The organism is Vibrio sp. Vb2880, from assembly GCF_033337975.1.
Classification (GTDB): Bacteria; Pseudomonadota; Gammaproteobacteria; order Enterobacterales; family Vibrionaceae; genus Vibrio; species Vibrio alginolyticus.
In genome coordinates this window covers 1-48,896 of sequence record NZ_JAWORT010000029.1, presented here as the reverse complement: position 1 = coordinate 48,896, position 48,896 = coordinate 1, and the positions used below count along the sequence as shown (strand labels likewise).

Here is a 48,896-nt window from a genome sequence, read left to right as displayed (position 1 = left end):
TGTTTTACCGTGGTCAACGTGGCCGATAGTACCAACGTTAACGTGCGGTTTCGTACGTTCAAATTTTTCTTTAGACACGATCGTGTTCCTTCCTAGTTATGATTCGTCGTGATCATTATTGATCGACGACGCGCCAGAAATTGTTATTTTATGCGCCAACGTCCGTTAGCGCAATATTTGGACGCCCTGATCTCGCAAAAAGTCGTAAACTTTTTGCAGTTCAATCGTCAATTAGTAACCACGCTCTGCAATAATTTTATCTGCGAAGTTTTTCGGCACTTCAGCGTACTCGTGAAACTCCATAGAGTAAGACGCACGGCCTTGAGTTGCAGAACGTAGATCAGTTGCGTAACCGAACATTTCGGATAGTGGTACTTGAGCACGGATGATCTTAAGACCAGCCACACCTTCGTCCATGCCTTCAATGATACCGCGACGACGGTTTAGGTCACCAACAACGTCACCCATCCAGTCTTCCGGAGTGGTTACTTCGACATTCATCATAGGTTCTAGAATCACAGGTTGTGCTTCTAGTGCACCTTTCTTGAATGCCATCGAGCCAGCGATCTTAAACGCCATCTCGCTTGAGTCTACATCGTGGTAAGAACCATCAAATAGTGTAGCTTTAATATCTAGTACAGGGTAACCCGCTAGAACACCACTATTCATTTGCTCTTCGATACCTTTCGATACCGAACTGATGTATTCCTTAGGAATCACACCGCCCACGATTTCGTCTACGAATACGAAACCTTCACCAGGCTCAGAAGGCTCAAGTTTGACCCAAACATGACCGTATTGACCACGACCACCTGATTGACGAACAAACTTACCTTCAACTTCCGCTTTACCACGAATGGTTTCACGGTAAGCAACCTGAGGTTTACCAACGTTACAATCAACGCTGAATTCACGCTTCATACGATCAACGATAATGTCTAGGTGAAGTTCACCCATACCTGAGATCAGAGTCTGACCTGATTCGTCGTCCGTTTCCACGCGGAATGATGGATCTTCCGCAGCTAGTTTACCTAGCGCGATAGCCATTTTCTCTTGGTCTGCCTTAGAACGAGGCTCTACAGCAATCTGAATAACTGGTTCAGGGAACTCCATGCGTTCTAGAATCACTTTGTGGTTCTGATCACACAGTGTGTCACCTGTTGTTACGTCTTTCAGACCGATAGCAGCTGCAATATCACCAGCGCGAACTTCTTTCACTTCTTCACGCTTATTCGCATGCATCTGAACGATACGACCGAAACGCTCTTTCTTCTCTTTTACTGAGTTGTAAACAGCGTCACCCGAGTTTACAACACCGGAGTAAACACGCATGAAAGTTAGCGTGCCCACGAATGGGTCAGTCGCAATCTTAAACGCTAGCGCTGAGAAAGGTTCGTTGTCGTCAGCATGACGCTCAACTTCATTTTCTCTTTCGTCGACACCTTTAATTGCAGGTACGTCAACAGGCGATGGCAAGAACTCAACTACTGCATCCAGTACCGCTTGAACACCTTTGTTCTTAAACGCACTACCACAAGTAGCCAGTACGATTTCGTTATTTAGTGTGCGAGTACGTAGAGCTTGTTTGAGCTCAGCTTCAGTCAATTCACCTTCTTCAAGGTACTTGTCCATCAGCTCTTCGCTAGCTTCAGCAGCGGATTCAACCATGTGGTTGCGCCACTCTTCAGCAAGTTCAATCATGTCAGCTGGGATGTCTTCGTAAGTAAACGAAGTGCCTTGATCGGCATCATTCCAGTTGATCATTTTCATCTTGATAAGGTCGATGACACCTCTGAACTCATCTTCCGCACCAACGTTCAGCTGGATTGGAACAGGAGTCGCACCAAGACGATTCTTAATTTGGTTCACAACGCGTAGGAAGTCTGCGCCCGCACGGTCCATCTTGTTTACAAATACCAAACGTGGAACGTGGTATTTGTCTGCTTGACGCCATACAGTTTCAGACTGAGGTTCAACACCAGATGAGCCACAGAACACAACCACAGCACCATCAAGTACACGAAGAGAACGCTCTACTTCGATAGTAAAGTCAACGTGTCCAGGGGTATCAATGATGTTTACGCGATGCTCAGGGAACTGTGCTTCCATACCACGCCAGAATGTAGTAGTCGCAGCGGATGTGATAGTGATACCACGCTCCTGCTCCTGCTCCATCCAGTCCATGGTTGCTGCACCATCGTGAACTTCGCCGATTTTGTGAGAAAGGCCAGTGTAGAACAGAATACGCTCAGTTGTGGTTGTTTTTCCTGCATCTACGTGAGCACAGATACCGATATTACGGTATAGCTCAATAGGAGTTTTACGAGCCACGATTGTATCCTCTTACTAAGGTGTACCTTAGAGTATAGAAAAGTGCTGCGAGAGAACCTCGCAGCACAGAAGGTATTACCAACGGTAATGAGCGAACGCTTTGTTTGCGTCTGCCATGCGGTGAACGTCTTCACGTTTCTTAACCGCAGTACCTTTGTTCTCAGACGCGTCTAGCATTTCAGCAGCTAGGCGTTGAGCCATAGATTTTTCACCACGCTTGCGCGCAGCTTCAACCAACCAACGCATAGCAAGTGCGTTACGGCGAACCGGACGTACTTCTACAGGTACTTGGTAAGTTGAACCACCAACACGGCGAGATTTAACCTCTACCGCTGGGCGAACGTTTTCAAGAGCTTCTTCAAAAATAGCTAAGTGGTCTTTACCAGACTTTTCAGCCATAGCATCTAGTGCAGTGTAAACGATTTTCTCTGCAGTAGATTTTTTACCGTCAACCATTAGGATGTTAACGAATTTTGCCAGCAATTCAGATTTGAATTTTGGATCTGGAAGGATCTTACGCTGACCAATGACGCGACGACGTGGCATGGATTTATCTCCGTTGTCTTCTTCAGGTTTTATCCAAAACTTTTCAGTTTTTTCAAAAAATTAAAAATAATTTAGTGTTTGGCCTTACTTAACGGAATCCATTAAGACTTAGGACGCTTCACACCGTACTTAGAACGACCTTGTTTACGGTCATTTACGCCAGCACAGTCTAGTGCGCCGCGAACAGTGTGGTAACGCACACCTGGAAGGTCTTTAACACGACCACCACGGATTAGAACAACTGAGTGCTCTTGAAGGTTGTGACCTTCACCGCCGATGTACGATGTAACTTCGAAGCCGTTTGTCAGACGAACACGACAAACTTTACGAAGTGCTGAGTTAGGTTTTTTAGGTGTAGTAGTGTAAACACGAGTACATACACCACGTTTTTGTGGGCACGCTTCTAGTGCAGGCACGTTGCTTTTAACAACTTGCTTTGCACGTGGCTTACGTACCAACTGGTTAATAGTTGCCATTAACTAGCTCCTGATTTACTTGAAAGTAAGCTTTGTGAAAAATCTATCCCCAACTGCCAATGCAGTTAGGGACGCAAAATTCTATGCAGCAGTGAGAGGTGTGTCAAGAAATATACGGATCTTTTTTGTTCAATTAGAACAATTCATCCGTAAAGCTTTGTCGACAGCAAATCTTGTTCAATCCCAAGTTAGGGATTTATCCTGTTTTGCTGTTAGTTCAACGAAGCCTGAATAATTCACAATCGTCAGCGATGGACTGATACGATTTGCAATACCGCGAGCTTGTGCATCGCTCTCTAACACAAATAGGCTGCGGTTTTTAAGATGGGAAAATGCTTTATGTTGCGAGTTAGCAGCGTACACTGCATCTTCTATAAGTAAGATGTCATCCTGTTCACTGCATAAAGGCATAGCGTCTTCTAGAGCAGAGACTGTTTTTATGATGTGTAACATAACTTCCTCAAAAAGACAGTAGCTTACCAGCGTGTTGTAACTTATCTTTGAGCTGCTCTGAGCTTAACGCTTGGGCTTCAATGACTAAATCCGCTTGCGCCAAACCTCGCTGGGTTAACGACTCTGAACACACAAAGACTTGTTCGATGTCGTATAAATCGAAAAGCTTTAACATCGGCGCGTAATCTTTACTCAAAATATTGTTGGGGTCTTGTCCGAGTAGAAGCTGGTATACCCCGTCACCCATGAAAATGACGCTGATATCTTCACAGTAAGCCGACGCGGCTAACAGTGCATCCACACCTTCACGACCAGCTGCACTGCCATGTGGCGCACTACGAAATAGATAAGTTAACTGACTCAAAACTGTACCACTCTGTCTTGGGTTAACATCGCTTCAGCTAGGCTACCTAAGCCTGCTTGTTCAAAACCATCGGCTAGATTGTTCTGAACCAAACCATGTTGATTCGCTTCTTCTTCACTTACAATCCCGCGACGCAAAGCGGCCGCGACACAAGTTTCTAGGCGAACACCATGCTCTTTAGCCAAAGACTGCCACGCCTTATTGAGATCAAATTCATCGTTAGCTGGCACACTCAAAGCAGTACCATTAGTCACACCATCTTGATAAAAGAAGACGCTCACTAGCTGATGGCCTTGCTCTATCAACGCTTTGGCGAACTGATAAGCACTGCGCGCTGACTGGCTGCCATAAACGGGACCATTCACCACTAACGTGTAAGTCAGTTTACTCACCTTTCATCATCCTCGGTTTTACGTTGACGAATGTACAAGTAAACGGTGTGTTTTGAAATATTAAGGCGATCCGCGACACGGTTGATGGCATCTTTAATATCGAAGATACCTTTGTCGTACAACTCCATCACGATCTGACGATTTTTGGTGTTGTTAGACACGGATTTATCCGCATTGATCTCTTCGATGGTGCGCTCAACAGTTTGGTCCACCAGCTCTTCTACGTCACTAGCAAAGTTGACCGAGGAAGCCGCTTCTTTCGCTTCTTGCGTTGGCATGAAAGACTGAAGAACTTGCGAGAAAGGCGCATCCAAGTTGACGTTGATACACAACAAACCAATCACGCGATTTTCGCCATTACGAATGGCGACAGTAATCGACTTCATCAACACGCCACCTTTTGCACGGGTAAAGTACGAACGTGAGAAGTTGCGCTCCGAGCCTTCGATGTCTTTTAGCATCTTAAGCGCTAAATCAGTGATTGGTGAGCCGACTTGGCGCCCCGTATTTTCACCGTTAGCGATTTTAATTGCAGAGGTATTTAAGTCTTCTAGAGAGTGAAGAACGATTTCACAAAATGGACCTATCAGGCTGGCGATACCATCCACGACCGCCTCATAAGATCTTAAAATGATTTTGTCGTGCTCGGTAAACGGCATCACGTTAACGGATTCCATTTCGAGCAACATCTCCGCGTTTATTGTTTCTGTAGTTGTCATAAGCCTTCGAGCGAAAAATCAACAAATTGGTGTAAGTTTATCAGAAAATTTGAAAAGCAACCTAGCAAACTCACCAACTAGTGACCTAGAACAAAAAAGGCCCGTTAAACGGACCTTTTTCAATAACTTATCGCAGCTTATTGTTATTGCTCTGCGTTATCGTTCTCAATTTTTAGCAGCTCAACTTCAAATACTAGCGTTGAGTTAGCAGGAATGCTTGGTGTGTCTTGGTCACCGTATGCTAGCTCTGGCGGGATAACGAATTTGAATTTAGAACCCACAGGCATTAGCTGAACACCCTCTGTCCAACCTGGGATTACACGGTTAAGTGGGAACGTTGCAGGCTCACCACGATCGTATGAGCTGTCAAACTGAGTACCGTCGATCAGAGTACCTTTGTAGTGTACTTGAACCGTATCAGTGTCTTTTGGCTTCTCACCTTCAGCTGGTGTCATTACTTGGTATAGAAGACCTGTATCTGTCTTCACTACGCCTTCTTGCTTCTCAAACTCAGCACGGAAATCATCGCCAGCTTTTTTCGCTTCAGCTGCTTTCTCAGCCGCTTGTGCTTGCATCTTTTCTGCAACACGCTTGTCTAGAGATTCTAGTGCTGCACGTGTTTCTTCTTCATTCAATTCAGCATTGCCTTTGAAGACGTCTTCGATACCTTTTAGTACCAAATCTTTGTTAAGATTAATGCCGATTTCGCTTGGCTTGTCGATGCTTGTGCTTAGGTAGTTAGCAAATGAAACACCGATTGCGTATGCCGCTTTGTCGTCGTCGGTTTTAAAGTGAACCGCTTTACCGGTTTCTGCTTGAACTTGTTCTGCTTGAGGTGCGGTTTCTGTTTTAGTTTCTTCTTTCTGACAACCTACCGCTAGCATAACTGTTGCAGCAAGTAGCGACACTTTCAAAACTGATTTCATTAAATTCTCCCAATAATGGCTCTGCCATTGGTTGTTGTGCACAAATCTTCTATGAGACTAGTGAAGACAATCGTTATACCAATATACTAGCTATATGTCTTAAGACACAAACCGGATTATTAGATGTGATGCAAAGAATTTTTCATTTATTCCTATATTTAATTGTCATCACCACGTTAAATGGTTGCTTTTTCGCCGAGCGTGAAGTGCAGCGTTGGCCGATAGAACCTCAAGGTGCGACGAGCTTCGCACTTAGCAGAGATGGACGGTTTGCTCTGCTCTATTCTCAACAACATCATTTGATGTTGTGGGACCTAGAGCAAAATGAACAACTAGCCAACCTGGGTGAACTCGATGCCGATGCCAATGTGGTTTCCCATATCCGCATATCTGACAATGGTCGCTACGCAATTACAGCAAGCCAAATGAACTTCGCAGTTTGGGACCTAGGCTGGACGCAATCCGAAGGCCTTTGGTCTATCTCTGATGCGCTCATTCGCGACGTTGATATCACCAGTAATGGTGAACAAGTTCTGCTTGGGTTATCCAACGGTAAAGCAATTTATGTCAACTTAGTCACCGGGCGTCGCATGGAGTTCCTTGCACATCGTGAAAAAGTCAATTCCGTGGCCATTTCTCCTAATGGGCGCTTCGCCCTAACCGGAGGTAATGACTATAAAGCGTATCTGTGGGACACCGAAACCGGACAAGTACTACGAACCTTCGAACATGAACAACGAATTGTTCGCGTGGCCCTGCAAAGAGATGGAAAATTAGCAATGACATCTGATGGCGGAAACCAAGCGATTGTTTGGGATTTAAAAACTGGACAAGAAGTCACACAGTTGAGCAGTTGGTCACGCCAATTAATTTTCTCTACCGCACGATTTTCTGACGACGGGACTCAACTAGTCACAGGAAGCCCTTCTGGCCGTGTGTCAATATGGGATACTCAAACCGGAAAACGAATGAGTGGATTTGAAGTGGAGCCCAAAAAAGACACTCGCCCTCCCCGTGCGGTCGTGTATGATGCAGCCTTTGATTCAAAACAACGCGTAATTACTGCTACTTCAGCAGGTATTGCCCAAGCTTGGCAGTTAGAGAACGGATCATGACAGAAAAAATCATTCAGCAATTGGAAGCACGCATTAATGACTTAGAATGTCAGCTTGCGTTCCAAGAACAGACTATTGAAGATCTGAACGGCGCTTTATCGCAGCAACAACTGCAAATTACCAAGATGCTCGATCAGATGAAATATGTGGTAGGTAAAGTAAAAAATATGGACTCGTCGAATTTAGCCGATCCGTCAGAAGAAACCCCACCACCGCATTATTAAAATGCAGGCTCAAATAGCATAAAGCCCAGAACATGTTCTGGGCTTTGTTGTATTAATTACTTAAGAAGGTACTCAAGAGGAAGCTATTCGTCGGCGTAGATTTTAACGCTCAGCTCGCCTTGCGTATTAATGCCTGCTCGGTACATGCCAGAACTGTTCATCGCAAAGTGCATCTCACCTTTAGCATCAATGGCAATCAAACCGCCCTCTCCGCCCATCTGTTTGAGATCACCTTGGATAATGTGTTCACAAGCCGTATGAATATCTTCTTGTAAGTAACGCATACGTGCTGCAACGTCTTCCGCAACACGTTTACGAATAAAGAACTCGCCGACACCCGTAGTGGAAACTGCCACGACGCCATTTTCGGCCACCGTACCACAACCAATAAGAGCCGAATCTCCGACTCGGTTGTATTTCTTATTCGTCACGCCACCCGTACTGGTGGCAGCGGCTAAGTTGCCTTGTTGATCTAACGCTACCGCACCAACCGTACCGTGCTTACGGTCATCTGGGTAACGAGATTCCGACAAAGCAAACAGTCCTTTCTCACGCATAGACAGCAACTGCTCATAACGGCGATCAGTAAAGAAGTAATCTTGCTCGGTATACTCATGGCCTTGCTCAAAAGCAAACTTCTCTGCGCCCTCACCCACCAACAGCACATGATTGCTGTTTCGCATCACGTCACGAGCGAGCTCAATTGGGTTTCTGATATGACGAACCCCAGCGACCGCGCCTGCTGCAAGGTTTCGCCCATCCATCACAGAAGCGTCCATTTCAACCATTTCGTTGTTGGTCAGCACTGAGCCTTTACCCGCATTAAAGTTAGGAGAGTCTTCCAATACTTTCACTGCCGCTACGACGGCATCTAAGGCTTCACCGCCCGTGTCTAGAATTTGATGTCCCGCTTTTACCGCAGCTTCTAAATCCGCCAAGATGGATTGTTGCAGCTCATCGCTCATCTGTTCACGCAAGATGGTGCCCGCACCACCATGAATGGCAATCGAGAAAGGTTTCGTCATCACTTTGTCCAACTGTTATTCCTTGTATGGTTGGCACTACACCTTAGATAAACAAAAAGCGCAAGTTGAAAACTCAACTTGCGCTTTTCAAAGCTTTGCTAGATAAGATTATCTAGTGAAGGAGCTTATGATTAGTGAGAACCACAGCTACCGCCGCCACAGCAGCCGCCTTCTTCTTCGTGATCGTGGTCATGATCGTGACCACCACAACAGCCACCACCTTGGTGGATGTGACCGTGTTCGATCTCTTCTGCTGTTGCTTCACGTGTAGACATAACTTCTACTTCGAAAGTTAGTGTTTGACCAGCTAACATATGGTTACCGTCAACAACCACTTCGTTGCCGTCAACTTCTGTTACTTCAACAGGGATTGGACCTTGGTCAGTGTCAGCTAGGAAGCGCATGCCAACTTCGATTTGCTCAACGCCTTGGAATACGTCCGCAGGAACGCGCTGTACTAGCGCATCGTTGTGCTCACCGTAAGCTTCTTCAGGAGCTACCGTTACTGAGAACTTGTCGCCAGCCACTTTACCTTCAAGTTCTTTTTCAAGACCTGTGATTAGGTTGTTGTGACCGTGAAGGTAATCTAGAGGTGCTTCCGCTGTTGATTGATCAACAACGACACCGTCTTCCATCATTACTTTGTATGCAAGGCTTGCAACAACGTTCTTTTCAATTTTCATACTAACTCCAGGGAGATTAATTGACTTAACCTGAATGGGGTTAAGTACTGAGATATCTGGGTGTATTATGGGGATCAATTATCGAAGTTCAATTACTCCGGCTTAAAAATTCCGATCATTTCCTGATCTGAGTGTTTATTTTTCTCTACAGATTGTGGTTTGCGCTGCTCTGTAAACTCACACTCGACACACTCAACTAACTCGATGTTATTTTCAATCCACCAGCGCAGGGTATCTTGCTGGCTGCAATTTGGGCAGCTAGCGCCGGCAATAAAACGTTTCTTGATTTTCACGCTATTTCCTTAGCTTGAGTCTTGGCTCAAGTACTACTTCCAATGATTAGGTGACTGATGGTCGCTCTCCATTTCACGACCAAATATTTCTTCTAGCTCTTTGCGTGCCTCTTTCGCCCTTTGAGCTAATTTCTTATCTTCATTGTGTTGAGGCAATAAGTCCTTAAGCATAGCATTATCCAACTTGCGAAAATGTGCTTCTGCCCGCTTTGCTTGATAAGGATGCATACCCAGTTCTACGAGCGCTTGGCGACCGAGATCTAGCGCCCCTAAAAATGTTTCACGAGAGTAATTCTCTACACCATGACTCATTAACTGGTAAGCCTCGACACGGCTTCTTGCTCGGGCTAACAACTTAAGTTTCGGGAAGTGCACGCGACAAATGTCCACGATGGCCATCACCTCATCAGGTGAATCAGTACAAATAATCAATGCTTCCGCTTTATCAGCGCCAGCAGCCCTCAATAGGTCAATTTGTGTAGCATCGCCATAAAACACTTTGTAACCATACTTACGTAATAGGTGGATTTGGCTGGCATCACTTTCTAATACTGTCACTTTGATTTTATTGGCATACATTAAACGTCCGACGATCTGGCCGAAACGTCCAAAGCCTGCAATGATAACGCGTGGTCGGCGATCCACGACTTTCGTGGTCATGCCCTCTTCTTCTTGATTCAGGGTATGAGCAAACCACTTCTTTTGTCCCATCAGCAAAAGAGGAGTCGTCACCATGGATAGACTGACCACCACCAACAGAAACGCCACTTGCTCTTTGGACAAAATGCCCTCTTGGCTCGCCGCGGTAAATATGACAAAGGCAAACTCACCGCCTTGGCTCAAAATTGCAGCCATACGGCTTCTCGCTTTGGCTCCGACACGGGCAGCTCTCGCCAATGCATACAAAACCAAACCCTTAACCACGACCAAAGCCACCACCGCACCGAGAATCTCTAAAGGGTGTAATGCCAATAACCCCAAGTTTACCGCCATGCCCACCGCAATAAAGAATAACCCCAACAACAGACCTTTAAATGGCTCGATAGCGATTTCCAGCTCATGGCGATACTCACTCTCTGCCAGCAAAACGCCTGCTAAAAAAGTCCCCAATGCCATCGAAAGGCCGAGCTTTTGCATCACGACCGAAATGCCAAGCACGACTAAAAGTGCAGCAACGGTAAAGAGCTCACGAACGCCGCTCATCACGACAAAACGAAATAGCGGACGTAGTAAAAAGTGACCTCCAATCAACAGTGCTACCACACTGCCTAAAATAGTGAAGACATCCAACCAACTTCCACCACTATGCCCGCCTGCTAGCAAGGGCAACATCGCCAGCATCGGGATCACTGCAATATCTTGAAAGAGCAGCACCGCAAAACCAGATTGCCCCGTTTCGGTACCATTAAGCCCTTGCTCTTCAATGACTTTAAGCGCAATCGCCGTCGAGGACAGCGCCAACCCCATCCCGATCACCAAACTCACTTGCATGCTTACGCCAAACATACTGACGACACTACCAATCACGGCGGTCGTGACCACAACCTGCGCACCGCCTAAACCTAAAATCGGCCCTCGCATCTGCCACAATTTTTTAGGGTTTAATTCCAGCCCTATCAAAAACAGTAACAACACAACCCCAAGCTCGGCAAAATGCAAAATGGCATCAACGTCGCTAATTAAGCCAAGCCCCCATGGGCCAATCAACACACCAGCGAGTAAATAACCTAAAACCGAGCCAAGCCCAAGGCGCTGAGCAATCGGCACCGCAATAACCGCAGCCGAAAGAAAGACCACACTGCTTTGAAGAAACTCACTGGTGATCGCCATACTGACCTCCTCGCTCTGCCGCTTGCCAGTTTTCAAGTGGGTTACTCAGCCATCCACGGTATAACTCGGCATGTTCGTAGCGTTCAATATCCGAAACATTTCTTGACCAATACAACACCAGAGGTTCAATCCAGTGCATTTGGCATAGGGCTGCCGTCAGTTCAAACGGTTGCAAGATTTGCTCAAGTGGGTATTTGTTGTACCCCTTCGCGCTGAAGGCTTCTTCTTTACCACCTGTTGTAATGACACTGCGCCAGTATTTTCCTTCTAGCGCCGCACCTCCGCCAAACGCAAAGCCTTTACCTAACACTCGGTCTAGCCACTCTTTTAATAGGGCTGGACATGAATACATATAAAGTGGGTGGTGAAATACAATCACATCGTGAGCGAGCAACAACTCATGTTCGTAATTCACATCAATAAAGAAATCGGGGTAAACACCGTAAAGATCGTGCACAGTGACGTGATCAAGCGACTGAGCTTTTTTTATCATCACTTGATTGGCAATCGAGTTATGTGGCTCTGGATGAGCATAAATGACCAGAACTTTTGGGAGAATAGACGGTGCAACAGCCAAATGGTCGTCCTTGTGGTTATTTTTATCCGTTATCAAATTGTTATACTTTTTTGTACAGCATAATGCAATTAAAGCGAATCAATCGACTTTTCCGGCCAATACCCCTACTATTCACCGCTAGATATATACCCAAGTGGCTTTAAAAACGATTGAAACCACTTCGCTATGTAACCAAGCAACGCGCACTGCGCAAAGTGAATGAAAACTTTATGATTACCTTCTCTGATATTCAGTTACTGCGTGGCGGTAAACCTCTTTTAGACCAAGCTTCTGCGACTATTCACCCTGGCGATAAAGTCGGTCTTGTGGGCAAAAACGGCTGCGGTAAATCAACGCTGTTTGCCCTACTGAAAGATGAACTGTCAATTGATGCTGGCTCATTTAGCCAACCTCAACACTGGGAGTTGGCCTGGGTCGCACAGGAAACGCCTGCGCTAGAGCGCACTGCACTGGAATACGTCATTGATGGTGATCGCGAGTACCGCGCTCTCGAAAAGCAGTTAGCTGAAGCAGAAACACAAGACAACGGAACCCTAGTTGCCGAGATACACGGTAAAATTGAAACCATTGGTGGTTACAGCATTCGCGCTCGCGCGGCAGAACTGCTCGATGGTTTAGGGTTCAGCCAAGAGCAAATGAGTTGGAGTTTGACCCAATTCTCGGGTGGTTGGCGTATGCGTCTTAACTTGGCTCAAGCGCTATTGTGTCGTTCTGATCTACTGCTACTCGACGAACCAACCAACCACTTGGATTTGGACGCGGTAATGTGGTTAGAGCGTTGGCTACAAAACTACCCTGGCACGCTGATTCTGATCTCGCACGACCGAGACTTCCTTGATCCAATTGTTGGTCGCATCATTCACATCGAGAATCAGCAGCTGAACGAATACACGGGTAACTACTCGTCATTCGAAAACCAACGCGCACAAAAGATGGTGTTGCAACAAGCGATGTTTGAAAAGCAACAGAAGCAGATGTCGCACATGCAAAGCTACATCGACCGCTTCCGTTACAAAGCATCAAAAGCACGCCAAGCCCAAAGCCGTATCAAAGCTTTGGAGCGCATGGAAAAAGTACTGCCAGCTCAATTCGATAACCCATTTAGCTTTCAATTCCGTGAGCCAGCTGCGCTGCCAAACCCAATCATGATGATGGATGAAGTATCTGCAGGTTACGGTGACAACCTCATCTTAGAGAAGATCCGCTTGAACTTGGTTCCTGGCAGTCGTATTGGTCTACTCGGCCGTAATGGTGCGGGTAAATCGACATTAATCAAGCTGCTCTCTGGTGAACTTAACGCGCAAGGTGGTGACCTAACTTACTCACAAGGCGTGAAAATTGGTTACTTCGCTCAGCACCAGTTAGAAACGCTTCACCCTGAAGAAACGCCGCTGCAACACATGATGCAAATCGCACCCGATCAAACCGAACAGCAGCTACGTGATTACCTAGGTAGCTTTGGCTTCCAAGGTGACAAAGCACTAGAAAAAGTTGCGCCGTTTTCTGGTGGCGAAAAAGCCCGTTTGGTATTGGCTTTAATTGTGTGGCAAAAGCCAAACCTGTTGCTACTTGATGAACCGACCAACCACTTAGACTTGGACATGCGCCAAGCACTTACGATGGCACTGCAAACATTCGAAGGTGCGATGGTGATTGTTTCGCACGACCGCTATTTACTGCGCGCTACGACCGATGACTTGTATTTAGTGCATGATCGACAAGTTGCTCCGTTCGACGGTGATTTAAATGACTATTATAAATGGTTAACCGAACAACAAAGAGCGGAACGCAAAGAAGCGCAGGCTGCGCAGCCAAGCAAAGATACGGCCAACAGCGCAGCTGCGAAGAAAGAGCAAAAACGTCGCGATGCAGAGTTTCGAAAACAGACAGCGCCAATTCGCAAAACGCTGACACAACTAGAAAATAAAATGGATAAGTTAGGTGCTGCACTGGCCGAAGCTGAAGAACAATTGGCGGACAACTCACTGTATGCGGCCGAAAATAAAGCTAAACTTAACCAAGTGCTGGCACTTCAAGCTTCCAGTAAAGCTGAGCTCGAAGAAATTGAAATGGAATGGATGTCTGCTCAAGAAACGTTGGAGCAGATGGAGCTAGAGTTTAATCAATGAGTAATCAACACGCTGAATACACACTCACCCTAGAACACCTTTGGCAGTTTAGTCTGCAATTTTATGGTGTGCGAGAAGTGAAAGAGGCGTGTTTATCATTACAGAACAACTACCACGGTAACGTGAACCTACTCCTGCTGCTCAGATGGCTCGATGAGCAGCAACTCATTTTTCAAGAAAAAGACTGGCCCTTGGTGCAAGACTGTCTAGGTAGGAGCGAAACTTTACTTCACTCCTTTCGCGACCTTCGTCGCCACCTTAAGTCTCAAGTCAATGACGCTTTGTATCGTGAGACCTTGCAGTTTGAGCTGCAACTAGAAAAGCAGCAACAAGCGGATTTGGTGGACTGCATTAACTCACTTGCACTACTCAAAAATGATGGTGACCCATTGACGTTGAGATACTGTCGTCAACTCGGTGGGGAGCATTTGCAGCAAGCCTTTGCTATGCCGGTGCCAAACATTCAACCACCAAAACGCCCATAAATCTGTAGAATACCTATAATCTTTATAAAGGATTATATTAATAAGTTCTTCAACGGACACCGAAGGACCGCATAAGAGCAGTTAGGTATGACACAATTTTTCGCAGCCGCCGGGATCAAAAACCCGCATCTCCAAACGCTTTTGCCGCGTTTTATTCGCAAAAAAGCGTTGTTTACGCCGATTTGGCAAACCCTCGATACATCCGATGGCGACTTTCTCGATCTCGCGTGGAGCGAGGACCCAACCCAAGAGCCTGCACAAAAAAAGCCGATTTTTGTTTTATTTCATGGGTTAGAGGGGTGCTTCTATAGCCCTTATGCCAATGGGTTAATGAATGCATTTGCTCAATCTGGATGGCTGTCGGTGATGATGCATTTTCGTGGCTGCAGCGGTAAACCAAACAAAAAAGCACGAGCTTACCACTCGGGTGAAGTGACGGATGCTCGTTACTTCCTAGAGCACCTTGAACAACGTTTTCCTGATAATCCCAAAGTTGCAGTTGGTATTTCTCTTGGCGGTAACATGTTGGCGAATTATTTAGCCCAATATAAAGACCACCCTATTTTGAATGCAGCGACTATTATCTCGGCGCCTTTAGACCTAGCTGCGTGTGCAAACCGTATTGAACAAGGCTTTTCGAAAGTGTATCGCCGTTACCTGCTTTCTTCACTGAAACGTAACGCGTTACAAAAGCATCATCTATTGCATGGCGAGCTCGCTTTGTCCTACAACTCAATAAAACGTGTCACACGATTGTATGAATTCGATGATTTGATCACCGCACCATTGCACGGCTTTAAAGACGCACAAGATTATTACGACCAATGCTCTGGCTTAAGTAAACTACAGCAAATCACGCTACCCACACTGATCATCCATGCCAAAGACGATCCGTTCATGACCGACGATGTGATCCCGAAATTTGTTCTGCCAGATAACATTGATTACCGTCTCTTTGAGCACGGTGGCCATGTTGGCTTCCTGACAGGAACGGCGTTAAAACCTAAGTTTTGGTTGGAGGAAGCTCTGCCCGCGTATTACGAAAGTATCGCCGCAGATTACCTTTCTGCTGTATCCAAGCAACGAACGCAGTAAACTAGCCGCTCATCATAAAAGTTAGAGGTATTTATGATCATTCCATGGCAAGACATTGCGCCGGAAACATTGGAAAACTTAATTCGTGAATTCGTCTTACGCGAAGGAACGGATTACGGAACCGTCGAGGTTTCTTTGCAAGACAAAATTGATCAAGTTAAAGCTCAATTAGAAAAAGGTGAAGCGGTTATCGTGTTCTCTGAGCTACACGAAACCGTCGATATTCAGCATAAAACAAAATTTTAGACCCTTCACATTTTACCGTATCCCACTCGATGACAAGGTATTGTTACGTGCTATAGTGGGATATCGACCGTGCAGTAGTAACTCTACTGCACATTACAGGTAAGTAATTTTCGACAAGGTTTGTCATGTCAGCTAAACACCCAATTATTGCGGTTACTGGTTCGTCCGGTGCCGGCACGACCACTACATCTGAAGCCTTCCGTAAAATGTTCAATATGATGAACGTTAAACCCGCATGGGTTGAAGGCGATAGCTTCCATCGCTTTACTCGCCCAGAAATGGACATCGAAATTCGCAAAGCCCGCGAGCAAGGTCGACACATTAGCTACTTTGGCCCACAAGCTAATGACTTCCCGGGATTAGAAGAGTTTTTCCGTAAGTTCGGGCATGACGGCACTGGCAGCGTGCGCCGTTATCTGCACACGTTTGACGAAGCGGTTCCCTACAATCAAATGCCAGGCACGTTTACACCGTGGCAAGACTTACCCGAAAACAGCGACGTTCTGTTTTATGAAGGGTTACATGGTGGCGTGGTCGATGGCGATGTTAATGTTGCTCAACATGTGGATTTCTTAATCGGCATGGTGCCGATTGTGAACTTAGAGTGGATACAAAAATTCGTACGTGACACTCGCGATCGCGGCCATTCGCGTGAAGCGGTAATGGACTCAATCGTGCGATCCATGGACGATTACCTCAACTATATCACTCCGCAGTTTTCTCGTACTCACATCAACTTCCAGCGTGTACCGACCGTTGATACTTCCAACCCACTTAATGCAAAAGGCATCCCTAGTTTGGATGAGAGTTTTGTGGTGATTCGCCTACGCGGTATCAAGAATGTCGACTTCCCATATCTGCTGGCCATGATTGATGGCTCATTCATGTCACGCCACAACACGATTGTCGTACCCGGCGGTAAGATGAGCTTTGCAATGGAGCTCATAGTTCGGCCTATCCTACAACAGCTCATCGAAACAGGGAAAATTGGCTAAAAACCTGCCTGCGAAGATGTTTACTTTTCATACCGTGATCATGTGCACAGTTTTGCTTACAAAATCTCAATCATGGCACGATTAAAATCAAGAAATCGTTTTCGAAAAAGGATACTATTTCTTACCGAAACACAAGAGAGCTTGCAGCATATAAAAAGTGCTCTTATTCTAGTAGGCCTAATTCAGGCTTAGCTAAAATATGGATAGCGCAAGCGTACCCTGCAGAGGAAGTGAGATATTATGGTTCTAGGTAAACCTCAAACCGACCCAACATTAGAGTGGTTTCTTTCACACTGTCATATTCATAAGTACCCTTCAAAGAGCACGCTAATTCACGCGGGCGAAAAGGCAGAAACTTTGTACTACATCGTTAAAGGTTCTGTTGCGGTTCTTATCAAAGACGAAGAAGGTAAGGAGATGATCCTTTCTTACCTAAACCAAGGAGACTTTATTGGTGAACTTGGTCTATTCGAGGAAGACCAAGAGCGCACAGCTTGGGTTCGTGCTAAATCTCCTTGTGAAGTTGCTGAAATTTCTTTCAAGAAGTTCCGTCAGCTTATCCAAGTAAACCCAGACATCCTAATGCGTCTTTCTGCGCAGATGGCTCGTCGTCTTCAAGTAACTAGCCAAAAAGTGGGTGACCTGGCGTTCCTAGACGTAACTGGTCGTATCGCTCAGACGCTTCTGAACCTTGCAAAACAACCAGACGCAATGACTCACCCAGACGGCATGCAAATCAAGATCACTCGTCAAGAAATCGGTCAAATTGTTGGCTGTTCTCGTGAGACAGTAGGTCGTATCTTGAAGATGCTAGAAGAGCAGAACCTAATCTCTGCTCACGGTAAAACCATCGTGGTTTACGGTACTCGTTAATCTCGAACTAGAGTGACACGAACAAAATTATAAAAGCCACCAATGGCAACATTGGTGGCTTTTTATTTGCTCATGACCAAATGAGATAGGGTGCAGCGAACACTAATGAGTAAGCTTAACAGGTTAACCCTAAAACTTAGCCATTCGTACTTTCAAAGATTTTGTCAGCTGAAGCGGCCACGAAACCTGGGTACAAATCACCATTTTCCATCGGATAGCGCTTAGCAAATTCATAAAACCCGCCAGGGATAATTTCAGTGCCTTCGCTAAAACGAACCGCTACTTTATCTGCCATGGTCGATGACTGCTCTAGCAACACCTCAGGAGTGCCCTTCACTTCACCACCATTTTCATTAATGGTAAACCCAGCGGTACGCAGATGATCGTTTACCTGCTTCACTTCTTCATATTCATTGAGCTGGTTAACGCTCACCGTGAAGTGGTTTGCTCCGTAACCATGCGCCGCAAGCCAAGATGCGTACTCACTTTCTTTAGCCAACGTTTGGTAATCAGCAAAGCTTAAATCCCACAAGCGTCCACCATGTAAGAATGCGCTATCGTTCAGCTTGTCAGCATCGACTTGTGCCACCAAATTTTTCACAATCTCTTGTAGCTCAGACGAGCACTCTTCAACTTTTAGCTCACTAATAAATACTTTAGGTTGCTTCGGATCTGGGTGCTCATAGTGCTTAGCAACCAGCTTTTTGCTTTCGAAAACGTAATCACCACACGCCTTGTAACCAATAGCTACAAATGGCTTAGCTAGAGTTTCAATACCAAGAGGCGCGATATTGAAGGTACGTAAAGCTATATGATCATTAATCAGAGGCTCATCTTCTTGAAGCAGCTGATGCACTTTAGCAGCCGAAGGGCAAAGACGTTGAATGTAATCTTGCCATAGCGATTCAAATAACACATCGGGCGTCATAACGACTCCTTGTTACGAGATGTAGAGTTTAAAGGTAAGCGGAAGTTGGCTGCTCGTTCACAACAAAAGTTGTCCAGAATAATGAACGAGCAACCATCAACCTGTGACGGTAAATGCCAGTCAGTCAACACGCTTTTCCGAGTCTTTGCTCACTTTTCGTGTTCTGCCAACGATCACTACAACCCATACCTAAATGATGCGCCGGCAAGGTGAGCCGCAATGCATAGTTGCGACTCTATTATTAAAACTTATAGCGCTACACCTGGACTCAATGTTGCAGGCAAGACAGTTTCTTGACCTTCCATTGATGCCATTGGGTACGCACAGTAATCTGCTGCGTAGTAAGCGCTTGGGCGCAAGTTACCCGACGCCCCCGGACCACCAAATGGCGCATCACCGCTTGCACCAGTAAGCTGGCGGTTACGGTTCACGATTCCTGCACGAATGTGGTCAACGAAGTATTCCCATTCTTGGTCGTCGGTTGAAACCAAACCAGCAGATAAGCCAAAGCGCGTATCGTTTGCTAGCGCCACGGCTTTGTCTAATCCTTCGTAGCGCACCACTTGCAGAAGTGGGCCGAAGTATTCTTCATCTGGTAACTCAGCAATGTTCGTTACATCAATGATGCCAGGAGAAACAAACGCCGCCTCTCCTGCTTTCGCTTCAATCAAGCTTTCACCGCCAAGAGACTGTAGATTAGCTTGTGCATCAAGAATAAACTTGGCTGCCGCGACCGAAATTTGCGGTCCCATAAATGGCGCAGGTTCTGCAAATGGTTGGTCTACGCGAATATTGCGTGTCGCTTCAACGAGCTTGGTGATAAGCGCATCGCCTTTTTCACCCAATGGCACATACAAACGACGAGCACACGTACAACGCTGCCCAGCACTGATAAACGCTGACTGGATGATGGTATAAACCGTGGCATCCAAATCACCATATTTATCAGAGATCACCATCGGGTTATTACCACCCATTTCTAGTGCGAGCATCTTGCCCGGTTGCCCCGCAAATTGACGGTGTAATACATGCCCCGTATTCGCGCTACCCGTAAACAGTACGCCATCAATGCCTTTTGCGTCAGCGAGGGCGATACCAGTTTCTTTCGCGCCTTGAACAAGGTTAATCACGCCTTTCGGCAGACCCGCTTCTTCCCATAGCTTCATTGCCAATTCACCCGTCCATGGCGTTTGCTCAGACGGTTTGAAGACTACCGTGTTACCAGCCAGTAGCGCAGGCACAATGTGACCATTTGGTAGGTGGCCTGGGAAGTTGTAAGGACCAAACACCGCCATCACGCCCAATGGGCGGTGGCGCAATACGATTTGGTTGCCTGCTGCTTCACGGCTCGCCTCACCAGTGCGGTCATGATAAGCGCGAATCGAAATGGCAATTTTACCTGCCATTGCCGCTGCTTCAGTGCGCGTTTCCCAAATTGGCTTACCGGTTTCTTTGGCAATGACTTCGGCGATTTTTTCGCTGTTCTCTTTTACTTTCTCCGCAAAAGCCAACACGATTGCCTCACGCTCTGAAAATGGGCGCTTTTTCCAGTAAATAAACGCTTCACGCGCTGCAGATACCGCTTGGTTCACCTGCTCTGCCGTTGCACCTTTGCCTTGCCAGATCACTTCTTGGTTGTACGGCGACAGAGACGTAAATGCTTCACCCTGACCTTGTACCCATTCACCTGCAATCCAATGTGTCATTGTTTCTATCCTTAAATTCTGTCGTCTGTTACTGCGGAAGAAGGCGAACGAAATCCCCTTCTTCAACCGAAAGTGCATCCGCAACGTCTGGTGCAATCATCACGCTTTGTGTTTCTGCGTCATACGCCGCTTTAGTGACTGTCGCACGGAAGTTCTCGAAAGATGAATTACACATCAAGAAGTCTTGTGTGCTGGAATGTCCAGAGATTTTGACTTGCGCGCGGAATGAATGACGTACCGACTCAATATTACGCAGATCACACTCAACCGTTGGGCCACCATCGAAGATGTCGACGTAGCCTCGGTTGGTAAAACCTTCACGCTCAAGCAGCTTCAGCGCTGGACGCGTGTTGTCATGTACTTGACCAATCACGGCTTGCGCTTCTGGGCTGAGCAGATTGATGTAAATAGGCAGTTTCGGCATCAAGTCGGCGATAAAGCCTTTCTTGCCGATACCTGTCAGGTAATCTGCAAGAGTGAAATCGATAGAGAAGAAATGCTCTTGAAGCCATTGCCAGAATGGTGAATTACCCTCGTCGTCTGAAACGCCACGCATCTCCGCAAAGATCGTTTCAGAGAAGCGCTCTGGGTGCTCTGCCATCATTAGGAAACGACACTTCGACATTAGACGACCATTCAGACCTTGGCGGAATTTCTCACGCAAGAACAAGGTACAAATTTCGCTGTTACCCGTGTAGTTATTACCAAACGTCAGCAGTTTAACGACGTTGTTAACGCCAAGCTTTGGCGACGAGTGCACAACTTTACTAATGTGATATGAGTAAAATGGGACATCCCAGCCGATAGATGCTTCGATTCCGGTGGTACCCGCAACCTCACCCGTTTCAGAGTCAAAGCCAACCATCAGGTAGCCTTCATCACCTGGTTCTGCCACATCTGGCTTACCAAAGCTGTACTCTGAATGTTTGATTCGATTGGTTAACAGTTCTTCGTTAACCGGTAGAGATGTAAATCCGTGACCAGACTCCACCGCACAAGTGTGCAGTGCGTCGTAATCCGACATCGCGATAGGGCGAACTACTAGCATCAATACTCCCTCCAGATGCAAGAAGATCCTAACTATATTGTAGGAACAATTCCCCCATCAGAGATCCTTGACGGGGGTGTCTGCGTTGACGTTTAAACTGATATCGCGCTTAAACTAAAGTCGCGATCGCTTTATCCAGTTTCGCCAAGCCTTCTTCAATTTCTTGTTGTGTGATAACGAGTGATGGTGTGAAACGTACGACATTGGCACCCGCAACCAATACCATGAGACCTTGTTTACCTGCAGCAACCAGCACGTCACGCGCACGGCCTTGCCATTCTTCATTTAGTGCAGCGCCAAGTAATAGGCCTTGACCGCGCACTTCTGAGAAGATGTTGTACTTCGCGTTGATCTTCTCTAGACCTTCACGGAACATTGCTTCGCGTTCTAGCACACCAGCCAACACCTCTGGCTTAGTAACTTCATTTACAACCGCTTCTGCAACCGCACACGCTAGTGGGTTACCGCCATATGTAGAACCGTGAGTGCCCACTTTCATGTGCTCTGCCAATTTTGCTGTCGTTAGCATTGCACCGATTGGGAAACCGCCACCAAGTGATTTCGCAGTACTTAGAATATCTGGCGTGATACCTAAACCTTGGTAAGCGTAGAAGTTACCTGTACGCCCATTACCAGTTTGCACTTCATCGAAGATCAGTAAGGCGTTGTGTTTGTCACACAGCTCGCGAACCGCTTGAGCGAACTCAGGCGTTGGTGGCACGATGCCGCCTTCACCTTGTAGTGGCTCCATCATGACCGCACAAGTACGATCAGACATGTGTGCTTGTAAAGCTTCGATATCGTTGTAAGGAAGGTGTGTCACGTCGCCTGGCTTAGGACCGAAGCCGTCAGAGTATGCCGCTTGGCCACCAACCGTTACGGTAAAGAATGTACGACCGTGGAAACCTTGTTTGAATGCAATGATTTCAGATTTCTCAGTGCCATGAACGTCTGCTGCATAACGACGTGCCAGCTTCAAAGCGGCTTCGTTTGCTTCTGCGCCAGAGTTAGCAAAGAACACACGCTCAGCAAAACTCACTTCTGTTAGCTTTTTCGCCAGACGAAGGGCTGGTTCGTTCGTCATAACGTTACTTAAGTGCCAAAGCTTGTTAGCTTGCTCTGTTAGTGCGTTTACCATTACTGGATGACAATGGCCAAGACAGCTCACTGCAATACCACCAGCAAAGTCGATGTATTCATTACCTTCCTGATCCCAAACACGTGAACCTTCACCTTTAACAGGGATCATTTCCATCGGGTTATAGCAAGGTACCATTACCTCATCGAATAAACCGCGCTCTACTTTAATTTCCGTTGTCATTGCACATTCCTTCTTGATACCGCATGCGTAGCAGATAAGCGAATTTAACCGGCTCTCTTTGCCAGCAAATAATGTTTTGCATTTAAGCTATTGCGGCATTGTATTTACATTTAATTAACCATTTCAATAGTGATTTATTCTTTTCGTTCTCGAAAGCAACTTCCATTAATCACTGCTTATGACTATTTATGCATCAAGAAAGTAAAATAGAGAAGTGATTTTTTATAAATGTTATGTAATACAGGGGATAGAAGGTTTAAAAAGACATGAATAGACAAAGAGACTCGAGAGAATCGCATAGTTTTGCAATCCGCTCACCTCAGCAAAAAGATGAATGATTTGTTAAGAAAAGTGATCGCGATCAGATCGCTTTGCGTGCTAAAAAGTTCGCAAGCAACTCGTGACCTTGCTCAGTTTTGATTGATTCTGGGTGGAACTGCACCGCATCAATTGGCAAGGCTTTATGTTGGTAACCCATTATTTCATCCATGCTTCCGTCCGGCAGTTCTGTCCATGCAGTCAGTTCAAACACGTCGGGTAAAGTACCGTTTTTCACCACAAGAGAGTGATAACGGGTTACCGTGAGTGGGTTATTCAGATTTTTAAACACACTACGACCGTTATGACGAATCGGTGAGGTCTTACCGTGCATCACTTGTCGTGCACGTACCACTTCACCCCCAAACACTTGCGCTATCGCTTGATGGCCAAGGCAAACACCCAATATTGGAAGCTTACCAGCGAAGTGTTCTATCGCTTTCAGTGAAATACCTGCTTCGTTCGGCGTACATGGCCCTGGCGAGATCACCAAATGAGTTGGGTTGAGCGCCTCAATGCCTTGGATATCGATTTCATCGTTACGCACCACCTTTACGTCTGCACCAAGCTCGCAGAAGTATTGGTAAAGGTTGTAGGTAAAAGAGTCGTAGTTATCGATGATCAACAACATAAAGGGTCGGTTGCTCCAATCCGTTTTGGCAATGCTTACGTAGTGAATCGCCACGTTCGTGACAATCAAGGGCGGTATTTTGCTATACCAAGCAAGAAAGGCAAGTTTTTGCTGAATAAAAAGGCCAGCATAGGCTGGCCTTTGGTCTTTACAGCTATTTAGGAAAGGTTTATCAGGAAATAAATTCGCTTAGCGGCGACGGCGGAATAAGCCGAGACCTAGCAGCGCAAATAGCGCGCCAAAACCAAACGAACCACCATCTGAATCCTTCGACCCTTCTGTTCCAGTTTCAGTTTGCGTCATTGAAACATCACGAACAGAGCTAAACTTCACGATATTACCTGTCGAGTCAGTCACTTTCTCTTCTAACTGATAATTACCTTGCTCTGGCGTTTGTTCAAACTCAATATTCACGCTACGCGCATCAATATCAGCTTGAACTAAGGTTTGGCTAGCCGAGTAAGCTTTCGTATCGCTGCTTGCCGCAGCCGCTTGTGTGGATGGCGTTAAGTTCACCGTAACAATATCACCTACAACCGCCGTTGGTGGTAAACGGACATCGACGGCTAAGTTGTCACCTGCTTTCGGTAAATCGATGTCATCATCTGGTAAATCAATCGCGATGATCACTGGATCGTGATCAGAGGCAGAGAACGCATCTTTGTACTTCGGCATATCACCAGTGTACTTGCTGCTGTATTCGAACAAGTTACTCTCTAGTGAGTTGATGTGCCAATCTTCAATTGCTACCACTTTTTGCGCTAGGCTACTGCTTGCCAATGCGTGGTCCAAATTACCCAGCTCGCCCGAATAGGTGTAAGAAAACGTATCAGTGCCGTGCAGCAACGTGTTTAAATTGTGCAGACCGTAACCTTTTTCAATTTTGGTCTTCTCTACTTGAAGTTCACCATCACCAATGGTTGTGTAAGCAGCAGTATAAATGTCACGGCCGTATTTCTCTTTCGAGTAATCAGTCAGTGTCAGAAGTGGGTCTTCCATGCCATAAGCATTGAGGTCGCCCATGAGCAATACATCGCCTTTCACCTCTTTCAACGCTTCACCCACTGCGTGCGCAGCAGAAACGCGGAAGTTGTTACAGTTGCCTTGCAGATCCGCTGGCTCAGAATCTTCTACACCGGCAATCCACTCTTCAATACACTCAGAGCCTTTCGACTTAAAGTGGTTTACGACAATAGACAAATCTTCACCCGTCTCTTTCACCGTAAAGGTCTGAAGTAGACTGTGGCGTTGGTACTTATCGTAAGCAGGGTTACTTTCTGTGCCCTCTTTACGAGTAATTGTGTTTTCTGCAATGTGCTGCTCTGGCGTGATGATCACTTTTGCAGCGTCTTTTGGCGTTACTGCGTTAGCACGATATAAAATCGCCACCATGATCGCATCACTGCCAAAGTATTCGTCTTGGTATTTGTCTTGCTCTTCGATTTCGACATACGTGTAATGATCTTCAGCGTCATCAATCTCAGCATTTAGGGCATCAACTAAGTTTTGGATAGCACTGCCATTACCAAAGCCGTTGTTTTCCACTTCCATCAAACCAATAACGTCTGCGTCCATCTTGTTCATCGCCGCAACGATTTTCGCTTGCTGGATCAGGAATTCGTCTAGATTAGTCGCACCGCGGTTTTGTCCGGTTGGGTTTTCATGACCACTGTCAGCCACGGAGTTGAAGTAGTTCAGTACGTTGAAGCTTGCAATACGCAAATCTGAGTCCGCAATCGCTGGGGCATCTTTACGAGCCACATCGAAGCCTTCACCTGAAGTCACAAAGTTGGTGTTATTGACTTCATTCGTCGCAATCAGGCGGTATTCGTTGTAGCTGTAAGCCACGACACCCTGTAGACCTTCTACTCGAGAACCAAGGCGAATGTGCTGCTCTGAAGAGCCATCTTGATCTGCATCTTTAGCAAAATCTGGGTAGTATGGGATTTGGCCGTTTGGTGCTTTGCCATCTGATTCTAGGTATACGCGGTTCGCTGCGTTGTCTTTTGCTAGCTCAACGGCTGCATCGCTCTCTGCCGCGTGTAATTGAGTCGGCTTTAACAATGGCGCTTCATGAGAGAGCATCATATTGTTACGACGTGAATCGTAGTCGTAAGAGAAGTTTCGAGTTACAAACAAGTCACTTGCCGAGGTCAACTCAACTTGCATGCCTTCATGACGCTCTAGCGCATCACGTAGTGTCTCACCTTCTTTGATAACAAGATCGGTAACTCGAGGGGTTTCAGAAGTGCCTGTTTTCACATAGCTGTTAGCATCAGAAGCAAGCTGAGTATTGCTGTAATACTCTTGAACTTTACCTTTCACACAAACAACGTCACCAGCTTTCAGCGCCGTGTCTGCCGCGTCAGTATGAATGAACAAGCCTTCTGAGGTCTTGTCGTTGTTGTCACTTTCTAGTGCTTGTAGGTAGAAACCTTTGGTTAAGCCTGTAGTAACAGCAGTCACGACACCCGTTACGAAATGATCTTCGTCAGTAATGTATGGGTAACCATCAATGAATGGAGACGTATCGCCTTCACCTTGAATATCTTGGATGGTAGTGAAGTTAGGTTGCTGACCGTCGACTTCACAAGCGAATGGTGCTGGTGGCTCAGTCGCATTTAGCTCACCAAGGCCGTCAATGTTGTCTTTCTCAAATGCCGTCCACTGAGATGCCTCATAAGTAGCAGAAGGGGTTAGTGCATCACTGTTACGAACTAATGTGGTGTCTTTACCAAAATCTACGTCACCCATCACACCGATGATGTCGTGCACTTCACCATCTTTAAGCAGTGCGATCGGGTCGTCACCGTTAAAGTTCGCAACGCTTTTATCTGTGATATCCGAGACAGCTTTGATGGTATCGCTCGCGTCACCATGCGCCAGTACATACACTTGGTTAGCTTGTAGCGTCACTTGGCTAAGGTCGAATGTGCTGCCCCAAGTACCACCACCGTTTGATGATTTCGCCAACTCGTAGCCAGTGAGTGTCACCGCAGTATCACCCGTATTAGCGATCTCTACCGCTTTATTATAAGCGCCGCCTTCTACGTATTGGGAAATAATAATCTCTGCGTTCGCGTTTGCACTAAGTGCACTGGCGATGGTTAATGCGAGTATTGAGGGTTTGATTAACGTGTCCATTGTCATACCTGATATTTATGTAAATGCAAACTTAGCTCTGGTTAGAGCCTGCCATTTGCGTCTACTATCAGGTTTATTTATGAAATAAATAAGAATGAGTAATTAAAGCCGTGAAATGAATCACATGTGAATATAAGAAAATATGCCAGAGCATCCCATTCAAACATTTTTTGTAATAAATACAGAGCGCTATTGATAAACAAGTCAGAATTTAGATTGATTACTCAGTTTACTTTTTCACTTCATGTTAAGGAGTAGAAAATACATCACTTGTTGAGTTGCTTATTAACCCAACCGTTCCGTTACAAATAAAAAATATAATTAGTCACTAATTTAGAATGCTTTAATTTTCACTTGCATCACTGTTCAATCCCAAGAATCTATTACTCGCTTCGTTCTCTCTTATACAGGCCCCTCATACTTCAAAGTTTTCATGATTTATTCAATAACTTTTCATTACTCACTAGCCAAAAACATACACAAAAGATATAACACCTGCGCGAGACAATAAGATCTCATTAGCTGTAAACCCAGGAACGACAAATGAAAAAAATTCAACGCAGTGTGCTAGCTCTCTCCCTACTTGGCTTGATAGCGGGGTGTCAGTTGACCGCCAGTGAGCCACTTCAACCTACGGCGAATCAAGACATCATCGAATCAGCCAAAAATGAACTGGATGGTATTGAAGAGCTAGAAGTCAGTGACGAGGGTGTTATTACCTTTACTCAGCGTCTAAGAACGCCAGGAACCTACTGGATTCCAGCGAGAATTAAAGAACTCAGCTACGATATATCATGCGTACAGCTTAGTTACTTCATTGATAGAGGCATGGTTGTGAAGTCTGCCTTTCTAGGGGCTCGAGGACGTGTTGAATATTACGACATGGAACGCTGTATGAAAGACACGCCATTTCAGTAATACAGGCATAAAAAAGCTCCACCAAAGTGGAGCTTTTTCGTATTCGTTCTTAGCGACTATGGGCGAGCTACAAAACCTACTGCTTCGTATGCTTTCTTAAGCGTTTCAGCCGCTCGTGCCGATGCTTTCTCTGCGCCTTGCTGCATTACCTCGTCCATGTAAGCACGATCAGCGCGAATACGGTGATATTCTGCTTGAATTGGCTCAAGCATTGCTACAACTGCCTCACCAACATCTTTCTTAAATGGGCCATACATTTCTACGCCTTGGTACTTCGCTTCAATCTCTTCAAAGCTCATGCCTGTCGCCGCGGAGTACAGACCCATTAGGTTAGCAATGCCCGCCTTGTTCTCGATATCATGACGGATACTTGGTGGCGTTTCGGTATCGGTTTGCGCTTTGTTGATCTTCTTAAGGATCGACTTAGGCTCTTCCAGCAGCGTGATAACGTTCTTACGGTTGTCATCAGATTTAGACATCTTCTTCGTTGCGTCTTGAAGGCTCATTACACGCGCATTTACTGTCGGAATGTAAGGCTCTGGAACTTGGAAGATTGGCTGCTCTGGCGAGTAAATATTGTTGAAACGCGTTGCGATATCGCGCGCTAATTCTAGATGTTGCTTCTGGTCACTGCCTACAGGTACTTGGTGTGCACCGTAAAGCAAAATGTCAGCCGCCATCAACACCGGGTAGTCAAATAGACCGACGTTTACGTCATTCGCGTAACGTGCCGATTTGTCTTTAAACTGAGTCATACGGCTCAGCTCACCCATTTGAGTGTAGCAGTTAAGAAGCCAACCTAATTGAGCATGCTCTGGTACATGTGACTGAACAAATAGCGTGCTCTTCTTCGGGTCAACACCAACTGCCAGACAAATTGCCAGTGCGTCTAGAGTTGCTTCATGCAGCGCTTTAGGGTCCTGACGAACCGTAATCGCGTGAAGGTCTACCACACAATATTGGCAATCATAATCGTCTTGCATCTGCTGCCATTGACGTAGAGCACCCAAGTAGTTACCGATACTTAGTTCACCTGAAGGTTGAACACCACTCAATACAATGGGTTTGCTCATTAGAATGATTCCTTTGACTTCTTAATCTAATTAAATGAAAAAAACCGTGCAGTAATAGGTGCACGGTTTACTCAGTGTACTCATTAACGAGTATTTTGGAAGCTCTTTTGTAGCCGTTATGCAGAAACCGCTACAACGTCCAATAATTCTGCCAAACTGTCAGCGACGAAATCTGGATTTGATGCTGAAATAGGTTCACCGTGGTTGTAACCATATGTCAGACCAAATGAGGCACAGCCTGCATTCTTTGCTGCGAGAATGTCGTTTTTCGAGTCGCCAACCATCAGCATTTCACTTGGTTGGATTTGGTGCTTTTCCATTAGCCAGTTCAATGCTACTGGGTTTGGTTTTTTCTCTGGGAATGCATCACCGCCAAGGACATCAACGAAGTATTTTGCGATGTCGTGCTTTTCCAAAACGTCAGGCACAAACTTTGAAGGTTTGTTAGTCACCAACGCCATAACAAAGCCCGCTTTGTGCAGCTCTGCTAGTGTCTCTTTTACCGTTGGGTATAGGTGACTGAGCTTGTGACCACTTTGCTCGTAGTAATCATCAAACAATACACGCGCTTTAGCACGAAGCTCTTCACTCAGCTCTGGGTTGATGGTCAGGCTTTGGCTTAATGAGCGACCAATAAGCACGTCTGCGCCGTTACCCACGTAATCACGAACTTGTTCTTCTGAAACCGATGGAAAGCCAAGCGCCTGTACTGCTTGGTCTGCCGCGACAGCTAGATCTGGCACGCTATCAAGCAAAGTACCATCTAGATCGAAGGCGATGAATTTAATGTCTTGTTGAGTCATAACTTCCCTGAGGATTTTTATTTATAAATCGGTGAAAACGACAAAGGATGGCACCCCATCCTTTGTTTTTATCATTATGTCTGATTCTACAGTAACTGTTTGTTTCGTCCTTACTTTGCAGCAATACGCTGACGAACTGCCTCAAACAAACAGATGCCGGATGCCACAGATACGTTCAAGCTTGAAACGCTACCAGCCATTGGGATCTTAATCAAATCGTCGCAGGTTTCACGAGTCAGACGACGCATACCGTCACCTTCTGCCCCCATTACGATAGCAAGGGGTCCAGTCAGTTTTGCTTGGTAGATGTCGTGCGTTGCTTCGCCCGCCGTACCAACAAACCAGATACCTTGCTCTTGCAGTGTACGCATAGTACGAGCCAAGTTAGTCACTCGGATCAATGGCACGACTTCAGCTGCACCACAAGCCACTTTGCTTACGGTTGCGTTCATCGGTGCAGAACGATCTTTCGGTACGATGATCGCCGCAGCACCTGCCGCATCTGCGTTACGTAAACACGCACCAAGATTGTGTGGATCGGTCACGCCGTCTAACACTAATAGCAGTGGTGATTCGTGCTGCGCCAGGATGTCATCTATATCGTTCTCATTCAGCTGCTTCGCTGGTTTCACACGAGCGATGATGCCTTGGTGATTTGCACCGCGCGCTTTGTCATCCAAGGTTTTACGTGTCATCTGCTGAATAGAAACACCACAAACCTGAAGATCATTTAGGATTGGCATTAGGCGATCATCTTGACGACCTTTTAAAACGTACGCCTCGATAAAACGCTCTGGTTCGCGCTCCAATACCGCCTTCACTGCGTGAATGCCGTAGATAAATTCGTTACTCATTGTTTAACCTGTTGTTCTGGTCGTATTGCCTGCGCCAACCGAGTTTGAACTAAGTTGGCGCTTCAACCTACTGCGCTTCTTTTTTAGTGCGCTTGGTTTTCTTCGGCTTACTGTGCGGCTTCTTTTTACGTGCTTTTTTCACTTTAGGCTTCTCGTTGCCTTCGGCGTCACCACGTTTTGGGCCATTACGCTTACTCGTTGCACCCGTTTCTTCTGGGCGTTTAGTTGGCTCTATCGCAGGAACTGCACGAGCCGCGCCACCTTCTTTCGATGAAGAGCGAGTCGCAGCGCGTTTTTTATCTTTCGCTTTGCGTTTTGCTTCCGCTGCGCGTTTCTTCGCAGTCTTACCTTCGCCGCGTAGCTTACGACTTGTTTCGACCAATTCAAAGTCAATTTGCTTATCATCGAGGTTAACAGCCAGTACTTTTACTTTTACTGCATCACCTAAGCGGTAGATGTTACCGAAACTTTCACCAATAAGTCGTTGACCAATCGGGTCAAATTGATAGTAGTCGTTCGCAAGGGTAGAAATATGTACCAAACCATCGATGTGCAAATCCGTTAAACGTACAAAGAAGCCAAAGCTAGTGACATTAGCAATAACACCGTCTAGTTCGTCACCGACGTGGTCTTGCATATATTCACACTTCAGCCAATCCGCAACATCACGTGTTGCATCATCAGCACGGCGCTCTGTCATCGAACATTGTTCGCCGTAAAAATCCATGTCGTCAAACGAGTAATGATAGCCACCTGTTGGTGTCCAGCGATCTTGATTACGACCTTCTTCTTTAGCAATCAGATACTTGATTGCACGGTGAAGTAACAAGTCAGGGTAACGACGAATTGGCGACGTAAAGTGCGCATAGCGTTTCAATGCCAACCCAAAGTGCCCCGCGTTATCTGCGTTGTATACCGCTTGCTTCATTGAGCGTAGCAGCATGGTCTGAATCAACTCTTGATCTTGACGCCCGGAGATTTGACGTGCGAGATCAGCATAGTCCGTTGGTGAAGGCTCTAAACCACCTTTTAGCTCAAGACCAAGTTCACTTAAGAAGTCACGGAAACCTTGCAGGCGTAATTCACCTGGAGATTCGTGGATACGATAAAGCGCGGGCTCTTTCGCTTTTTCTACCAGCGATGCCGAAGCAATGTTGGCTAAAATCATACATTCTTCGATGATCTTATGCGCGTCATTACGAATTACTGGCTCAATACTTTCGATTTTACGTTCCGCATTGAAAATAAATTTGGTTTCAACGGTTTCAAATTCGATTGCACCGCGTTGATCTCGTGCTTCTTTCAGCACTTTGTACATCTTGTGCAACTCTTCTAGATGAGAAACAAGCGGCTGGTAGCGCTCACGTAGTTCTTCATCCCCTTCTAGAATCGCGCTCACTTTGCTATATGTGAGACGAGCGTGCGAGTTCATCACCGCCTCGTAATGCTTGTAACCAGACAGCTTACCTGTATCGGAAATGGTCATTTCGCACACCATACACAAGCGATCTACTTGCGGGTTAAGCGAACATAGGCCGTTCGATAGTACTTCTGGCAACATCGGCACAACTTGCGACGGGAAATATACTGAGTTACCACGATTGATCGCTTCTTTGTCCAACGCAGAGTCAGGACGAACGTAGTAACTGACGTCAGCAATCGCTACCCATAAACGCCAACCACCTTCTTTGTTCTTTTCACAGTAAACGGCATCATCAAAGTCTCGTGCGTCTTCGCCGTCAATGGTCACTAGTGGCAAATCACGTAGATCCACACGACCAACTTTGGCTTCTTCTGGTACTTCTTCGCCCAAGTTTTCGATTTGTTTATCGACGGCTTCTGGCCACTCGTGAGGAATTTGGTGTGTACGAATCGCAATTTGTGTTTCCATACCTGGTGCCATATTTTCACCAAGGACTTCAACCACTTTACCCATCATGCCGCGTGAGCGTGAGCCACGATCAGTAATTTCAATTACGACTACGTTACCCATGCGTGCACCCGCTTTGTGCTCATTTGGGATCAGGATATCTTGGCTGATACGTGAGTCATCTGGGACAACATAGGAGTATCCATATTCAAGGAAGAAACGACCGACGATTTGATCATTGCGCTCCTCTAGCACACGCACCAAACGTCCTTCACGGCGGCCGCGCTTGCTGTTGTCTGTAGGTTGCACTAAAACAAAGTCACCGTGGATGATGTTCTTCATTTGATGGTGCGGTAACAGAATATCATCATCCTTGCCGACGCTGCCTTCTGGACGCACCCAACCGTGGCCATCACGATGACCAATCACGTAACCTTTCACCATTTCAAGTTTTTCAGGCAATGCGTAGCACTGACGGCGGGTAAACACCAGTTGACCATCTCGCTCCATCGCACGTAGCCGACGACGCAACCCTTCGTATTGCTCTTCGCCCTCAAGCTTTAGTGCCTCATACAAGTCGTTGCGATTCATTGGAACGCCCGCTTGCTCTAGAAACTCGATGATAAACTCTCGGCTTGGAATTGGATTTTCGTAATTTTTGGATTCACGATCTGCAAAAGGATCGTTTGGAATATTGTCTGACATAGGCACGCCTATCTAGCAAGGAAGGTATATGGCTAGTATATCTGAGTCTCTCGATAAGCTACAGAATTGCTTTGAAAAAAGAATGATCGAGATCGACTCTAGGCATGCAAATGAGTTAAGGACGAGCCAGCAAGATCAAAAGTTCAGAATTGTCACTGAGCAAGGATTCAATCGTGCAGTCATCCAACTCCGCCAGGAAGGCACTTTTTGCTTTCGCCAATTTATCTTTCAGGCGGCAAGCAGGGGTAATATGGCAAAAATCCACACCACAGTTGACTAAATCTAACGGCTCTAAATCGCGCACAACACCACCGACTGTGATTTCAGACGCTGGCTTCATCAGCCGGATACCACCGTTTTTTCCGCGCACGGTATGGACATAACCTAGTTGCCCTAAACGGTTGATAACTTTGACCATATGGTTACGTGACACACCAAATAAATCCGTCACTTCGGTAATGCTGGTTAACTCATCTTCCGGCAACGAAGCCAAGAAAATTAAGGTTCTCAACGCATAATCAGTGAAACTAGTTAACTGCATATTCTCTCCCAAAGTGCGACTCAATAACCCGCTGGTGATGCTAAAACCCCAAACTTGAGCTATCGATAAAAGTGTAAATCTTTTCTTGATCGAAAGATACATTTGAGATACAACTTTAAACATGCATTATAAATACAACTTAAAGTAGGAAGCCCTTATGCTCAGCAATCAAACTATCGAGATCGTCAAAGCGACCGCACCACTCATCGCCGAAACAGGACCAAAACTGACCGCGCACTTTTACGAGCGTATGTTTACTCATAACCCTGAGTTGAAAGATATTTTTAACATGAGTAACCAGCGTAACGGCGATCAGCGTGAAGCATTATTCAACGCTATCTGTGCCTATGCTGCCAATATTGAAAATCTGCCAGCTCTGCTTGGCGCAGTAGAGAAAATTGCGCATAAGCACACGAGCTTTTTGATCACAGAAGATCAGTACCAAATCGTTGGTAAGCATTTACTTGCGACAATCGATGAGCTTTTTAATCCAGGTCAAGAAGTGTTGGATGCTTGGGCTGAGGCTTACGGCGTACTTGCGAATGTATTTATTCAGCGCGAAGAACAAATTTACCAACAAAATGAAGCTTTGGAAGGCGGCTGGCGCGGTCTACGCGAATTTGAATTAGTCGATAAAAAGATTGAGAGCGAACACATTTGCAGCTTTGTGTTCAAGCCAACCGATGGCCAAAAAGTGGCGCCGTATAAACCGGGACAATACCTTGGCATCTACATCAACAGTGACCAGTTAGAAAACCAAGAAATTCGCCAATATAGCCTGTCTTCTGCGGTCCAAGAGAACACCTACCGTATCTCAGTAAAACGCGAAGAAGGCGGAAAAGTGTCGAACTACCTGCACGATAGCCTGAACATTGGCGAAAAAGTGCAGCTTGCGGCCCCTGCCGGTGATTTCTTTATGGATGCCGAACCACAAACACCCGTTGTTCTAATTTCTGCTGGTGTGGGACTTACTCCAACGCTGTCAATGCTAGAAAGTCTCTCAGCACATCAAGCACCTGTAACTTGGGTTCATGCAACCGAAAATGGCCAACAGCATGCTTTCAAGCAACACGTAAACCAACTCGTTGCAGAAAAAGAAAATATGAACGCGCTCGTTTGGTATAACCAACCAACGGCAGAAGACAAGCTAGGTGAAGACTTCCACTTCACGGGCTTTGTCAATCTGTATGAAATTGAAGCTGCATTAAAGCAAGATAACGTGCAGGTGTATTTCTGTGGTCCTGTAGGATTTATGCAGCACGTAGCGAAACAGCTATTAGAACTTGGCGTACTAGAAGAGCAATTCCATTACGAATGCTTCGGTCCACACAAAGTGGTTTAAGCGCTACCAACTATCGGGAAAACAACAAAGCCCACGTGACGTGGGCTTTGTTGTATGAAGTTGTTTGCAATATTGAAGCGTTACCAAAAGGTGTCTCGCCGTTTAGCTCGAGCAATAACGTTTTGTGGCATGCGCTGTTCAAGGCCATTTCTCAATACAGTTATGCGCTTATGCTGCCGCTTATCTGCTGTGACAGAGTTATATAACCAACGATACGCATCTTCGTAATCGAGTGGACTGCCATAATCACGTAAAAGCAACTCGGCCAGATGAATACGCGCGTTTAGGTTTCCCATTGACGCAGCTTCTCGCAAATATGGAATTGCACGTTCTTTATCTTGCTGTACTAAAGTGCCACGCGAATAGTATCGGCCAATCTGCTCTAGTGCAGCTGGTAACCCCTGATGCGCTGCATTTTCGATGTAGTAAAGACCCAATTCGACATCTTGATCGACACACACACCCCAAGCCAACATATCTCCGTACAGAAATTCATAAGCGGGTAAGTTAATTCGAGTCGCACGAGCTACGATATCCTCCACCAGCTGGCAGTTATCAGCGCGCACACGTTGTAAGTGCTTATTTTGCTCAATAAGCTTTATCAGCTCTGCTTCGGTATAGATCGGAACTGGTGCCCCCACATCAGTAACATTAGCTTTCACTGTGGTAGCAACCAAGGTCAACAACAGTGAAGCAGCCACTGTTCGTAACTTCATAAACGTACCCTTAAGGTATCTAAGAAACCAAAGATCGGTGAAGGATCTCCTCTGCTTGATAACCTTATCGGCAAAAAACAGCTAAGCTTTAGACAATTTTTGCCTCTGATTTAGGCTCAGCGGCAAAAGCTTGCCATATGAGAGTCACGCAGTTTTTGTTCAGATACAAAAAAGCCGACCAGAAGGTCGGCTTTTGCAATCTTTAACGGCTATCAATTAAGCTTCGAATGGGTGAACTTTGATGATAGTTTCGTTACGGTCAGGACCTGTAGAGATGATGTCTACTGGAACGCCAGTTAGCTCTTCAATACGCTTGATGTAGTTAAGAGCTGCTTGTGGTAGAGCATCTAGTGACTTAGCACCAAATGTGTTCTCAGACCAACCAGGCATTGTTTCGTAGATTGGCGTTGCTTTTTCGAATGCTTCAGCAGCCATCGGAGAAACTTCTAGCACAGAGCCATCTTCCATCTTGTAACCAGTACAGATTTTTAGCTCTTCTAGACCATCTAGTACGTCTAGTTTAGTTAGACAGAAACCAGATACAGAGTTGATTTGGATTGCACGACGCATAGCAACAGCATCGAACCAACCTGTACGACGTAGACGACCAGTTGTCGCACCGAACTCGTGGCCAACTTCACCTAAGTGCTTACCAATTGGATCTTGCTTATCTAAACCGTCGTATAGTTCAGTCGGGAATGGACCAGCACCAACGCGAGTACAGTACGCTTTTGCGATACCCAAGATGTAACCGATGTGACGAGGACCAAAACCAGAACCTGCAGCAACACCACCAGCAGTCGTGTTAGAAGACGTTACGTACGGGTAAGTACCGTGGTCGATATCAAGTAGTGTACCTTGTGCACCTTCGAACATGATCTTGTCGCCGCGCTTACGTGCTGCGTCTAGTTCGTCAGTTACGTCGATAACCATTGACGTTAGTAGTTCAGCGTAGCCTTTAGCTTGCTCAAGTACTTCTTCGTAGCTTACTGGCTCCGCTTTGTAGAAGTTAACTAGTTGGAAGTTATGGAACTCCATGACTTCTTTTAGCTTCTCTGCGAAAGTCGCCATATCGAATAGGTCGCCAACGCGTAGACCGCGACGAGCAACTTTATCTTCGTATGCTGGACCGATACCACGACCAGTAGTACCGATAGCTTTTTTACCGCGAGCGATTTCGCGAGCTTGGTCCATTGCAACGTGGTAAGGAAGAATTAGCGGACATGCTTCAGAAATGAAAAGACGCTCGCGTACTGGAATACCGCGCTCTTCAAGAGGCTTCATTTCTTTAAGTAGAGCTTCAGGTGATAGTACAACACCGTTACCGATAACACATTTTACGTTATCGCGAAGGATACCTGATGGAATTAAGTGAAGAACGGTTTTTTCACCGTCAATTACGAGAGTGTGACCTGCGTTGTGACCGCCTTGGTAGCGTACCACGTATTTTGCATCTTCAGTTAAAAGGTCTACGATTTTACCTTTACCTTCGTCACCCCATTGGGTGCCTAGAACGACTACGTTATTTCCCATCTTTCCAAGTCTGATTGCTAGTTAAAAATGGATTCTAGCACCGAATCACGCTTCTTGCAGTCATTTTTTGTTCACAGAGTTGCTACCAGAATGTCATCTTGCCGCTTTGTTCATTTTGAAATCAGCATATCACTGATAGTATTTAGCTTTCTCTATTCGACTGGAAAGCGCTATGTCTGAATCCATATGGTTGGCGATTGGGCTCGTCTTGATCGTGGAAGGCATTGGGCCACTGATTGCTCCTAACGGTTGGCGGAATATGGTGGCTCAATTAAGTGAACAACCCAACAATCAGCTACGACGCATCGGTGGCTGCCTAGTAGTTGCTGGAGCCGTAATCGCCATCATGATGAGCTAGCACTTAGCATCAGATACAAAAAAGGCTCCCTAAGGAGCCTTTTATTTCAATGAGACGCGGAGATTATTTCTCCATGCTGCCCTTCGACTGGTTCATGTATTGGAAGAACTCACTCTTCGGATCAAGCACCAGAATATCGCTCTTAGAGCTGAAGGACTTCTCATACGCACGTAGCGAGCGTAGGAAGCTAAAGAACTCCGGGTCTTTGTTGTACGCTTCGGCATAAATCTTCGCAGCTTCAGCATCCGCCTCACCTCGTGTCACACGCGCAGTTTTATCAGCTTCAGCTAGAATAGTTGCTACTTCTAGTTCTGCTTGAGCACGAATAACTTCCGCTTTTTCACGACCTTGAGAACGGTGCTTACGAGCAACGGACTCACGCTCCGCACGCATACGACGGTAGATAGACTCACTGATTTCATCAGGCAGGTTGATTTTCTTCATTCGGAAATCAACGACACGAACACCCAAGTCTTTCATTGCGCTTTCACGCGTGTCTTTCAATACTTCAGACATGATTAGGTCGCGTTCACCATCAATCTCAAGCGCCTCACGAGCCGCTTCAGTTGCGACAACATCGGCACTTGCGTCTTCTGGTAGCACATCATCGTTACGTGGACCAGATACGATCTGTTTGATTTCACGAGCACCGATTTCAGAACGAAGCACGTCCGTCACTTTACGCTCAAGTAGTGCCTCTGCCGTTAGCGAGTTACCACCGCCAGTCGCGAGGTAGTAGCGACCAAAATCTTCAATACGCCACTTCACGTAGGTATCAATGATAACGTCTTTTTTCTCAGACGTTACGAAACGGTCTGCACGGCCATCCATTGTTTGGATACGTGCATCAAGTTGTTTCACACGGTCAAACAAAGGCATCTTGAAATGCAGACCAGGCTCGTAAATTCGAGTGATGTCGTTGTTGTCTTTCAAGACACGACCAAATCGAACCACGATACCGCGCTCACCTTCAGGAATCACAAACAAAGACATCAACATTAATGCCAGTGCGATTACCAGTACAGGGATCATTAACTTACGCATTCTTAGTATCTCCCTTGACGTGAACCTGTTGAACGAGACTGCGTGTTCGAAGTGTCTTCTTGTGTACGATCAGACTCAAGTTGAATTTGATCATAAGTTGAAGATGACTTCGATTTACGTTTGGTATCTGCTTTGCCCTCTTGTCCCGCCAACTTATCGATTGGAAGGTAAAGAAGATTGCCGCTTGATTCCGAGTCAATCAACACTTTCGAAGTGCTTGAGTACACCTCTTCCATTGCGTCAATGTACAGACGATCACGCGTTACACCAGGCGCTGCTTGGTATTCTGGTAGTAGTTTTTCGAACTGTGCTACCTGACCAAGAGCCTCGTTAGTGACACGCTCATTGTAACCTTGTGCTTCTTTCTTCAAACGCTCTGCACGACCCGTTGCCTTAGGCAAGATTTCGTTCTTGTATGCTTCAGCTTCACGAATGAAACGCTCTTCATCCTCACGTGCTGCGATTGCATCATCAAACGCATCTTTCACTTGCTCTGGTGGACGAGCAGACTGGAAGTTCACATCAACAAGTACCAGACCCATATCATAGCTATCAATGATTTGGTTCAGTGTTTCTTGCGTAGTTTGACGAATTTGCTGACGACCACTGGTTAGAATGCTATCCATCAATGAGTCACCAATTACTGCACGTAGTGCAGAATCCGTTGCTTGACGCAAGCTGTCGTCTGCATTGGTTACACGGTACAAGTATTTGTATGGGTCAGTCACTCGGTACTGAACATCCATCGCAACTGTTACAACGTTTTCATCTTTGGTCAGCATTAGACCAGATGCACGTAGTGAACGAATCGCTTGTACGTTTACCGCTTCGTACTCATCAATAAAGCGAGGACGCCAGTTAAGACCTGGGTCTACGATACGATCGTATTTACCTAAACGCAGTACAACACCACGCTCTGCTTCACCGATGGTGTAAAAACCAGCGAAGAACCAAACTGCAACAGCAATCAGAGCAATCACGCCAAAGCCAATTGCACTACCACCACCGCCGCCGATTGGAGAACCACCGCCGCCTTTTTTACCAAACTTGCCGCCCAGCTTTTGACTCAGTTTGTTGAACACTTCATCTAAATCTGGCGGACCTTGATCTCGGCCACCAGGACGCTGGCCACCACGATTATTATTACCCCAAGGGTCATTATCGCGGCCATTGTTGCCGTTGTTATTTCCAGGCTCATTCCACGCCATTAGAAAGCTCCATCATTTGATATGACGTTATACTGTAGCAGTCCTTTAAGTGACTATAAAGCCAGTCAAAACTGCCCCTTCTCTTTTTTCAAGTCTAGACCAATCTACTTGCTGCATTCGAATATCGATCAACAAGTTACCATCCTGGTCATATTCCTCACGTTGAATACACTTCATTTGGAAGAAGGTACTACGGAATCGTCCTTGATACTGTGGAGGAATTCGCAACTGATGCTCGACCATTTGTGACGCCAGACGTTCCGTCAGCGCCTCAAACAGGACATCAATGCCCAACCCATCCATTGCTGAAACCCAAACTGCACGAGGTACGCCTTCCTCGTCTCGTTCTATACGTGGTTTCTGCGAATCTAGATTGTCGATTTTGTTCATTACAACCAGAGTCGGCACTTCATGCGCGTCGATCTCTTCTAGTACTTCATGAACAGCTTGAATATTCTCACGAAAACGCTCATCACTGGCATCAACAACATGTAACAAAATGTCAGCTTCTTGCGTTTCCTGCAAGGTTGCCTTGAAGGCCGCAACCAAGTCGTGTGGCAAATGTCGAATAAAACCAACCGTGTCTGCCAAGATGGCAGGACCAACATCTGCTAACTCTATCTTACGTAAAGTCGGGTCCAAAGTAGCAAATAATTGATCAGCCGCGTACACGCCAGCTTCTGTAATACGGTTGAAGAGTGTCGACTTACCCGCGTTGGTGTAACCCACAAGTGAAACCGTTGGGATTTCAGCTCGATTTCGGGCGCGGCGCCCTTGTTCACGCTGCTTCGCTACTTTGTCTAAGCGTCGCAGGATGGCTTTGATTCTGTCACGCAATAAGCGACGGTCGGTTTCCAGCTGGGTTTCACCCGGGCCACGTAAACCGATACCACCTTTCTGCCTTTCAAGGTGCGTCCAACCACGAATCAAACGAGTAGAGATATGACGAAGTTGAGCCAGCTCTACCTGTAGCTTACCTTCGTGTGTTCGAGCTCGTTGAGCAAAGATATCGAGAATAAGACCAGTGCGGTCGAGAACTCGACATTGGCACAGTGCTTCGAGGTTACGTTCTTGGGCAGGAGAGAGGGCGTGATTAAAAATCACAATTTCGGCACCCGTTGATTGTACCGCTGTAGCAATCTCTTGGGCCTTACCCTCTCCGACATAGTATTTCGGGTGTGGGGATTGACGACTACCAGTTACTACTTGTAGCGCCTCTACCCCAGCAGAAGAAACCAGCATTTCGAACTCAGCCAGATCTTCCCATTCACCTTCTTGCGTGAAGTTGATATGAACAAGTACGGCTCGCTCACCGGATTCATAACGGTCAAACAAGCAATCAACTCCTTATTTTAAAAATACTCGATGAAGAATTAATCTTCTGATTTCTCTTGTGGACGCTCACCTTGTGGACGTTCACCGCTGTGATGGCTCACTGGACGAGCCGGCACAACTGTTGAGATCGCGTGCTTGTACACCATTTGGTTAACAGTATTCTTCAGCAGGATCACAAATTGATCGAATGATTCGATCTGACCTTGTAGTTTAATACCATTCACAAGGTAGATAGATACCGGGATACGCTCACGACGTAGCGCGTTTAGAAATGGGTCTTGTAGAGATTGCCCCTTAGCCATTTTATTTTCCTTATTTAATTTGTAGTTGTAATTATTTAGCTAGTGGTGCAATGCAAAAGATACGGCTTTTGCATCTGAGCTAAACGAATCAAAAATGCACTCTAAGTAATTAGCAGCATAGTATAAAAACCGCCAACAACAGATCCTTTGAGAGTGCGTTCACGCAAAAACGATCACATTATACACAGCTATGTCAATCAGATGCTATTGCTTCCGACATCGTTTCTAATGCCTGTTCAATGTTCTCGCTATCCAACCAAGTTAAATCATCCCAGCTGCGTAACCAGGTGATTTGACGCTTGGCCAATTGACGAGTCGCGCATACGCCACGAAATACCGCTTCGTCACGTGTACACTCCCCATCTAAATACTCCCACATCTGTCGGTAACCGACGCATCGTATGGAAGGAAGATCGGGGTGAAGATCTTTTCGCGAATGTAACGCTTTCATTTCTTCTTCAAAGCCCGCTTCCATCATCATCTCGAAACGGAGTTCAATCCGACGGTGAAGTTCTGCCCTATCCTTGGGAGCTATTGCAAACTGCTTGACTCGGTATGGTAGGCTTTCACCTTTCGTTTGAGTCAATTCAGTCAAAGTTTTACCTGAAATGCGAAAAACTTCCAATGCCCGAGATAAACGTTGGGGATCATTGGGATGGATTCTCGCAGCTGACACAGGATCAACCTCTTTGAGTTCATCGTGCAACACTGACCAACCTTTAGTCAATGCCTCTTGTTCAATTTGCTGACGAATTTCAGGATTTGCAGCAGGAAGTGGTGATAAACCTTCAAGTAACGCCTTGTAATACAGCATTGTTCCACCCACAAGAAGTGGGATTTTTCCTTCTGCAACAATATCATCCATCGCTTTCAATGCATCTCGACGAAAGTCGGCGACAGAGTAAGATTCACTTGGATCCAAAATATCTATCAAGCGATGAGGCGCCAAACTTAACTCTTTTTCATCCGGTTTCGCCGTACCGATATCCATCCCTTTGTAGATCAAAGCAGAATCAACACTGATGATCTCAACCGGAAATTTTTGACGAAGACGAATCGCCAGCTCAGTTTTGCCTGATGCAGTTGGCCCCATTAAAAATAGCGCCAAAGGTAGTTTATCTGTCATGGTTTTAATTTGGCTATCGTGGCAGAGAAATCAACAGCGGATACGAATTTTGTATCTTCTAATGGCAATTGACCATGTCTTAGCTGTTCAAGTTCCGCAATAATTTGAATGGCTTCAGAAAAAGTATAGTGACTCTTCACTGTCGTGACCTGTAATGCGAGCCAATCTATCAACTCAGACAGCATCTGAGCCGCTGCTATACCTTCGTTCACACAAGATTGCGCGTAAGATAACAGATCTGGTACTAAATTTTGTAAGTTTTGTTGACGCAGCGGAGCTGGGACGCCCATCACCATTAAGGCGTGCTCGTTTCTCGCTTTCAATTGAATACCAAGCAATGCCAAATCTTGTTGATAATCTTGGGCCAGTCTCACTAATTCGGCCTCTAACTTAATAGATAGAGGAACAAGCAGAGGTTGTGCCTTAAGTGCACCATCGCTTGGAGTGAGCTGGCCTTTTATACGATAAAATTCTGCTCTAGGTAACGAGACTAACGCCGCCCCACTGTCACTGCTCATCAAAACAAATTGTTCATCGACCACCATCAGCGCTTTGCCTAATGCAGTAATCGATGGCATTGATGTGTGCGAAGTTATCGTTTGGGGCGCTATTGGAGTGACTGCCTGAGCCTCAAACTCTGGCGTTTTCAACAGCTCGTGATAAGCGCGTACTTCTTGTTTAGTTGGCGCTGGTTCTACGTGGCGCTCTTTACTGTGACTTGGCTTTGGTGCAGGTTTGGATTCCACCCAATCATTACGTTTGAATGACTCCACTACGCGCGCCTCTCGCACGGAGGTTTCACTAGGACCGCTATTACGAGGCTTCACTTCATAATCACTGCGTCCAGGATAAGCCGGTGTACTCTCTATCGCTTGATAAACCCGTTCTGGTACTGGTGAAGATGCTGGCTCTTGTACTTTTTCAGGCTCTGGCGAATGCTCAATCTCTTCGGACTCAGTCGGTTCCACGCGATGAAATGCCGATTCATTCACCTGTGGTTTATCAATCACGGCGCTTTGTGAAAGTGCATCCGTCAAAGCTTGATAGATGAAATCATGCACCAAACGAGCTTGGTGGAAACGCACTTCATGCTTAGCAGGGTGAACATTCACATCTACTTGGTGCGGATCTAGCTCAATAAAGAGCACATACGCAGCAAACTGATCTGGCTTTAAGCTCATTTCATAACTTTGACGAATCGCGTGATTGATTAATTTGTCACGCATCATTCGGCCATTCACATAGCAATATTGTAAATCGCTTTGCTGCCTTGCTCCCTCTGGTGTGGTAATCCACCCATGTAACTTTAACCCTTGATGCTCAAGCTCGATTCTGAGCATATGCCGCACAAACGCATTACCGCAGACAGCAGCAATACGCTTTTCGGTTTGAAGCTGATTTTTCGCCGCGCGATATTGACGGATGATCTTGCCGTTATGACGCACATTGATGGTGACATCAAAGCGGCTTAACGCAATGCGTTTCAATAACTCATCAATATGAGCAAATTCGGTTTTCTCCGTACGAAGAAACTTGCGACGCGCTGGAGTATTAAAAAATAAGTCCAACACCTCAACGGTAGTGCCAATCGGGTGCGCTGCTGGCTTAAGCTTCACCTGCATATCACGCCCTTCGGAGTAGGCACTCCAGGCTTCTTCTTGTGCCGCAGGACGCGACGTGAGCGTCAAACGCGAGACTGAGCTAATACTGGCTAACGCTTCACCGCGAAAACCTAGACTCATAATGGCTTCGAGATCATCTAAGGTATGTATCTTAGATGTCGCATGACGACTGAGCGCTAAGCCGAGTTCATCTTTCGCGATACCTTTTCCGTTATCACGAACACGAATCAGCTTTGCGCCTCCTTTCTCGATATCGATATCGATTCGAGTTGCGCCAGAATCAAGACTATTTTCAACCAGCTCTTTAATCACAGAAGCAGGTCTTTCGACCACTTCCCCTGCGGCGATTTGGTTTGCAAGTCTGGCTGGCAAAATTTTAATCGTCATAATGAGTTAGAAGCTCACCTACTTGTTTGGAATGATCAGGACTTGCCCAACCGCTAGCTGATCAGAGCGTAAGTTATTCGCTTTACGAATGCTCGATACGCTAACGCCGTATTTGGACGCTATTTTGCCAAGGAACTCACCCCGAGAAACCTTGTGCTTACGAATCGGTTTATCTTTTACCGCGACCGTTATCTTCAACTTTTGCCCTACCCACAAGGTATCTGACTTCAAGTTATTCTCTCGGCGGATATCTGAAACCTTCACTTTATAGTGATTCGCAATCTTACCTAAGAACTCACCAGACTTAACCTTGTGCGTAATGGTTTCTGTCTCAACAGTAATCGGTTTACTTGGCACTTTAATCGTACCAGCAGAAGGAATGTTGAGCTTCTGACCAATTGCCAAGCCTGTCGACTTCAAGTTGTTTGCCGACATCAGCGCTTTAGAGCTAAGCCCATATTTGTTCGCGATCACCGATAATGACTCGCCACGCTTTACAATATGTACCATTGGCTTCGCTGAAGGCGAGAACACCGTACCCTCTGGTGGGTTATCTTTTAAGTACTTGACGACCGCCTTAGTGATAGCCTGAGCTAACTTATCTTGGTGCGCTCGTTGAAACAGTAAACGCTCTTCTGTTGGGTTAGAAATAAAGCCCGTTTCCACTAGCACAGACGGAATCTGTGGAGAGCGTAAAACCGCAAGGCTGGTGTTGATCGGTTTGGTGTTATGCAGGTGCGCAACACGTCCCATCTCACCTAGGATTTCTGTTGCCAACTTATAGCCTTCTTTTTGTGAATGACTAAACTGCAAGTCCAACAAAGTTTGGTTCACGTTACGATCTTTTGTCTTCGTGAAGAACGCATTACCCGAGCCGCCCAATAACTCAGACTGTTTCTCATGGTTCTCGACCCAACGAGCAATTTCGGTATTTGCACGACGAGTATTTAGTACGAAGACCGATCCACCGCGAGGCTTCGGTGAAGTAAACGCATCTGCGTGAATGGAAATCAGCAAGTGCGCATCATTTTCACGAGCAATCGCGACACGACGGTTTAAGTTTACAAAATAATCTCCCGTACGAGTCATGCGCGTTTTAATACCAGGAGTCGCATCGAGCTGAGCAGCAATTTTTCTTGAGATACTCAATACCGCATCTTTCTCGTACTTACGACGTGAAGGGCCAATAGAGCCAGGGTCTTCCCCACCGTGACCAGGATCGATAACAATTAACACTTCTTGAGCTCGTTGAACTGAACTCATGTCTTTGCTGGCCGCCGCTGGCTTACTCGGTTTAGAGGTCGATGCCTTCTTACCGTGCGGTAAATCAATCACCAAGCGGTGACCATACTGCCCACCTGGTGTTGGGCTTAATTTAAATAATTCCGCTTGAACGCTCTTTTTTAGTTCAAACACCAAACGATAAGTGCCCTTCTCTGGAGGCGAGCTTTTTCGTACCAGTTTTAAAACAGGGCTATCCGTAACAGTAACAGGCAGTTTGGCCTGCATCGTCGTGCTTTTTAAATCCACGACAAGGCGATCCGGCCCTGATAAAGAGAAATAGGAATAGTCAGCTTCCGAGCCTAAATCGATGACAACACGTGTTTCATCAGGTGAAGGCCAAACTCGAAAACTCTTAACGACGTTAGCAAATGCTAAATTGGGGATGAGAAGGAGAAAAGTGGCGACAAACGTCGCCACTACTCTAAAATTTGAAAAACTCAACATAGCTCCAATCGACTGAGTAACTGCACACCATAATCATTATTAGCTGTTAGTTCGGCTACACGTTGCTCACCTTGGTAGCGAATGTTTACATCAAGATCCGGTTGTGGCAGTAAGCCATGCCCTTTTTCAGGCCATTCAACCAAGCAAATCGCATCGTCTGTGAAATAGTCTCGAATCCCCATAAACTCAAGCTCTTCAGGATCCGCAAGGCGATAAAGGTCGAAGTGATATACTTGCCACTGATCCAACTGGTACGGTTCGACTAGAGTATAAGTTGGACTTTTCACGTTACCTTGATGACCAAGAGCACGGACAAAACCACGACTAAAGGTTGTTTTACCTGCACCCAAATCACCATGCAGATAAATTGTGGTTTGCTGGGAACAAAGCTGAGCCAAAGCGGTGCCTAGTGCAACCGTTTCATGCTCATCTTTTAAATTGAATTGTTTCGTGCTCATTGATGCTTCTCTAACTAATGATCGTTGACTATATAAAAATCAAAAGAACAGGAATAGTAAACCGTGTTGGTTTTGAGAGACAAGCTTTCAAATGTCATATGTGCGAAAAAAGTATCCAATAAACGGTATCTTAATCATCTTAGTATCGACCTAGATTTAGAATATATGCAAATGACTTCAATAAGCAGTATTCACAACATCAAAAACGTACCTAACTGGGTAGCACCAAAGCCAGAGATCCGTTAAGATCCGCCCCCCTTTATTCCGGTGGTTAACATGAACTACGAACAACTCGCACAACAAATCAAAGTTTGGGGAAAAGAACTCGGCTTCCAAAAAGTTGGGATCTGCGACGTTGATCTGAGTGAACATGAAGCAGCACTACAAAAATGGCTTGATGCAGGCTATCACGGCTCAATGGATTGGATGGCTCGTCACGGTATGATGCGTGCTAGACCCCATGAGCTACTCCCGGGAACCGTTCGTGTTATCAGCGTCCGGATGGACTATCTGCCACCAGAGGCTCAATTCGCTTCGAACCTCGCGAATAAAAGTCATGCCTATATTAGCCGCTACGCACTAGGGCGCGATTATCACAAGCTCGTCAGAAAGCAGCTAAATAAGCTCGGCAAACTTATTGAACAAGAGGTTGGTCAATATGGTTACCGACCTTTCGTTGATTCCGCACCAATATTAGAGCGACCTCTCGCCCAAAAAGCGGGCTTAGGTTGGACCGGGAAACATTCCCTGATTTTAGATCAAGACTGTGGATCGTGGTTCTTTTTAGGTGAACTACTTATCGACTTACCACTACCCGTAGATGAGCCAAGCGTTGATCAGTGCGGTAAATGCAAAGCATGCATTACATCATGCCCAACACAAGCCATCGTTGAAGACAAAGTTGTCGATGCCAGGCGTTGTATCTCTTATCTCACCATCGAGTTCGATGGCGTGATTCCTGAAGAGTTTCGAAAGCCAATGGGTAACCGCATTTATGGTTGTGACGACTGTCAATTGGTTTGCCCATGGAACCGCTACGCCGACATAACGGAGCAAGATGATTTCCACCGTCGTGACAGTTTCAAAAACCCTGACCTCGTCGACATGTTTAACTGGGATGAAGCGACTTTTCTAAAAAATATGGAAGGCTCCGCTATCCGTCGTATTGGTCATATACAGTGGCTACGTAACATCGCTGTCGCACTTGGTAATGCAGAATATAGTCAGCGAATCATAGATGCGCTGGAAAGTCGGCAAGGTGAAAATAAATTACTTGATGAGCACATTAAATGGGCTTTGACAGAGCAACTGAATCAACTCCCCACTGAGAGTAATTCATCTATAGAGACAAAAAAGCAACGCTTAATAAGGATAGTCGAGAAGGGACTGCCGAGAGACGCATAGAGCGTAGTCTATATGCAAGAGATTGAAAGTACTTTTGCATGTTCAATTCATGACCTTGTTCTCAATTTTGTAATGTGGAAAAAAATTTGAGATTCAAGAAAAACAAGCTAGCAGAAAAAAGTTAAACACAGCTCGGAGAAATGACTAGGATCAAAAAAATACCAGTTAATGATCGTATTTTAACGTACTCGATCCGACAAAAAACTTATTTTTTCTTTATATAACAAAGATTTAATTGATATTTCTTTGTTATTTCAACTTCACTTTAGAGAAAAGATCTTTCTTCCCCATCATAAAAAGTCGAGCTAAAAACACTTTATCAACCAACTTATCCACAGAACGACGTATGTGGATAACTCTGTTAATTAAAGTAGATAAAACACGCGAAGCCTCATCATACTTGTACGTCAGCCGATTCATATCGTGTTTTAAACACAAACGAAATCGTCCGACATCATATGATGCGGATAAAAGTTTAGCTTTTGGGGATTCATGCTTCGCAGCATTATGAAAAGAGCGATGTGATTGGTTGCGAGAAGCAGGCGTTGAATCAAGCGGCGCATCCGTAGACGACTTAACAATTGTATACTAAATAAGTACTCAATCTATCGTCTTGTATTTGGTTGCGGGGGCCGGATTTGAACCGACGACCTTCGGGTTATGAGCCCGACGAGCTACCAAGCTGCTCCACCCCGC

Annotated in this window: 46 protein-coding genes; 12 read left to right on the top strand and 34 right to left on the bottom strand. The window is 45.9% G+C overall.

Annotated elements, in window-relative coordinates:
• Positions 1 to 231 precede the first annotated feature (231 nt).
• From fusA to fkpA, 8 genes are all read right to left on the bottom strand, one after another.
• Positions 232 to 2,331 (bottom strand): elongation factor G, encoded by a 2,100-nt coding sequence (gene fusA / locus R7M92_RS22170; protein ID WP_005382794.1) that lies wholly within the window; start codon positions 2,329 to 2,331, stop codon positions 232 to 234.
• 75 nt (positions 2,332 to 2,406) lie between these two features.
• The gene (rpsG, locus tag R7M92_RS22165; protein ID WP_005382796.1) at positions 2,407 to 2,877 is read right to left on the bottom strand and encodes a 30S ribosomal protein S7; all 471 of its coding nucleotides are present in this window, start codon (positions 2,875 to 2,877) and stop codon (positions 2,407 to 2,409) included.
• A gap of 101 nt (positions 2,878 to 2,978) precedes the next feature.
• Entirely contained in the window at positions 2,979 to 3,353 is a 375-nt protein-coding gene (gene rpsL, locus R7M92_RS22160) for a 30S ribosomal protein S12 (RefSeq protein ID WP_004399892.1), read from the bottom strand.
• 177 nt (positions 3,354 to 3,530) lie between these two features.
• Positions 3,531 to 3,806 (bottom strand): sulfurtransferase complex subunit TusB, encoded by a 276-nt coding sequence (gene tusB, locus R7M92_RS22155; RefSeq protein ID WP_318134303.1) that lies wholly within the window; start codon positions 3,804 to 3,806, stop codon positions 3,531 to 3,533.
• Positions 3,807 to 3,813: 7 nt separating this feature from the next.
• Positions 3,814 to 4,170, bottom strand: coding sequence for a sulfurtransferase complex subunit TusC (tusC, locus tag R7M92_RS22150; protein ID WP_005382801.1), 357 nt, complete (start codon positions 4,168 to 4,170; stop codon positions 3,814 to 3,816).
• A complete protein-coding gene (gene tusD, locus R7M92_RS22145; protein WP_017633744.1) occupies positions 4,167 to 4,562 on the bottom strand; it encodes a sulfurtransferase complex subunit TusD in 396 nt (131 codons plus the stop codon). Before tusD ends, tusC begins: the two co-directional genes overlap by 4 nt.
• A complete protein-coding gene (locus R7M92_RS22140) occupies positions 4,559 to 5,281 on the bottom strand; it encodes a transcriptional regulator (RefSeq protein ID WP_005382804.1) in 723 nt (240 codons plus the stop codon). Before R7M92_RS22140 ends, tusD begins: the two co-directional genes overlap by 4 nt.
• Positions 5,282 to 5,424: 143 nt before the next feature.
• Positions 5,425 to 6,207: an FKBP-type peptidyl-prolyl cis-trans isomerase gene (fkpA, locus tag R7M92_RS22135; RefSeq protein WP_017633743.1), complete on the bottom strand. Its 783-nt coding sequence runs from the start codon at positions 6,205 to 6,207 to the stop codon at positions 5,425 to 5,427.
• Positions 6,208 to 6,335: 128 nt separating this feature from the next.
• Between fkpA and R7M92_RS22130 the strand changes: the two genes are divergently transcribed.
• A complete protein-coding gene (locus R7M92_RS22130) occupies positions 6,336 to 7,322 on the top strand; it encodes a hypothetical protein (protein WP_318134305.1) in 987 nt (328 codons plus the stop codon).
• Positions 7,319 to 7,546, top strand: coding sequence for a SlyX family protein (locus R7M92_RS22125; protein WP_005381455.1), 228 nt, complete (start codon positions 7,319 to 7,321; stop codon positions 7,544 to 7,546). Before R7M92_RS22130 ends, R7M92_RS22125 begins: the two co-directional genes overlap by 4 nt.
• A gap of 83 nt (positions 7,547 to 7,629) precedes the next feature.
• Here the strand turns inward: R7M92_RS22125 and R7M92_RS22120 are convergent, their stop codons facing one another.
• From R7M92_RS22120 to kefG, 5 genes are all read right to left on the bottom strand, one after another.
• A complete protein-coding gene (locus R7M92_RS22120; protein WP_031812779.1) occupies positions 7,630 to 8,571 on the bottom strand; it encodes an isoaspartyl peptidase/L-asparaginase family protein in 942 nt (313 codons plus the stop codon).
• Positions 8,572 to 8,702: 131 nt separating this feature from the next.
• Complete coding sequence (gene slyD / locus R7M92_RS22115; RefSeq protein WP_005381451.1) at positions 8,703 to 9,254, bottom strand: peptidylprolyl isomerase; 552 nt, start codon at positions 9,252 to 9,254, stop codon at positions 8,703 to 8,705.
• 92 nt (positions 9,255 to 9,346) lie between these two features.
• Positions 9,347 to 9,547, bottom strand: a complete 201-nt coding sequence (locus R7M92_RS22110; protein ID WP_005381449.1) for a YheV family putative zinc ribbon protein — start codon at positions 9,545 to 9,547, stop codon at positions 9,347 to 9,349.
• A 33-nt stretch (positions 9,548 to 9,580) separates the two neighbouring features.
• Positions 9,581 to 11,377 (bottom strand): glutathione-regulated potassium-efflux system protein KefB, encoded by a 1,797-nt coding sequence (gene kefB / locus R7M92_RS22105; RefSeq protein ID WP_017633740.1) that lies wholly within the window; start codon positions 11,375 to 11,377, stop codon positions 9,581 to 9,583.
• Positions 11,361 to 11,954, bottom strand: coding sequence for a glutathione-regulated potassium-efflux system ancillary protein KefG (gene kefG, locus R7M92_RS22100; RefSeq protein WP_017821749.1), 594 nt, complete (start codon positions 11,952 to 11,954; stop codon positions 11,361 to 11,363). Before kefG ends, kefB begins: the two co-directional genes overlap by 17 nt.
• 209 nt (positions 11,955 to 12,163) lie before the next feature.
• On the opposite strand from kefG, the gene R7M92_RS22095 reads away from it, so the two are divergent.
• From R7M92_RS22095 to crp, 6 genes are all read left to right on the top strand, one after another.
• The gene (locus R7M92_RS22095; protein WP_042523641.1) at positions 12,164 to 14,083 is read left to right on the top strand and encodes an ABC transporter ATP-binding protein; all 1,920 of its coding nucleotides are present in this window, start codon (positions 12,164 to 12,166) and stop codon (positions 14,081 to 14,083) included.
• Positions 14,080 to 14,568 (top strand): TIGR02444 family protein, encoded by a 489-nt coding sequence (locus tag R7M92_RS22090; RefSeq protein WP_005382813.1) that lies wholly within the window; start codon positions 14,080 to 14,082, stop codon positions 14,566 to 14,568. The genes R7M92_RS22095 and R7M92_RS22090 overlap by 4 nt, the downstream gene beginning before the upstream one ends.
• 87 nt (positions 14,569 to 14,655) lie before the next feature.
• Entirely contained in the window at positions 14,656 to 15,663 is a 1,008-nt protein-coding gene (locus R7M92_RS22085) for a hydrolase (RefSeq protein WP_033907159.1), read from the top strand.
• Positions 15,664 to 15,696: 33 nt separating this feature from the next.
• Complete coding sequence (locus R7M92_RS22080; RefSeq protein ID WP_005382815.1) at positions 15,697 to 15,909, top strand: YheU family protein; 213 nt, start codon at positions 15,697 to 15,699, stop codon at positions 15,907 to 15,909.
• Between the two features lie 125 nt (positions 15,910 to 16,034).
• Positions 16,035 to 16,904: a phosphoribulokinase gene (locus tag R7M92_RS22075; protein WP_005381434.1), complete on the top strand. Its 870-nt coding sequence runs from the start codon at positions 16,035 to 16,037 to the stop codon at positions 16,902 to 16,904.
• Positions 16,905 to 17,144: 240 nt separating this feature from the next.
• Complete coding sequence (gene crp / locus R7M92_RS22070) at positions 17,145 to 17,777, top strand: cAMP-activated global transcriptional regulator CRP (RefSeq protein WP_005381432.1); 633 nt, start codon at positions 17,145 to 17,147, stop codon at positions 17,775 to 17,777.
• Positions 17,778 to 17,913: 136 nt separating this feature from the next.
• Here the strand turns inward: crp and R7M92_RS22065 are convergent, their stop codons facing one another.
• From R7M92_RS22065 to R7M92_RS22040, 6 genes are all read right to left on the bottom strand, one after another.
• The gene (locus tag R7M92_RS22065; protein ID WP_005381426.1) at positions 17,914 to 18,705 is read right to left on the bottom strand and encodes a DUF1338 domain-containing protein; all 792 of its coding nucleotides are present in this window, start codon (positions 18,703 to 18,705) and stop codon (positions 17,914 to 17,916) included.
• A gap of 248 nt (positions 18,706 to 18,953) precedes the next feature.
• Complete coding sequence (astD, locus tag R7M92_RS22060) at positions 18,954 to 20,411, bottom strand: succinylglutamate-semialdehyde dehydrogenase (protein WP_213969932.1); 1,458 nt, start codon at positions 20,409 to 20,411, stop codon at positions 18,954 to 18,956.
• Between the two features lie 28 nt (positions 20,412 to 20,439).
• Positions 20,440 to 21,459, bottom strand: coding sequence for an arginine N-succinyltransferase (astA, locus tag R7M92_RS22055; RefSeq protein WP_042523637.1), 1,020 nt, complete (start codon positions 21,457 to 21,459; stop codon positions 20,440 to 20,442).
• 109 nt (positions 21,460 to 21,568) lie between these two features.
• A complete protein-coding gene (locus tag R7M92_RS22050; RefSeq protein WP_005381420.1) occupies positions 21,569 to 22,780 on the bottom strand; it encodes an aspartate aminotransferase family protein in 1,212 nt (403 codons plus the stop codon).
• Positions 22,781 to 23,141: 361 nt separating this feature from the next.
• Complete coding sequence (locus R7M92_RS22045; protein WP_031780782.1) at positions 23,142 to 23,729, bottom strand: aminodeoxychorismate/anthranilate synthase component II; 588 nt, start codon at positions 23,727 to 23,729, stop codon at positions 23,142 to 23,144.
• Positions 23,730 to 23,918: 189 nt separating this feature from the next.
• Positions 23,919 to 26,873, bottom strand: a complete 2,955-nt coding sequence (locus R7M92_RS22040) for an ExeM/NucH family extracellular endonuclease (RefSeq protein WP_213964605.1) — start codon at positions 26,871 to 26,873, stop codon at positions 23,919 to 23,921.
• 543 nt (positions 26,874 to 27,416) lie between these two features.
• Between R7M92_RS22040 and R7M92_RS22035 the strand changes: the two genes are divergently transcribed.
• Positions 27,417 to 27,791 carry a hypothetical protein gene (locus R7M92_RS22035; protein ID WP_005381401.1) on the top strand — a complete coding sequence of 125 codons (375 nt, stop codon included), beginning with the start codon at positions 27,417 to 27,419 and terminating at the stop codon, positions 27,789 to 27,791.
• A gap of 56 nt (positions 27,792 to 27,847) precedes the next feature.
• Here the strand turns inward: R7M92_RS22035 and trpS are convergent, their stop codons facing one another.
• The 5 genes from trpS to nsrR form a co-directional block, all read right to left on the bottom strand.
• The gene (trpS, locus tag R7M92_RS22030; RefSeq protein ID WP_005381398.1) at positions 27,848 to 28,864 is read right to left on the bottom strand and encodes a tryptophan--tRNA ligase; all 1,017 of its coding nucleotides are present in this window, start codon (positions 28,862 to 28,864) and stop codon (positions 27,848 to 27,850) included.
• Positions 28,865 to 28,980: 116 nt separating this feature from the next.
• Entirely contained in the window at positions 28,981 to 29,667 is a 687-nt protein-coding gene (locus tag R7M92_RS22025; RefSeq protein WP_005382834.1) for a phosphoglycolate phosphatase, read from the bottom strand.
• A 110-nt stretch (positions 29,668 to 29,777) separates the two neighbouring features.
• Positions 29,778 to 30,521, bottom strand: a complete 744-nt coding sequence (gene rlmB, locus R7M92_RS22020; RefSeq protein WP_017633733.1) for a 23S rRNA (guanosine(2251)-2'-O)-methyltransferase RlmB — start codon at positions 30,519 to 30,521, stop codon at positions 29,778 to 29,780.
• Positions 30,522 to 30,588: 67 nt separating this feature from the next.
• On the bottom strand, positions 30,589 to 33,096 hold the full coding sequence (gene rnr / locus R7M92_RS22015; protein WP_318134298.1) for a ribonuclease R: 2,508 nt from the start codon (positions 33,094 to 33,096) through the stop codon (positions 30,589 to 30,591).
• Positions 33,097 to 33,211: 115 nt separating this feature from the next.
• A complete protein-coding gene (gene nsrR / locus R7M92_RS22010; RefSeq protein WP_005381392.1) occupies positions 33,212 to 33,637 on the bottom strand; it encodes a nitric oxide-sensing transcriptional repressor NsrR in 426 nt (141 codons plus the stop codon).
• 157 nt (positions 33,638 to 33,794) lie between these two features.
• On the opposite strand from nsrR, the gene hmpA reads away from it, so the two are divergent.
• Positions 33,795 to 34,979, top strand: a complete 1,185-nt coding sequence (hmpA, locus tag R7M92_RS22005; RefSeq protein ID WP_318134297.1) for an NO-inducible flavohemoprotein — start codon at positions 33,795 to 33,797, stop codon at positions 34,977 to 34,979.
• Between the two features lie 80 nt (positions 34,980 to 35,059).
• Here hmpA and motX read toward each other — a convergent pair whose 3' ends face one another.
• Together motX and R7M92_RS21995 are read right to left on the bottom strand one after the other, a co-directional pair.
• Positions 35,060 to 35,695: a flagellar protein MotX gene (motX, locus tag R7M92_RS22000; RefSeq protein WP_318134295.1), complete on the bottom strand. Its 636-nt coding sequence runs from the start codon at positions 35,693 to 35,695 to the stop codon at positions 35,060 to 35,062.
• 216 nt (positions 35,696 to 35,911) lie between these two features.
• The gene (locus tag R7M92_RS21995) at positions 35,912 to 37,228 is read right to left on the bottom strand and encodes an adenylosuccinate synthase (protein ID WP_005387946.1); all 1,317 of its coding nucleotides are present in this window, start codon (positions 37,226 to 37,228) and stop codon (positions 35,912 to 35,914) included.
• A gap of 172 nt (positions 37,229 to 37,400) precedes the next feature.
• Here R7M92_RS21995 and R7M92_RS21990 point away from each other — a divergent pair, with 172 nt between their 5' ends.
• Positions 37,401 to 37,586, top strand: coding sequence for a DUF2065 domain-containing protein (locus R7M92_RS21990; RefSeq protein ID WP_005381383.1), 186 nt, complete (start codon positions 37,401 to 37,403; stop codon positions 37,584 to 37,586).
• 63 nt (positions 37,587 to 37,649) lie between these two features.
• On the opposite strand, the gene hflC is transcribed toward R7M92_RS21990, so the two are convergent.
• From hflC to tsaE, 8 genes are all read right to left on the bottom strand, one after another.
• Complete coding sequence (gene hflC / locus R7M92_RS21985; RefSeq protein ID WP_005381382.1) at positions 37,650 to 38,630, bottom strand: protease modulator HflC; 981 nt, start codon at positions 38,628 to 38,630, stop codon at positions 37,650 to 37,652.
• A 2-nt stretch (positions 38,631 to 38,632) separates the two neighbouring features.
• Positions 38,633 to 39,838 (bottom strand): FtsH protease activity modulator HflK, encoded by a 1,206-nt coding sequence (gene hflK, locus R7M92_RS21980; RefSeq protein ID WP_017633728.1) that lies wholly within the window; start codon positions 39,836 to 39,838, stop codon positions 38,633 to 38,635.
• Between the two features lie 45 nt (positions 39,839 to 39,883).
• On the bottom strand, positions 39,884 to 41,173 hold the full coding sequence (gene hflX, locus R7M92_RS21975) for a ribosome rescue GTPase HflX (protein WP_005381380.1): 1,290 nt from the start codon (positions 41,171 to 41,173) through the stop codon (positions 39,884 to 39,886).
• 38 nt (positions 41,174 to 41,211) lie between these two features.
• Positions 41,212 to 41,475 carry an RNA chaperone Hfq gene (gene hfq, locus R7M92_RS21970; protein ID WP_005381379.1) on the bottom strand — a complete coding sequence of 88 codons (264 nt, stop codon included), beginning with the start codon at positions 41,473 to 41,475 and terminating at the stop codon, positions 41,212 to 41,214.
• A 193-nt stretch (positions 41,476 to 41,668) separates the two neighbouring features.
• Positions 41,669 to 42,601: a tRNA (adenosine(37)-N6)-dimethylallyltransferase MiaA gene (miaA, locus tag R7M92_RS21965; protein ID WP_213969935.1), complete on the bottom strand. Its 933-nt coding sequence runs from the start codon at positions 42,599 to 42,601 to the stop codon at positions 41,669 to 41,671.
• Positions 42,598 to 44,610, bottom strand: a complete 2,013-nt coding sequence (gene mutL, locus R7M92_RS21960) for a DNA mismatch repair endonuclease MutL (protein ID WP_213904072.1) — start codon at positions 44,608 to 44,610, stop codon at positions 42,598 to 42,600. The genes miaA and mutL overlap by 4 nt, the downstream gene beginning before the upstream one ends.
• A gap of 18 nt (positions 44,611 to 44,628) precedes the next feature.
• On the bottom strand, positions 44,629 to 46,338 hold the full coding sequence (locus R7M92_RS21955) for an N-acetylmuramoyl-L-alanine amidase (RefSeq protein ID WP_005381374.1): 1,710 nt from the start codon (positions 46,336 to 46,338) through the stop codon (positions 44,629 to 44,631).
• Positions 46,332 to 46,796, bottom strand: coding sequence for a tRNA (adenosine(37)-N6)-threonylcarbamoyltransferase complex ATPase subunit type 1 TsaE (gene tsaE, locus R7M92_RS21950; protein WP_005381372.1), 465 nt, complete (start codon positions 46,794 to 46,796; stop codon positions 46,332 to 46,334). The genes R7M92_RS21955 and tsaE overlap by 7 nt, the downstream gene beginning before the upstream one ends.
• Positions 46,797 to 47,072: 276 nt before the next feature.
• Between tsaE and queG the strand changes: the two genes are divergently transcribed.
• A complete protein-coding gene (gene queG / locus R7M92_RS21945) occupies positions 47,073 to 48,200 on the top strand; it encodes a tRNA epoxyqueuosine(34) reductase QueG (RefSeq protein WP_005381370.1) in 1,128 nt (375 codons plus the stop codon).
• Positions 48,201 to 48,896: the final 696 nt, after the last annotated feature.

Bases quoted from the DNA above. Each gene is read 5' to 3' on its own strand.
- hfq (WP_005381379.1), bottom strand. From the start codon at position 41,475: ATGGCTAAGGGGCAATCTCTACAAGACCCATTTCTAAACGCGCTACGT.
- tsaE (WP_005381372.1), bottom strand. From the start codon at position 46,796: ATGAGCACGAAACAATTCAATTTAAAAGATGAGCATGAAACGGTTGCA.
- astA (WP_042523637.1), bottom strand. From the start codon at position 21,459: ATGCTAGTAGTTCGCCCTATCGCGATGTCGGATTACGACGCACTGCAC.
- rlmB (WP_017633733.1), bottom strand. From the start codon at position 30,521: ATGAGTAACGAATTTATCTACGGCATTCACGCAGTGAAGGCGGTATTG.
- R7M92_RS22080 (WP_005382815.1), top strand. From the start codon at position 15,697: ATGATCATTCCATGGCAAGACATTGCGCCGGAAACATTGGAAAACTTA.
- fkpA (WP_017633743.1), bottom strand. From the start codon at position 6,207: ATGAAATCAGTTTTGAAAGTGTCGCTACTTGCTGCAACAGTTATGCTA.
- R7M92_RS22120 (WP_031812779.1), bottom strand. From the start codon at position 8,571: ATGACGAAACCTTTCTCGATTGCCATTCATGGTGGTGCGGGCACCATC.
- trpS (WP_005381398.1), bottom strand. From the start codon at position 28,864: ATGAGCAAACCCATTGTATTGAGTGGTGTTCAACCTTCAGGTGAACTA.
- R7M92_RS22140 (WP_005382804.1), bottom strand. From the start codon at position 5,281: ATGACAACTACAGAAACAATAAACGCGGAGATGTTGCTCGAAATGGAA.
- crp (WP_005381432.1), top strand. From the start codon at position 17,145: ATGGTTCTAGGTAAACCTCAAACCGACCCAACATTAGAGTGGTTTCTT.
- hmpA (WP_318134297.1), top strand. From the start codon at position 33,795: ATGCTCAGCAATCAAACTATCGAGATCGTCAAAGCGACCGCACCACTC.
- miaA (WP_213969935.1), bottom strand. From the start codon at position 42,601: ATGACAGATAAACTACCTTTGGCGCTATTTTTAATGGGGCCAACTGCA.
- R7M92_RS21995 (WP_005387946.1), bottom strand. From the start codon at position 37,228: ATGGGAAATAACGTAGTCGTTCTAGGCACCCAATGGGGTGACGAAGGT.
- R7M92_RS21990 (WP_005381383.1), top strand. From the start codon at position 37,401: ATGTCTGAATCCATATGGTTGGCGATTGGGCTCGTCTTGATCGTGGAA.
- motX (WP_318134295.1), bottom strand. From the start codon at position 35,695: ATGAAGTTACGAACAGTGGCTGCTTCACTGTTGTTGACCTTGGTTGCT.
- rpsL (WP_004399892.1), bottom strand. From the start codon at position 3,353: ATGGCAACTATTAACCAGTTGGTACGTAAGCCACGTGCAAAGCAAGTT.
- R7M92_RS22130 (WP_318134305.1), top strand. From the start codon at position 6,336: ATGCAAAGAATTTTTCATTTATTCCTATATTTAATTGTCATCACCACG.
- hflC (WP_005381382.1), bottom strand. From the start codon at position 38,630: ATGCGTAAGTTAATGATCCCTGTACTGGTAATCGCACTGGCATTAATG.
- R7M92_RS22085 (WP_033907159.1), top strand. From the start codon at position 14,656: ATGACACAATTTTTCGCAGCCGCCGGGATCAAAAACCCGCATCTCCAA.
- astD (WP_213969932.1), bottom strand. From the start codon at position 20,411: ATGACACATTGGATTGCAGGTGAATGGGTACAAGGTCAGGGTGAAGCA.
- R7M92_RS22025 (WP_005382834.1), bottom strand. From the start codon at position 29,667: ATGACTCAACAAGACATTAAATTCATCGCCTTCGATCTAGATGGTACT.
- hflK (WP_017633728.1), bottom strand. From the start codon at position 39,838: ATGGCGTGGAATGAGCCTGGAAATAACAACGGCAACAATGGCCGCGAT.
- R7M92_RS22050 (WP_005381420.1), bottom strand. From the start codon at position 22,780: ATGACAACGGAAATTAAAGTAGAGCGCGGTTTATTCGATGAGGTAATG.
- R7M92_RS22090 (WP_005382813.1), top strand. From the start codon at position 14,080: ATGAGTAATCAACACGCTGAATACACACTCACCCTAGAACACCTTTGG.
- nsrR (WP_005381392.1), bottom strand. From the start codon at position 33,637: ATGCAGTTAACTAGTTTCACTGATTATGCGTTGAGAACCTTAATTTTC.
- R7M92_RS22075 (WP_005381434.1), top strand. From the start codon at position 16,035: ATGTCAGCTAAACACCCAATTATTGCGGTTACTGGTTCGTCCGGTGCC.
- R7M92_RS22045 (WP_031780782.1), bottom strand. From the start codon at position 23,729: ATGTTGTTGATCATCGATAACTACGACTCTTTTACCTACAACCTTTAC.
- queG (WP_005381370.1), top strand. From the start codon at position 47,073: ATGAACTACGAACAACTCGCACAACAAATCAAAGTTTGGGGAAAAGAA.
- R7M92_RS22095 (WP_042523641.1), top strand. From the start codon at position 12,164: ATGATTACCTTCTCTGATATTCAGTTACTGCGTGGCGGTAAACCTCTT.
- slyD (WP_005381451.1), bottom strand. From the start codon at position 9,254: ATGAAAATTGAAAAGAACGTTGTTGCAAGCCTTGCATACAAAGTAATG.
- R7M92_RS22065 (WP_005381426.1), bottom strand. From the start codon at position 18,705: ATGACGCCCGATGTGTTATTTGAATCGCTATGGCAAGATTACATTCAA.
- mutL (WP_213904072.1), bottom strand. From the start codon at position 44,610: ATGACGATTAAAATTTTGCCAGCCAGACTTGCAAACCAAATCGCCGCA.
- rnr (WP_318134298.1), bottom strand. From the start codon at position 33,096: ATGTCAGACAATATTCCAAACGATCCTTTTGCAGATCGTGAATCCAAA.
- R7M92_RS22040 (WP_213964605.1), bottom strand. From the start codon at position 26,873: ATGGACACGTTAATCAAACCCTCAATACTCGCATTAACCATCGCCAGT.
- R7M92_RS21955 (WP_005381374.1), bottom strand. From the start codon at position 46,338: ATGTTGAGTTTTTCAAATTTTAGAGTAGTGGCGACGTTTGTCGCCACT.
- R7M92_RS22125 (WP_005381455.1), top strand. From the start codon at position 7,319: ATGACAGAAAAAATCATTCAGCAATTGGAAGCACGCATTAATGACTTA.
- rpsG (WP_005382796.1), bottom strand. From the start codon at position 2,877: ATGCCACGTCGTCGCGTCATTGGTCAGCGTAAGATCCTTCCAGATCCA.
- R7M92_RS22035 (WP_005381401.1), top strand. From the start codon at position 27,417: ATGAAAAAAATTCAACGCAGTGTGCTAGCTCTCTCCCTACTTGGCTTG.
- kefB (WP_017633740.1), bottom strand. From the start codon at position 11,377: ATGGCGATCACCAGTGAGTTTCTTCAAAGCAGTGTGGTCTTTCTTTCG.
- tusB (WP_318134303.1), bottom strand. From the start codon at position 3,806: ATGTTACACATCATAAAAACAGTCTCTGCTCTAGAAGACGCTATGCCT.